Annotated in this window: 56 protein-coding genes and 2 pseudogenes (2 of these 58 cut by a window edge); 29 read left to right on the forward strand and 29 right to left on the reverse strand. The window is 63.7% G+C overall.

Annotation, left to right across the window (positions count from 1 at the left end):
• A protein-coding gene (locus AC0L26_RS11200) for a Gfo/Idh/MocA family protein (RefSeq protein ID WP_473632562.1) crosses the window boundary here: on the reverse strand, window positions 1-887 show its 5' portion. It extends 298 nt beyond the left edge of the window; 887 of the gene's 1,185 nt are visible here — the first part of the coding sequence; the start codon lies at window positions 885-887; the stop codon falls past the left edge of the window.
• Window positions 888-1,199: 312 nt separating this feature from the next.
• Between AC0L26_RS11200 and AC0L26_RS11205 the strand changes: the two genes are divergently transcribed.
• From AC0L26_RS11205 to AC0L26_RS11240, 8 genes are all read left to right on the forward strand, one after another.
• Window positions 1,200-2,117: a MurR/RpiR family transcriptional regulator gene (locus AC0L26_RS11205; protein ID WP_473632563.1), complete on the forward strand. Its 918-nt coding sequence runs from the start codon at window positions 1,200-1,202 to the stop codon at window positions 2,115-2,117.
• 58 nt (window positions 2,118-2,175) lie between these two features.
• Window positions 2,176-2,958, forward strand: coding sequence for an SDR family oxidoreductase (locus tag AC0L26_RS11210; protein WP_473632564.1), 783 nt, complete (start codon window positions 2,176-2,178; stop codon window positions 2,956-2,958).
• Between the two features lie 101 nt (window positions 2,959-3,059).
• Window positions 3,060-4,493: a mannitol dehydrogenase family protein gene (locus AC0L26_RS11215; protein ID WP_473632565.1), complete on the forward strand. Its 1,434-nt coding sequence runs from the start codon at window positions 3,060-3,062 to the stop codon at window positions 4,491-4,493.
• Between the two features lie 18 nt (window positions 4,494-4,511).
• Window positions 4,512-5,426: a sugar phosphate isomerase/epimerase family protein gene (locus AC0L26_RS11220; RefSeq protein WP_473632566.1), complete on the forward strand. Its 915-nt coding sequence runs from the start codon at window positions 4,512-4,514 to the stop codon at window positions 5,424-5,426.
• A gap of 26 nt (window positions 5,427-5,452) precedes the next feature.
• Window positions 5,453-6,511, forward strand: coding sequence for an ABC transporter substrate-binding protein (locus AC0L26_RS11225; RefSeq protein ID WP_473632567.1), 1,059 nt, complete (start codon window positions 5,453-5,455; stop codon window positions 6,509-6,511).
• A 350-nt stretch (window positions 6,512-6,861) separates the two neighbouring features.
• On the forward strand, window positions 6,862-8,394 hold the full coding sequence (locus AC0L26_RS11230; protein ID WP_473632715.1) for a sugar ABC transporter ATP-binding protein: 1,533 nt from the start codon (window positions 6,862-6,864) through the stop codon (window positions 8,392-8,394).
• The gene (locus tag AC0L26_RS11235) at window positions 8,391-9,359 is read left to right on the forward strand and encodes an ABC transporter permease (RefSeq protein WP_352928497.1); all 969 of its coding nucleotides are present in this window, start codon (window positions 8,391-8,393) and stop codon (window positions 9,357-9,359) included. Before AC0L26_RS11230 ends, AC0L26_RS11235 begins: the two co-directional genes overlap by 4 nt.
• A 103-nt stretch (window positions 9,360-9,462) precedes the next feature.
• Entirely contained in the window at window positions 9,463-10,443 is a 981-nt protein-coding gene (locus AC0L26_RS11240; RefSeq protein ID WP_473632568.1) for an ABC transporter permease, read from the forward strand.
• Between the two features lie 95 nt (window positions 10,444-10,538).
• On the opposite strand, the gene AC0L26_RS11245 is transcribed toward AC0L26_RS11240, so the two are convergent.
• A complete protein-coding gene (locus tag AC0L26_RS11245; RefSeq protein ID WP_473632569.1) occupies window positions 10,539-10,997 on the reverse strand; it encodes a MarR family winged helix-turn-helix transcriptional regulator in 459 nt (152 codons plus the stop codon).
• Between the two features lie 143 nt (window positions 10,998-11,140).
• On the opposite strand from AC0L26_RS11245, the gene AC0L26_RS11250 reads away from it, so the two are divergent.
• Window positions 11,141-11,902, forward strand: coding sequence for an alpha/beta hydrolase (locus tag AC0L26_RS11250; RefSeq protein ID WP_473632570.1), 762 nt, complete (start codon window positions 11,141-11,143; stop codon window positions 11,900-11,902).
• Window positions 11,903-11,956: 54 nt separating this feature from the next.
• Window positions 11,957-12,182: pseudogene (locus tag AC0L26_RS11255) on the forward strand (ABC transporter permease); the annotation flags it as partial.
• Window positions 12,183-12,283: 101 nt separating this feature from the next.
• Here the strand turns inward: AC0L26_RS11255 and AC0L26_RS11260 are convergent.
• Window positions 12,284-14,338 carry an ABC transporter ATP-binding protein/permease gene (locus AC0L26_RS11260; RefSeq protein ID WP_473632571.1) on the reverse strand — a complete coding sequence of 685 codons (2,055 nt, stop codon included), beginning with the start codon at window positions 14,336-14,338 and terminating at the stop codon, window positions 12,284-12,286.
• Window positions 14,339-14,580: 242 nt separating this feature from the next.
• On the opposite strand from AC0L26_RS11260, the gene AC0L26_RS11265 reads away from it, so the two are divergent.
• Window positions 14,581-15,540 (forward strand): DMT family transporter, encoded by a 960-nt coding sequence (locus AC0L26_RS11265; protein ID WP_473632572.1) that lies wholly within the window; start codon window positions 14,581-14,583, stop codon window positions 15,538-15,540.
• Window positions 15,541-15,664: 124 nt separating this feature from the next.
• On the opposite strand, the gene AC0L26_RS11270 is transcribed toward AC0L26_RS11265, so the two are convergent.
• Both AC0L26_RS11270 and betI read right to left on the reverse strand, forming a co-directional pair.
• The gene (locus tag AC0L26_RS11270; RefSeq protein WP_473632573.1) at window positions 15,665-17,167 is read right to left on the reverse strand and encodes a helicase HerA domain-containing protein; all 1,503 of its coding nucleotides are present in this window, start codon (window positions 17,165-17,167) and stop codon (window positions 15,665-15,667) included.
• Window positions 17,168-17,293: 126 nt separating this feature from the next.
• A complete protein-coding gene (gene betI / locus AC0L26_RS11275) occupies window positions 17,294-17,926 on the reverse strand; it encodes a choline-binding transcriptional repressor BetI (RefSeq protein WP_473632574.1) in 633 nt (210 codons plus the stop codon).
• A 130-nt stretch (window positions 17,927-18,056) separates the two neighbouring features.
• On the opposite strand from betI, the gene choX reads away from it, so the two are divergent.
• The 3 genes from choX to AC0L26_RS11290 all read left to right on the forward strand — a co-directional run bounded on the left by choX (window position 18,057) and on the right by AC0L26_RS11290 (window position 21,246).
• A complete protein-coding gene (choX, locus tag AC0L26_RS11280) occupies window positions 18,057-18,971 on the forward strand; it encodes a choline ABC transporter substrate-binding protein (protein ID WP_473632716.1) in 915 nt (304 codons plus the stop codon).
• Between the two features lie 62 nt (window positions 18,972-19,033).
• The gene (locus AC0L26_RS11285; protein WP_473632575.1) at window positions 19,034-19,807 is read left to right on the forward strand and encodes an alpha/beta fold hydrolase; all 774 of its coding nucleotides are present in this window, start codon (window positions 19,034-19,036) and stop codon (window positions 19,805-19,807) included.
• On the forward strand, window positions 19,804-21,246 hold the full coding sequence (locus AC0L26_RS11290; RefSeq protein ID WP_473632576.1) for an amidase: 1,443 nt from the start codon (window positions 19,804-19,806) through the stop codon (window positions 21,244-21,246). The genes AC0L26_RS11285 and AC0L26_RS11290 overlap by 4 nt, the downstream gene beginning before the upstream one ends.
• Window positions 21,247-21,248: 2 nt before the next feature.
• On the opposite strand, the gene arsK is transcribed toward AC0L26_RS11290, so the two are convergent.
• The 12 genes from arsK to AC0L26_RS11350 form a co-directional block, all read right to left on the reverse strand.
• Window positions 21,249-22,490: an arsenite efflux MFS transporter ArsK gene (gene arsK / locus AC0L26_RS11295; protein WP_473632577.1), complete on the reverse strand. Its 1,242-nt coding sequence runs from the start codon at window positions 22,488-22,490 to the stop codon at window positions 21,249-21,251.
• Window positions 22,487-23,923: an NAD(P)-binding protein gene (locus tag AC0L26_RS11300; RefSeq protein WP_473632578.1), complete on the reverse strand. Its 1,437-nt coding sequence runs from the start codon at window positions 23,921-23,923 to the stop codon at window positions 22,487-22,489. Before AC0L26_RS11300 ends, arsK begins: the two co-directional genes overlap by 4 nt.
• A gap of 51 nt (window positions 23,924-23,974) precedes the next feature.
• A complete protein-coding gene (locus AC0L26_RS11305; RefSeq protein WP_473632579.1) occupies window positions 23,975-24,295 on the reverse strand; it encodes an ArsR/SmtB family transcription factor in 321 nt (106 codons plus the stop codon).
• Window positions 24,296-24,441: 146 nt separating this feature from the next.
• Window positions 24,442-25,143 carry an arsenical resistance protein ArsH gene (gene arsH / locus AC0L26_RS11310; RefSeq protein ID WP_473632580.1) on the reverse strand — a complete coding sequence of 234 codons (702 nt, stop codon included), beginning with the start codon at window positions 25,141-25,143 and terminating at the stop codon, window positions 24,442-24,444.
• Window positions 25,144-25,162: 19 nt separating this feature from the next.
• Entirely contained in the window at window positions 25,163-25,585 is a 423-nt protein-coding gene (gene arsC / locus AC0L26_RS11315; RefSeq protein ID WP_473632581.1) for an arsenate reductase (glutaredoxin), read from the reverse strand.
• A complete protein-coding gene (locus AC0L26_RS11320; protein ID WP_473632582.1) occupies window positions 25,582-26,271 on the reverse strand; it encodes an aquaporin in 690 nt (229 codons plus the stop codon). Before AC0L26_RS11320 ends, arsC begins: the two co-directional genes overlap by 4 nt.
• Before the next feature lie 2 nt (window positions 26,272-26,273).
• The gene (locus AC0L26_RS11325) at window positions 26,274-26,780 is read right to left on the reverse strand and encodes an arsenate reductase ArsC (protein WP_292310885.1); all 507 of its coding nucleotides are present in this window, start codon (window positions 26,778-26,780) and stop codon (window positions 26,274-26,276) included.
• A gap of 9 nt (window positions 26,781-26,789) precedes the next feature.
• Window positions 26,790-27,122, reverse strand: a complete 333-nt coding sequence (locus AC0L26_RS11330) for an ArsR/SmtB family transcription factor (protein WP_473632583.1) — start codon at window positions 27,120-27,122, stop codon at window positions 26,790-26,792.
• A 146-nt stretch (window positions 27,123-27,268) separates the two neighbouring features.
• A complete protein-coding gene (locus AC0L26_RS11335; RefSeq protein ID WP_473632585.1) occupies window positions 27,269-28,225 on the reverse strand; it encodes an energy transducer TonB family protein in 957 nt (318 codons plus the stop codon).
• Window positions 28,225-28,683 carry a TonB system transport protein ExbD gene (gene exbD / locus AC0L26_RS11340; RefSeq protein WP_473632586.1) on the reverse strand — a complete coding sequence of 153 codons (459 nt, stop codon included), beginning with the start codon at window positions 28,681-28,683 and terminating at the stop codon, window positions 28,225-28,227. Before exbD ends, AC0L26_RS11335 begins: the two co-directional genes overlap by 1 nt.
• A 15-nt stretch (window positions 28,684-28,698) precedes the next feature.
• Window positions 28,699-29,658, reverse strand: a complete 960-nt coding sequence (exbB, locus tag AC0L26_RS11345; protein ID WP_473632587.1) for a tonB-system energizer ExbB — start codon at window positions 29,656-29,658, stop codon at window positions 28,699-28,701.
• Window positions 29,659-29,686: 28 nt separating this feature from the next.
• Complete coding sequence (locus tag AC0L26_RS11350; protein ID WP_473632588.1) at window positions 29,687-30,511, reverse strand: ATP-binding cassette domain-containing protein; 825 nt, start codon at window positions 30,509-30,511, stop codon at window positions 29,687-29,689.
• Window positions 30,512-30,728: 217 nt separating this feature from the next.
• Between AC0L26_RS11350 and AC0L26_RS11355 the strand changes: the two are divergent.
• Window positions 30,729-31,190: pseudogene (locus AC0L26_RS11355) on the forward strand (TonB-dependent receptor plug domain-containing protein); the annotation flags it as partial.
• Window positions 31,191-31,496: 306 nt separating this feature from the next.
• On the opposite strand, the gene AC0L26_RS11360 reads toward AC0L26_RS11355, so the two are convergent.
• Window positions 31,497-32,252 (reverse strand): glutamine amidotransferase, encoded by a 756-nt coding sequence (locus AC0L26_RS11360; protein WP_473632717.1) that lies wholly within the window; start codon window positions 32,250-32,252, stop codon window positions 31,497-31,499.
• A gap of 157 nt (window positions 32,253-32,409) precedes the next feature.
• Here AC0L26_RS11360 and AC0L26_RS11365 point away from each other — a divergent pair, with 157 nt between their 5' ends.
• The 8 genes from AC0L26_RS11365 to AC0L26_RS11400 all read left to right on the forward strand — a co-directional run bounded on the left by AC0L26_RS11365 (window position 32,410) and on the right by AC0L26_RS11400 (window position 39,567).
• The gene (locus AC0L26_RS11365; protein WP_473632589.1) at window positions 32,410-33,492 is read left to right on the forward strand and encodes a LacI family DNA-binding transcriptional regulator; all 1,083 of its coding nucleotides are present in this window, start codon (window positions 32,410-32,412) and stop codon (window positions 33,490-33,492) included.
• Window positions 33,493-33,551: 59 nt separating this feature from the next.
• Window positions 33,552-34,658, forward strand: a complete 1,107-nt coding sequence (locus AC0L26_RS11370) for an ABC transporter substrate-binding protein (RefSeq protein ID WP_473632590.1) — start codon at window positions 33,552-33,554, stop codon at window positions 34,656-34,658.
• 70 nt (window positions 34,659-34,728) lie between these two features.
• On the forward strand, window positions 34,729-35,571 hold the full coding sequence (locus AC0L26_RS11375) for an ABC transporter permease (RefSeq protein ID WP_473632591.1): 843 nt from the start codon (window positions 34,729-34,731) through the stop codon (window positions 35,569-35,571).
• The gene (locus AC0L26_RS11380) at window positions 35,568-36,371 is read left to right on the forward strand and encodes an ABC transporter permease (protein ID WP_473632592.1); all 804 of its coding nucleotides are present in this window, start codon (window positions 35,568-35,570) and stop codon (window positions 36,369-36,371) included. The genes AC0L26_RS11375 and AC0L26_RS11380 overlap by 4 nt, the downstream gene beginning before the upstream one ends.
• Window positions 36,372-36,412: 41 nt before the next feature.
• On the forward strand, window positions 36,413-37,420 hold the full coding sequence (locus AC0L26_RS11385; protein ID WP_352928547.1) for a dimethylarginine dimethylaminohydrolase family protein: 1,008 nt from the start codon (window positions 36,413-36,415) through the stop codon (window positions 37,418-37,420).
• Between the two features lie 35 nt (window positions 37,421-37,455).
• Window positions 37,456-38,526 (forward strand): ABC transporter ATP-binding protein, encoded by a 1,071-nt coding sequence (locus tag AC0L26_RS11390; protein ID WP_473632593.1) that lies wholly within the window; start codon window positions 37,456-37,458, stop codon window positions 38,524-38,526.
• A 35-nt stretch (window positions 38,527-38,561) separates the two neighbouring features.
• Complete coding sequence (locus tag AC0L26_RS11395; protein ID WP_473632594.1) at window positions 38,562-39,236, forward strand: cysteine hydrolase family protein; 675 nt, start codon at window positions 38,562-38,564, stop codon at window positions 39,234-39,236.
• Between the two features lies 1 nt (window position 39,237).
• Window positions 39,238-39,567, forward strand: a complete 330-nt coding sequence (locus tag AC0L26_RS11400; protein WP_473632595.1) for a GYD domain-containing protein — start codon at window positions 39,238-39,240, stop codon at window positions 39,565-39,567.
• Window positions 39,568-39,582: 15 nt separating this feature from the next.
• Here the strand turns inward: AC0L26_RS11400 and AC0L26_RS11405 are convergent, their stop codons facing one another.
• From AC0L26_RS11405 to AC0L26_RS11415, 3 genes are all read right to left on the reverse strand, one after another.
• Window positions 39,583-40,527, reverse strand: coding sequence for an LLM class flavin-dependent oxidoreductase (locus tag AC0L26_RS11405; protein ID WP_473632596.1), 945 nt, complete (start codon window positions 40,525-40,527; stop codon window positions 39,583-39,585).
• A 155-nt stretch (window positions 40,528-40,682) separates the two neighbouring features.
• On the reverse strand, window positions 40,683-40,838 hold the full coding sequence (locus tag AC0L26_RS11410) for a hypothetical protein (protein ID WP_352928557.1): 156 nt from the start codon (window positions 40,836-40,838) through the stop codon (window positions 40,683-40,685).
• Window positions 40,839-40,923: 85 nt separating this feature from the next.
• Window positions 40,924-41,127 carry a hypothetical protein gene (locus AC0L26_RS11415; protein ID WP_473632597.1) on the reverse strand — a complete coding sequence of 68 codons (204 nt, stop codon included), beginning with the start codon at window positions 41,125-41,127 and terminating at the stop codon, window positions 40,924-40,926.
• 14 nt (window positions 41,128-41,141) lie between these two features.
• On the opposite strand from AC0L26_RS11415, the gene AC0L26_RS11420 reads away from it, so the two are divergent.
• Window positions 41,142-43,220, forward strand: a complete 2,079-nt coding sequence (locus AC0L26_RS11420; RefSeq protein WP_473632598.1) for a 3-hydroxyacyl-CoA dehydrogenase NAD-binding domain-containing protein — start codon at window positions 41,142-41,144, stop codon at window positions 43,218-43,220.
• A gap of 26 nt (window positions 43,221-43,246) precedes the next feature.
• Here AC0L26_RS11420 and AC0L26_RS11425 read toward each other — a convergent pair whose 3' ends face one another.
• Entirely contained in the window at window positions 43,247-44,059 is an 813-nt protein-coding gene (locus AC0L26_RS11425; protein ID WP_473632599.1) for a response regulator transcription factor, read from the reverse strand.
• Window positions 44,060-44,171: 112 nt separating this feature from the next.
• Here AC0L26_RS11425 and AC0L26_RS11430 point away from each other — a divergent pair, with 112 nt between their 5' ends.
• From AC0L26_RS11430 to AC0L26_RS11450, 5 genes are all read left to right on the forward strand, one after another.
• The gene (locus tag AC0L26_RS11430; RefSeq protein ID WP_473632600.1) at window positions 44,172-45,308 is read left to right on the forward strand and encodes an ABC transporter ATP-binding protein; all 1,137 of its coding nucleotides are present in this window, start codon (window positions 44,172-44,174) and stop codon (window positions 45,306-45,308) included.
• Window positions 45,289-46,452, forward strand: coding sequence for an ABC transporter substrate-binding protein (locus AC0L26_RS11435; RefSeq protein ID WP_473632601.1), 1,164 nt, complete (start codon window positions 45,289-45,291; stop codon window positions 46,450-46,452). The genes AC0L26_RS11430 and AC0L26_RS11435 overlap by 20 nt, the downstream gene beginning before the upstream one ends.
• A 70-nt stretch (window positions 46,453-46,522) precedes the next feature.
• Window positions 46,523-47,386, forward strand: coding sequence for an ABC transporter permease (locus AC0L26_RS11440; RefSeq protein ID WP_473632602.1), 864 nt, complete (start codon window positions 46,523-46,525; stop codon window positions 47,384-47,386).
• On the forward strand, window positions 47,386-48,198 hold the full coding sequence (locus tag AC0L26_RS11445) for an ABC transporter permease (protein WP_473632603.1): 813 nt from the start codon (window positions 47,386-47,388) through the stop codon (window positions 48,196-48,198). Before AC0L26_RS11440 ends, AC0L26_RS11445 begins: the two co-directional genes overlap by 1 nt.
• A 10-nt stretch (window positions 48,199-48,208) precedes the next feature.
• Window positions 48,209-48,970 carry an SDR family NAD(P)-dependent oxidoreductase gene (locus AC0L26_RS11450; protein ID WP_473632604.1) on the forward strand — a complete coding sequence of 254 codons (762 nt, stop codon included), beginning with the start codon at window positions 48,209-48,211 and terminating at the stop codon, window positions 48,968-48,970.
• Between the two features lie 15 nt (window positions 48,971-48,985).
• Here AC0L26_RS11450 and AC0L26_RS11455 read toward each other — a convergent pair whose 3' ends face one another.
• The 7 genes from AC0L26_RS11455 to AC0L26_RS11485 form a co-directional block, all read right to left on the reverse strand.
• Window positions 48,986-50,494, reverse strand: coding sequence for an aldehyde dehydrogenase family protein (locus AC0L26_RS11455; protein ID WP_473632605.1), 1,509 nt, complete (start codon window positions 50,492-50,494; stop codon window positions 48,986-48,988).
• Window positions 50,495-50,515: 21 nt separating this feature from the next.
• Window positions 50,516-50,860, reverse strand: coding sequence for a cupin domain-containing protein (locus AC0L26_RS11460; protein ID WP_473632606.1), 345 nt, complete (start codon window positions 50,858-50,860; stop codon window positions 50,516-50,518).
• 24 nt (window positions 50,861-50,884) lie between these two features.
• A complete protein-coding gene (locus AC0L26_RS11465) occupies window positions 50,885-51,232 on the reverse strand; it encodes a cupin domain-containing protein (protein ID WP_473632607.1) in 348 nt (115 codons plus the stop codon).
• 238 nt (window positions 51,233-51,470) lie between these two features.
• Window positions 51,471-52,745 carry a glycosyltransferase gene (locus tag AC0L26_RS11470; protein ID WP_473632608.1) on the reverse strand — a complete coding sequence of 425 codons (1,275 nt, stop codon included), beginning with the start codon at window positions 52,743-52,745 and terminating at the stop codon, window positions 51,471-51,473.
• Between the two features lie 17 nt (window positions 52,746-52,762).
• Window positions 52,763-53,836, reverse strand: coding sequence for an ABC transporter ATP-binding protein (locus tag AC0L26_RS11475; protein ID WP_473632609.1), 1,074 nt, complete (start codon window positions 53,834-53,836; stop codon window positions 52,763-52,765).
• The gene (locus tag AC0L26_RS11480; RefSeq protein ID WP_473632610.1) at window positions 53,833-54,624 is read right to left on the reverse strand and encodes an ABC transporter permease; all 792 of its coding nucleotides are present in this window, start codon (window positions 54,622-54,624) and stop codon (window positions 53,833-53,835) included. Before AC0L26_RS11480 ends, AC0L26_RS11475 begins: the two co-directional genes overlap by 4 nt.
• Before the next feature lie 183 nt (window positions 54,625-54,807).
• Window positions 54,808-55,536 carry the 3' portion of an ABC transporter permease gene (locus tag AC0L26_RS11485; RefSeq protein WP_473632718.1) on the reverse strand. 114 nt of this gene lie beyond the right edge of the window, so the window shows 729 of its 843 coding nt (coding positions 115-843); its start codon lies beyond the right edge, outside the window; it ends in the stop codon at window positions 54,808-54,810.

Genomic DNA, 55,536 nt, shown 5'->3' on the forward strand with positions numbered 1-55,536 from the left:
GAAAAGCGCAGTTCTTCAGGCCGCAGGCCCGACCATTCAAGCCCGGCCTTGTCGCCATAGATGCGGACCGAAAGGTCGTTGTAATGGCCGGGAGAGGTCTGGCTGGCCAGGATGGTGCCACGCGCCCCGCCCGTCCAGCGCACCAGCACATGGGCGTTGTCGTCGAGCCGCCGCCCCGGCACGGCGGTGAAGAGATCGGCAGAGACCTGCTCGGCCTGGCACCCCGAGACGAAGCTTGCGAGGTTGAACGCGTGCACGCCGATGTCAGCAAGCACCGCCGATTGCCCGGCCCGCGCCGGATCGGTGCGCCATTCGGCCTGCTTCTGGCCCTCCGCATCGATCGGCAAGGTTAGCCAATCCTGGATGTAGGCGGCGTGCACGGCGACGATCCGGCCGAGCTCGCCGGCCGCCACCATCTCGCGCGCCTGCCGGACCATGGCGTAGCCGGTGTTGTTGAGCGTCACCACGAATTTACGGTTTTTCGCGCGCGCCAGGCTCACCAGTGCTTCTGCGTCAGTCAGTGTCGTCGACAGCGGCTTGTCGCAGATCACGTCGATCCCGGCTTCGAGGAAGGCGGTGGCGATCGGCGCGTGCAGGTGGTTGGGCGTTACGATGACGACGGCTTCGATGCCGTCGGGCCGCATCGCCTCGGCGCGCGCCATTTCGCGGTAGTCGGCATAGCTGCGCTCGGGCACGATACCGATCTCGGCGGCGGAGACGGCCGCGTTTTCCGGATCCGAGGACAATGCCCCGGCAACCAGCGCGATCTGGTCGTCGAGCCGCATGGCCAGCCGGTGCACGGCACCGATAAAGGCGTTGCGGCCGCCACCCACCATGCCGGCCCTCAGGCGTTGGCGCATTGATCCGTCAGCGATTGCATAGACCATTTTCAAGCTCCTCCACCTATCACTTCGTCATCCTGGGGCGTAGCAAGGAGCGCAGGGACGCGGCGCAGACCCCAGGATCCATGCCGTGACATCAGAGCGATTCCACGGTGCAGAATCTTCTCTTCCGCTGCATTCCTCGACAACCGTCGCGGCATGGATCCTAGGGTCTCCGCGACGGAGCTCCGCTCCTGCTTCGCCCTAGGATGACGACGTTGGAGAAGCTTCCGCCAATCCCTACCGAACCCTACCGCTTTCGAACACCATTTCTAATTTTCATATTGTAAAACGATTGTATCGCGCTAGCCTGAAATCATGAGCGGAGCACAAAAATCATCCGGACGATCCATTGCCGACGAGGCGGCGACCCGCAAACGCGGCCGCTCGCTTGCCGCGCTCGGCTACACCAAGCCGCAGACTTATGAGGAACTGCGCGCGGTGCTGTCGTCCGGTACCGTGCATTTCCCAAAACGCCTGCGCCAGGTTGCCATTTTCCTGTGGCAGCATCCGAGCGACGTGGCGCTCGGCACGATCGCGCAGGTCGCCGAGCAGGCCGGTGTGCAGCCCTCGACGCTTGTTCGTTTCGCCCAAATCTTCGGCTATGCCGGCTTTTCCGATTTCCAGGGTCTTTTCAAGGACCATGTCAAAGGCTCCTGGCCCGAAGGCCGGGCGCGCGACGGACAGGATCGGGCGGCCACTGAGCCCAACGCCAATCTGCATTTTCTCAACGGCATGGTCGGCGCCTCTCAGGCTTCGCTCGGCCGCATCGACAACAGCTTCGACATTGCCAGCTTCGAGCGCATGGTCGACCTGCTGGCGGCGGCCGACCTGATCTATGTGATCGGCAGCAAACGCGCCTTTCCGGTCACCACTTATCTTTCGCTCACTTTGTCGCAGCAGGGCGTGCGCAATGTGCTGGTCGACAATGTCGGCTCCACCGCGCTCGACCAGATCAGCTGCATTGGCAAGAGCGACGCCGTGCTGGCGGTCTCCTTCAGCCCCTATAACTCGATCACGCCGGATCTCGTCGCTGTCGCCTATGAGCGAAAGGCGCGCATCGTCGCCATAACCGACAGCACGTTTTCTCCCCTGGTCAAGTTCTCGGACACATGGCTGGAGGTTGTCGAATCCGACTTCGCCGGCTTCCGCTCGCTTGCCGCCTCGCTCGCCGTCGGCATGGCCCTTGTCCACGGCGTCGTCGCGCGCCGCACCGCCGCGGACGGACACGATTGACTATCGGGAATTAACGTTCCATATTTACAAAAATGAAAACTTTGTTCCGGGAGGAGCAATGGAGCTTCGGCTAGAGGGCAAAGTGGTGCTGGTCACCGGCGCGACGCAAGGCATTGGCCGGGCGATTGCCGAGAGCCTTGCGCGCGCTGGCGCCGGCGGCCTGCTGGTCACCGGCCGTGAGCCGGTGCGTGGCGCCGAAGTCGCAGCGGCGCTTTCAGCGATAGGCACGCCGACGAGTTTCGTCGCCGCCGATCTGGCTGACGCCACGGCGCCGGCGCGTCTGGTGGAGGAATGCGTCGGGCGCTTCGGGCGCTTCGACGCGCTGGTCAACGCCGCCGGCCTGACCAACCGCGCCTCGTTCCTCGATGCCGGCCTCGACGATTGGGCAGCGCTGTTCGCCGTCAACGCACGGGCGCCGTTCTTCCTGATGCAGGCGGCCATTGCGCAGATGCGCAAGCAAGGTCAAGGCGACGCCATCGTCAACATCCTATCGATCAACGCGCATTGCGGCTCGCCCGAACTCGCCGTCTATTCGGCCACCAAGGGCGCGCTCGCTACCCTCACCCGCAACGCCGCCAATGCGCATCGCTTCGACCGCATTCGCGTCAACGGCATCAATGTCGGCTGGACCGACACGCCAGCCGAGCGCATCATGCAGGCTGAGACGCTTGGGCTTGGCCCGGGCTGGCTCGACGCTGCGAACGCGTCGCAGCCTTTCGGGCGGCTGCTGGCGGCCGACGAAGTGGCCAACCTCGCCGTCTTCCTGCTCTCCGACGCTTCCGGGCCGATGACCGGTGCGCTGATCGACCAGGAACAGTGGGTCGTGGGGGCGAACCGGTGAACGCTTCAGCGCCCCCCGAAACGCTCGGCCCGAAACTTATTAGCCGGCTTCCTCCTAACATTCAAAAGCCGTCTTACGACCGGACAGGGCTGGCCGCCGGCATGGCTCATATCGGCGTCGGCGCCTTCCACCGCTGCCACCAGGCCGAATACACCGACGATCTCCTGTCCAGCCATTTCGATCGCTGGGGCGTGGTCGGCATCAACATCCGCCCGCCAGGCCTGGCGGAGACGCTAGGCCGACAGGGCGGGCTCTACACGCGCCTGATCCGCGAGGACGCCCAAGTCGAGGCGCGCGTCGTCGGCAGCATCGTCTCGGTCGTCGACAGCCAGGAGAGCGCGGCACCCGCGCTCGACGTGCTGGCTTCCGCCGGCATCGAGATGGTCACGCTGACCGTGACGGAGAAAGGCTATTGCCACATTCCATCCAGCGGCGCGCTGGATGTGACCCATCCGGACATTGTCCACGACCTCGCCAACCCGCTGACGCCGCGAAGCGTGCCGGGCATTCTGGCGCGGGCGCTTGAACTGCGGATGAGCTCGCATGGGCGTCCGGTGACGCTGCTCTCCTGCGACAACATCCCGGCCAACGGCGTCATCCTGGCCAATGTGGTGCAGGCTTTGGCCAGCCGGCGCAGCAACGCTCTTGCCGACTGGATCGCCGCCAACGTCGCTTTCCCCTCGGCCATGGTCGACCGCATCGCGCCAGCGACCTCTCAGGCCGACATCGAAACCGTGGAGCAGCATTTCGGCTATCGCGATGCCGCCGTGGTCGTCGGCGAGCCGTTCCGGCAATGGGTGATCGAACAAAAATTCGCCGGCCGCGTGCCGCGATGGGACCGGGTCGGCGCGAGCTTCGTCGGCGACGTCACGCCGTTCGAGCAACTCAAGATGCGGGTGCTCAACGGCGCCCAGACCACGCTTGCCACGCTCGGCGTGCTGGCCGGCCTTGAGCACACGTCCGATGCGATCGCCGACCCGCTGCTCGCCACTTTCGTTCGGCGCATGCTGATCGAAGAGACGCTGCCGACGCTGATGCCGGTGCCGGGCATGGCGCCGCTGGCCTATGTCGAGCAAAGCCTCGCTCGCCTGCGAAATACGGCGATCCGCCATCGCAACCATCAGATCGCCACCGACGGCTCGCAAAAGATCGTGCAGCGGCTTCTCAACCCGATCCGCGAGCGGTTGCAGCGTGGCGACAGCATCGCGTTCTTGTCGGTCCCGGTTGCAGGCTGGATGGCCTATCTGATCCGTTCCTCGGCACGGTTCGGCAGACGCTGGCCGGTGTCCGACCCTTATGGCGACAGGATCGCCGGCCTTGCCGACGCGGTCGGCGCCGACACTGAGGCTTTGGCAGCCGCGATCCTCGCCATCGACACGATCTTCGATCCGGAGCTTGCCGCAAACGATGATTTCCGTAGGGCTATTACATCAGCCCTTGACGGCCTGCTCTCAGACAATCCGATGGCAGTCGTCAGGCGCAGTTTGGAACAACCCGAGGTTGCCCGGTTGAAGCGGCCCGCACAATCGGCATAGTAGGGGAAGGGAGGCACTATGAAGCTCGGACTGCTCACCGCACCGTTTGCGGACACCTCGCTTGACGAGGTTGCCGATTGGTCAAGCTCGGTCGGCTTTGAGGCGCTGGAGATCGCCTGCTGGCCGAAATCCTCCGGGTCCGCCCGGCGTTATGCCGGCACCAGCCATATCGACGCCGCCTCGACTTCGGCCTCGCAAGCCAAGGAAATCGCGTCATCACTGGCGGAAAAGAACCTGTCGATCTCGGGCCTCGGTTTCTACCCCAATCCGCTGCATCCCGATGCCGCCCACCGTCAGACCGTCATCGACCATCTGAAAAAGGTGATCGTGCTGGCGAGCCATATGGGCGTGCCGGTCGTCAACACCTTCTGCGGCGGCGACGCTTCGAAAACCGTCGACGCCAACTGGGAAGAGGCACTCAAGGTGTGGCCCGCCATAATAGCCCACGCGCGTGACCATGGCGTGAAGCTGGCCTTCGAGAACTGCCCGATGATCTTCAGCTATGACGAGTGGCCGGGCGGGCACAACATCGCCTATTCGCCCTACATCTGGCGCCGCATCCTCGAGGCCTGGGGCGGCGATGTTGGCATGAACTTCGACCCGTCGCATCTGGTCTGGCAGATGATCGACCAGGCCCGCTTCATCAAGGAATTCGGCCCATACATGCTGCATGCCCATGCCAAGGACCTGATGATCGATCCTGATGGACTTTACGAGCGCGGCATCCTGTCGGCCGGCATAGGCTGGCAGGTGCCGCGCATGCCGGGGCTCGGCGATGTCGACTGGAACGTCATCTTCTCAGGCCTCTATCGCGCCGGCTACGACGGACCCATCATCATCGAACACGAGGACCGACGATTTGAAGGGAGCGACGACAAGGTCAAGCGGGGCTTTCTGCTGGCCCGCGACGTGCTGCGCCCCTTCGTGAAGTGACACCTTTTTGAACTGAACCGAAATCAATGTGGAGGAAGACTTACATGCGTAACAGGAAATATCTGGCAATGGTCCCGCTGCTCGCCGGCGCGGCCTTGATGGCTTCGGTGGGCGTCTCGGCCGCTGAAGCGAAATACACGATCGGCATTTCCAACACGGTGCAGGGCAATGGCTGGCGTGAGGAGATGATCTGCGCGATGAAGGCGCAGGCGCTGGCCTCCGGCGAAGTAACCAAGCTGAACATCGCCCACCGCAACACCGACGCCGCCGGCCAGCTCGAGGACATCCGCAACCTGATCAGCGCCAAGGTCAACGCCATCGTCGTCAACCCGGCCGATCCGGCCGGCATCAAGTCAGCCCTTGAGGAAGCCACCAAGGCCGGCATCGTCGTCGTCGCCGTCGACCAGGCGGTCACCGAGCCGTCGGCCTACATCATCTCCAACAACCAGGAACAGTACGCCTATCTCGGCGCCAAATGGCTGTTCCAGCAGATCGGCGGCAAGGGCGACGTCGTCTATATGCGGGGTGCGGCCGGAGCCTCGGCCGACAGCGACCGCGACAAGGGCTTCAAGAAGGCGCTCGCCGAATTCCCCGACGTCAAGGTCGTGCATGAGGTCTTCACCGGCTGGCAGCAGGATCAGGCCAAGCAGCAGATCCTCGATTTCATCGCCACCGGAACGCCCGTCAACGGCATCTGGACCTCGGGCATCGACAATGTGATCGTCGATGCGCTGGTCGAGTCGCAGACGCCGCTGGTGCCGGTGGTCGGCGCCGACAATGCCGGCTTCGTCGGTCAGTTGAACTCGGTCGAAGGCCTTGTCGGCGCGGCGGTGACCAACCCCGGTTCGATCGGCGGCGCCGGCGTGACGCTGGCCCTTCAGATCCTGAACGGCAAGAAGCCGGCGGAGCAGACCGTGCTGGTCGAGCCGCAGCTCTGGGAGAACGCCACCGAGGAGGGCAAGGCCAAGCTGAAGGGCGCGGCCGATCCGTCGCTGAGCCCGGAATGGCCGGTCTCGATCTCCATCCCGGACTGGACCACCTACACCAAGGACCAGATCGTCGCCTGCAAGGGCCCGGGCGAGTAATGACCGCTTCGAGCAGCGTGGCGAGGACGGCGGGCTGCCGTCCTCGCTACGCAAAGATTTGATAGACTGGCGCTCTACGGCGCCCCCCTCTGTCCTGCCGGACATCTCCCTCACGAGGGGGGAGATCAGCCGTCACCAGGGCTTTGGCCAATCTTCGGCGTTGCAAGAAGAGGGCCGGCGTCAAAGCTGCCAATCTCCCTCCTTGTGGGGGAGATGTCCGGCAGGACAGAGGGGGGCGCCGTAGAGCGCCAGCAAGAGAGTTTGGTTTCTGATGCGGACAGCGTAAGTGGTTGGCGTCATAAACATTTGGATAGTTTGGACGAGAACAACACGTTTTGACAACAAACCCTCTGCAGCAAGATCCCCTCCTGGACGCCACCGGTGTCGTGAAGACCTACGGCGCCGTGGTGGCGTTGCGCAACGCATCGCTGTCGGTTCTGCCGGGTGAGGTTCACGCCCTGATGGGCGCCAATGGCGCCGGCAAATCGACGCTGGTCAAGATCCTGACCGGCGCCATCCGCGCCGATGCCGGGCATATCCTGATCCGCGGCGAAGCCCGCGACGTGCGCTCGCCCGCCGATGCGCGCCGCGCTGGCCTGCTTCCGGTCTATCAGGAGCCATCGCTCATTCCGGATCTCGACGTCGCCTCCAACCTTCGCCTGACCGACACGCCGGTCGAGCCGTTCCGCGCCTGGGTGCGCGAGCTCGGCATTCCCGATCTCGACATACGCGACACCGCGCGTGACATCCCGCTTGCCGTGCTGCGCGTGCTCGATCTGGCGCGCGCACTGGCCGTCGAGCCCGACGTTTTGCTGCTCGACGAGATGACCGCAGCACTGCCGGCAAACCTTGCCGAAAAAGTGCTCGAAGTCGTGCGCCGGCAAGGCGACAGCGGCCGTTCGGTGATCTTCATTTCCCACCGCTTTGTCGAGATATCGGCGCTTTGCGACCGCGCCACCGTGCTTCGCGACGGTGAGACCGTCGGCGTCGTCGACATCGAACCGGGCGTCGAGGAGCGCATCGTCGAGATGATGCTCGGCGCCAAGGTCGAAAAGACGCGAGTGGCCGCGCGCCAGGCCAGCCAGGCCGCCTCGCCTGGGGATAGCCGTCCGCGCCTCGGCGTGGCGAACCTTCGTGTCGGCACCAAGCTCAACGACGTCTCGTTCGAGCTGGCGAATGGCGAAGTCGCAGGCGTCGTCGCGCTTGAGGGACAAGGCCAGGACGAGCTCTTCGCAGCACTTGCCGGCTCCATCCGCCCGTCCGGCGGGACGATCGAAGTGGACGGGCAGCCGGTGAAATTCGCGCATCCGGCCGATGCGATCCGCGCCGGCATCGCCTATGTGCCCGGCGACCGCACCGAGGCTCTCGCCATGCAGCGCTCGGTGCGCGAGAACATCGCGCTCCCGTTCAGCGCCGCCTTGCGCAACTGGGGGCCGATCAACATGCGGCAGGAAGGCTCCAGGGTCGTCAATGCGATCGAGCGGCTGCAGATCGACACGCGCGCCCAACGCGAGGTGCAGCGCCTGTCCGGCGGCAACCAGCAGAAGGTGACGATCGCCCGCTGGATCGCCGCTGAGGCACAGACCATCCTCTGCTTCGACCCGACGCGCGGCATCGATGTCGGCACCAAGCAGGAGATCTACAAGCTGCTGCGCCAACTCGCCGACCAGGGCAAGTCGGTGCTGTTCTATACGTCCGAGCTCGAGGAGGTGCAGCGTGTCTGCGATCGCGTCATCGTCATCTTTGGGGGCCGCGTCGTCGATGTCTTCCCCGTCGAACTCGCCGACGAGCCGGCGCTGATGCGCGCCGCTTACGGCTTGCCGCGCGGCGCCAAGGAGGATGTCGGCATCCTTGCTGGCGCGAACCCGGCGGTGACGCCTTGAGCCGCCTTATCCGCCGCCAGGGCTGGGTCGCCGGCCTGATTGTCCTGTTCGTGGTGCTGTTGGTGATCACCAAGCTGATCCAGCCGGGCTATGGCAGCGGCGATTTCGGCTCGCTGGTGCGCGCGGTGCTGCCTTACGCCTTTGCCGTGGCCGCCCAGACGATTGTCGTCATCGCCGGTGGCATCGATCTTTCCGTCGGCGCCATGATGGCGCTGACCAGCGTCACCGCCGCCTCGATGATGGACGGCGCCAGCGAGGAATACGCGCTGTTCGTGGTGCCGTTCGTGCTGGCCATGGGGCTGGTGCTGGGCGCCGTCAACGGCATGCTGATCGTGGTTACCCGCGTGCCCGACATCGTCGTCACGCTGGCCACTCTCTTCGTTCTGCAGGGCGCGGCGCTGCTCGTCCTCGGCGCGCCCGGCGGTGGGGTGGCCGAATGGCTGCGGGCGACCATCATCGGCACCGTCCCGATTCCGGGGCTGCCGGGGATCTCTGCCTGGATACCGAAGGCGCTGGTGCTGCTCATCGTCTGCCTTTGCATCATCTGGATACCCCTCAAACGCTCAAAACTCGGCCTGTCGATCTACGCCATCGGCAGCAGCGAGCTGGCAGCATTTCGCAGCGGCGTGCCTGTCGCGCGAACCAAGATCATCGCCTATGCCCTGTCGGGGCTTTTCGGCGCCATGGGCGGACTGGCGCTGACTATGAGCACCGGCATCGGCGCCCCTATCCCCGGCCCCTATCTTCTTGCCAGCGTCGCGGCGGTGGTGCTCGGCGGCGTCGCCCTTGGCGGCGGCAAGGGCGGATTGCTCGGCCCGATCGTCGCCGTCTTCGTGCTGCGGCTGGTGCGCACCGACCTGACGCTTCTGGCCATCGATCCCAACGTCACCGCAATCATCGAGGGCGCCATCATGGTCGCCGTGGTGATGTTCGGCGCGTTTATTACGATGAGAGGGCGGCAATGATGAGCAATGCCGTGAGGTTGGCGCATCGGAATGAAGTGAGGCTCGGCGCTCTACGGCGCCCCCCTCTGTCCTGCCCCGGGCAAAACCAATCGCGAGCAATCTCATGAGCACAACCGCGATCACTCCCGTATCCTTCGGCCGCCGCCTCAAGCGGTTCATGGCCGACCGGCCGCTGATCCCGCTGATCATCCTGCTGGTCATGCTGGTGGTGATCCTGCAGATCCTGCGCCCCGGCATCGTCAACGAGCGCTGGCTCGCCAACACGGTCAAATTCGCCATCCCGCTGGCAATTCTTGCCGGCTGCCAGACTATGACCATGCTGACCGGCGGCATCGACCTGTCGGTCGGAACCGTGGCGACGATGAGCGCCTTCATCATGGCGACGCAGGTCGTCAACCATGACCCGGCGGTAGCGATCCTCATCGCATTGGTGCCGGCGGTGCTGATCGGCCTGGTCAACGGCATCGGCGTCGGCGTCTTTCGCGTGCACCCGCTGATCATGACGCTTGGCACCAGCCTGATCGGCACCGGCTGCCTGCAGGTCTACCAGCGCACCGTCATCGCTTCGGGCGCCAAGATCCCGCCCTTCCTGGCCTGGCTCGGCACCGGCCTCACCTATGGCATACCCAATGCGCTGCTGTTGTTCGTGCCCGTTGCCATCCTCATCGTCTTCACCTTGAGCCGCACCGGCTTTGGCCGCCTGCTTTACGCGGTCGGCGACAATGAAGGGGCGGCACGCCTGTCCGGCGTCCGCTACTGGCAGGTCATCACCGCGCTCTACGTCATCTCGAGCGTGCTCGCCGGCATCACCGGCCTGCTCTATATCGGCCTGATCAAGGCGCCGTCGCTGTCGCTGGCCGAACCGCTGGTGCTGCCTTCGGTGGCAGCCGCCGTGATCGGCGGCACCTCGATCTTCGGCGGCCGCGGCGGCTATACCGGCACGATCATCGGCGCCCTGATCCTCACCGTGCTGACGACGCTGCTGACCATCCTGCAGATGCCGGAGGGGGCAAGGCGGATATTGTTTGGGCTGATCGTGCTGTTCGTTACGGCGGCGTATTTGAGGATTATTGAGGATCGGTAGGGGGTGGCGCGAGCAGCTGCTTGTGACCCGAAGGGGACAGCCGGCTTATCCGCCAATAGGACCGCTACCGGCGAAAGCAGACGCCGTAGCGAGGATTACGCGACGGGAGTTGGGGCGGCAGCGTCTCTCATACCGTCGCGCAGCAACTGCACTTTACGGTTTAGCTCGATCATTTCGGGCACCGTGAAGCCCGAATGGAGCAGTAGGGCGGCCGTCAAGCAGCCTGTCTTGGCGTGAAGGCTAGCGCCCTTTTCACTGAGATGGACCTGCACCTGCCGCTCATCCGTTGTGCTGCGCTGGCGAGCAACAAAGCCCGCAGCTTCGAGGCGCTTTACGGCAGGCGTGATCGTGCTTGGCTCCAGCGCCAGCCTGTCAGCGATAACGCCGATCGTTAGTCCGTCGCGCTCCCAAAGGGCGCTCAATACCAGGTACTGGGTATAGGTGACGCCAAGCTCGTCCAGCATCGGCTTGTAGACACGCTGAATGGCGATCGAGGCGGAATAGATCGAAAAGCAAAGCTGACCATCAAGCGGTAGCACGGGGTCGTTGGCCATTGTAGTCTCCATTTCGTGGCGCGGAAGTCCATTATCACAGAAAATGATATCGCGATAAAGAAATCGCTTTACAAGCCGAATGCGCATCTGTACACGTTGATTATCGCGATAATGATTATCGTGATAAACAAGGAGATGCCGATATGATCAAGACCCTCATTGCCGCCGCTACGACACTTGCAATGGCGGCAACCGCTCTCACACCCGCCGCCGCACAGCCGGCAGGCGTAAAGAACGTCGTTCTCGTCCACGGCGGCTTCGTCGATGGTTCGGGCTGGCAAGGCGTCTACAACATCCTGAAGAAGGACGGTTACAACGTCACCATCGTTCAGAATCCGACGACCTCGTTGGATGACGATGTAGCCGTGACAAGGCGCGCGATTGCCGAACAGGACGGCCCTGTCGTTCTCGTCGGCCATTCTTATGGTGGCGTCGTCGTCAGCGAAGCCGGAACGGACGAGAAGGTGAAAGCTGTCGTCTACATTGCCGCGTTCGCACCGGACAAGGGCGAGTCCGTTTCCTCGCTGATCGCCAACCCGCCTGCTGGCGCGCCTGTGCCTCCGATCCTGCCGCCCATGGATGGTTTCCTCTTCCTCGACAAGGACAAGTTCGCTGCCTCGTTCGCCGCAGACGTAGACGCCGATGTGGCATCGTTCATGGCCGATTCGCAGGTTCCGTGGGGCGTCGAAGCGCTGACCGGCGCAGTCACCGATCCGGCATGGAAGTCCAAGCCGAGCTACTACCTGGTTGCGTCTGAAGACCGAATGATCCCGCCGGCGGCGCAGCGCATGATGGCCGGGCGTGCCGGATCAACGGTCATAGAAACCGCCGGCAGCCATGCCGTCTATGTATCAAAGCCCGAGGTTGTTGCTGCACTCATCGAGCAGGCTGCGACAAGCAAGTGAATGAGACTACGTCCAACCCCGAAGCGTCTATCGGCGCTTCGGGAACTAACTAAAGAACCGCTAGTGCTGCCTTCGATGGTAGCCGCCGTGATCGGCGGCGCCTCGATTTTCGGCGGCCGCGGCGGCTACACCGGCACCATCATCGGCGCCCTGATCCTCACCGTGCTGACAACGCTGCTGACCATCCTGCAGATGCCGGAGGGGCGCGCGGCGGATATTGTTCGGGTTGATCGTGCTGTTCGTGACGGCGGCGTATTTGCGGATTGTGGAAGAGAGGTGAAGGCGCCACGGCGCCTGCTTCTGGCAAGTCGACTTACGTCTGCACACGTTGACCGTTGCGGCCATGCGGTCTTGCAATTCTCCGTCCCAGCCATCACGAGCCTACTCCCCTGCACGCCGCTTGTCGGCCGCACCGGAGCCCCATAGGGCGCGCGTGAACAGGTTCCGTTTGCCCTTGCGCGGGACAAGCTCGATATCGCTGACAAGCTTTGCGCCGTCCTTGCGCCGCTCCAGGGTGATCTTGCGGCTGTGATAGGCTTCCAGCTCGGCTCGGTGCGCCACGCTTATGATGGTGACATCGGGCAATTCGTGGAGCAGCACCTCCATCATCCTGCCTTGGCTCTTCTCATCGAGCGCTGAGGTCGCTTCATCCAGGACGACGATATCGGGACTGTGCAGGAGGAGGCGCGCGAAGGCGAGCCGCTGCTTTTCGCCACCCGACAAGGTCTGGTCCCATGGCGCGTCTTCCTTGATCTTGGCGGCGAGATAGGCGAGGCCCACCTTGTCGAGGGCAGCCTTGATCTGCTTGGTCGTCCAGTTGTCGGCCGCCGCTGGATAGGCGACGGCGCGGCGAAGCGTACCAGAGGGGATGTACGGCCGTTGTGGCAACATGAACAGTCGTCTCTCAGCGTGGAAACTGACGCTGCCGCCGCCCCATGGCCACAGACCCGCGACGGCTCGCACCAGCGTGCTCTTGCCCGAACCCGATTCGCCGGCCACCAGCACCCGCTCGCCCGGCTCGATCACGACCTCGGTTTCCTTGACCACGGAGGTGCCGTCGTCGAGCGTCACGGACAGATTGTCGAGGCTGAGCATCGCATCGTCTTCGGTCTCGCCACGCTGGATCCGCCCCAGGGCGTCGCTCTGTTCGGCGCGCTCCAGCCCGTCGAGCGACATCATCAGCGAAGCGATGCGCCGGGCCGAGGCGTTCCAATCGGCGAGACGTGGATAGTTGTCGACCAGCCACCCGAACGCCCCCTGCACGATGGCAAAGGCGGACGCAGCCTGCATGACCTGTCCAAGCGTCATGCTTCCCTCGAGAAACTTCGGAGCGCAAAGCAGGACCGGCACGAGCGGCGCAAACAGGCTCGACCCTTGCGACACCAGCGCCGTGCGCATGTGCTGGCCTGTGAGCAGCGCCCATTGCCTGAGCACATGGCCGAAATTCCTGTCGATGCCGCTGCGCTCCTCCTCCTCGCCGCCGAGCAATGCGATGCTCTCGCCGTTTTCCCGCACGCGCGTCAGCGTGTAGCGGAACTCGGCTTCCGCCTGGTTCTTTTCCTCGGAGAGGTGGACGAAATGGCGGCCGATCACAGTCATGGACGTGGAGGTGATCGCGGCGTAGACGACCGCCGTGATGACGAGGAAGCCGGGAATGGTGACGCTCGAACCCGCGATCGTCAGCGTCAGCGCCCCGCCGATCGTCCACAGCACGACGATGAAGGTCGAAGCCGACAGAAACGCGTTGAGGACACCGGCGATGAAGTCGACGGGGGATTCGGTGGCAATGCGCAGATCCTCCGCGATGCGGGCTTCGGGATTCTGGTGGTCGCCGCCGACGAGGTTCAACTGATAATAGCGGCCGTTTGCGAGCCAGCGCGCGATGACCGCTGTGGTGAGCCAGGAACGCCAGCGGCGCTGGATCGTCATGCGAAGGTAGACTTGCGCAACGACCAGACTTCCGCTGCCGAACACGAGCGGCAGGAAAACGGCGCTCAGGAAATAAACGGTGCGGGCATTGCGTTGTTCGATGGCATCGAAAATCGAGCGGTTCCAGACATTGATTCCATACTGGAAGCCGACATTGATGCAGATCAAGATCAACAGCGCGATCGTGAACAGCCAGGCGAGCCTGTCGCCGCCGCGGCCCCAGTATCCGCGCCCGCTGATCCAGAAGCGCTTCAGCAGATATTTCTTGCGCGCCTGCTCGGCCTGCTCGGGCGTCAGCTGAGGATCGGGTTCGATCGCCTCCGGCGGCGGCGCGGGCTCGCCGTCGACCTCGGGAGCGGGTTCGACGACCGGGGCGTTCTCTTCGCCTGGTTTCTCTTCGCTCGGTACCTCTGGACGCGATTTCTCTAGGCGCGACGGGCGCGGCTTTCTCGCACCGGCCGGTTTGGCGCTGCCGGGCGGTTTGGCTTTGAATTCAGCCTCTGGCATCGCCGACAACGGCTTAATAGTCAGAAGGTTTCATAATGTCCGCCCGGCATCCGGCTGCAGCCGGCAGGTTGCCGCCCTCGAAGTCAGGACGCATTTCCACTCAGGGGAAAGAGTTTCCACCCCATCGGGAGACATAGTGCGGCCGGCCCGGTTCCCTCCACCATCCAAAACCAGATGCACGATCCAACGCCACAGGCTATATTACCTCCCTCGGGCTGAGGCTCATCGCGGGAGGGCATGGCATGCAGGCAGTGCCGATAGCGCATCAAGCGACGCAACCTGCCGTCAGTCCCGCATCCTCCATGGCCGGCTATCCAACCGCTGTCCTGTGCTGGCTGCTTTCGGCCGGTGTCTATATAGCGGCCAAATGGGTGGCGCCTGAAATGCCGCCTTGGGGGCTATGCTTCTGGCGGCTGGCGCTCGCTTGCGCCATCCTGCTGCCGATCGTGCATCATCACCATGAGGCAATGATCGGGCTTTTGCGAACGCGCGCCGTGGAGGTCGTCGCCGTCGGCGCAATCGGCCTGACGCTCTGCCAGGGCATGATATACCACGGCCTCAATGACACTGACGCAACCACGGCCGGCATCATCATGGCGCTATCTCCTGTCATGACGATGGTGCTCGCCCGTTTTGTGCTTGGCGAGCCGCTCGGGCTTTGGAAGTCGCTTGGCGCGCTGGTTGCGCTGGCCGGGATGGTTTTCATCGTCGCGCACGGGAACCTGACGGCACTGCTTCAGCTCAAGTTCAACGCTGGCGAGTTGTGGATCGTTGGCAGCGCGTTCTGCTGGGGCCTGTACACCGTACTTTTGCGCCGTGCCAGGTTCGGCATCGAACTCTTGCCGATGGTCGTGCTGCTGCTCGGCGCCGGCGCGCTGGTCGCCTTGCCTTTCCATCTATGGGAATTGTTCAACGACGAACGCTCCACCATGGACGTCAATAGCATTCTCGCGCTCGCCTATCTGGCAGGCCCGGGCGGCGCCTTGATGTACTATCTCTACAACAAAAGCGTGGAAACGCTTGGTGCGAGCCGGGCGAGCATGCTGCTCTATTTGCAGACAGTGTTCGTCGCCATACTCGCCTATCTATTGCTTGGCGAGGGCTTGCACGGCTACGACCTGGTCGGCGCTGCCTTTATCGTCGCTGGCATCGTGCTCGCTACTGTGCTCAAACCCGGGCCGGGACCCGCACGCGTCGCATAGAAATCTTCCGGGTGGCTGGGGCGAGGAATTGGCCGTTCCGGAGTGTCCGCTTATGGGCGCAAAGCAGGCGACTATAGCTGCAGCTTGAAGAAGAGCTCTTCCTCCCGCGCACTCTTCATCCACCTCACACAGCCAAACGCCCCTGCTCCGCCTCCTCCGCATTCGGATCGCCCGGCGCCGTCGCCCAGGCCAGTTCCACCAGCGTCACCGTCCGCCGGCCAACCCCGTCAAGTTGGCACACGATCAGCCCCTGCTCCTCGATGTAAGTCAGCAGGCGGCGGGCGCGGCGCAGCGAGTGCGAGCCGTAGGCGCGGGCGATCGCCGCATCGCTCGGGCAGGGCCAGCCCTCCTTCGCTGCGCGGGCGATCATCATGAACACGCCTTGCATATCCTCGGGCAGCAGCGAGGCGCGCACCGAGACATCCTGCCAGGCGTCGTCGCCTGCCATGTCGGAGCCGAGCCCGGCGCGGGCGCGCGTCAGCATGCGGCGGAACTCCGGCAGATCCGGCACGACCGATGCGAGGCCCTCGATGCGGCAGCGGACCACGAACTCCTGATAAAGCACGCCGATGACACGGAAACCCGCATCTGGTTGCGCCAGCACGGCGCGCAGAACCCGGTCGACCCGCTCACGCCGCTCCGCCAGATCCTCGGCGCTGATCGGCGGCTCCACCGGCTCGGGGCGGATTTCCAGCGCCGCCGATTTCGCCGCCATCAGCTGATCGAGCAGGTCCGGCGACGCCGCCCGGCGCTGCGGCCTCACGGTCTCGGGCGGCGGGGCTGCCAGGATGATGGCGCGGGCATCTTCCAATGCCGCTTCCGGCAGCGGCATCAGCCTCGGGGTGCCGTTGCGCGGACTTGTATCGGTCGGGCCGATGCGCAAGCCCAGCGGACGACGCGACAGCGCCGGGCCCAGCGCCATGAACTGCCCGCGCTCCAGGTCGCGAAAAGCCTCGGCCTGGCGCCGCTCCATGCCGAGAAGATCGGCGGCGCGCGCCATGTCGATATCGAGAAAGGTTCGGCCCATGAGGAAATTGGACGCCTCGGCGGCGACGTTCTTGGCGAGCTTGGCCAGCCGCTGGGTGGCGATGATTCCGGCCAGCCCGCGCTTGCGGCCACGGCACATCAAATTGGTCATGGCGCCGAGCGAGAGTTTGCGCGCCTCGTCCGAAACCTCGCCGGCCACCGCCGGCGCAAACAGCTGCGCCTCGTCCACCACCACCAGCATCGGATACCAGTGATCGCGGGCGACCTCGAACAGCCCGCCGAGAAAAGCGGCGGCACGCCGCATCTGGTTCTCGGCGTCGAGCCCTTCGAGATTGAGCACCGTGGAGACGCGGTGGATGCGCGCGCGCTCGCCGGCGCTCTGCAGGCCGCGCTCGGTATGCTCCTCGGCATCGATCACCAAATGGCCGAAACGATCGCCCAGCGACACGAAGTCGCCTTCGGGGTCGATGATGGTCTGCTGCACCCAGGGGGCACTCTGCTCCAGCAGCCGGCGCAGCAGATGCGATTTGCCGGAGCCCGAATTGCCCTGCACCAGAAGGCGGGTAGCCAGCAGCTCCTCAAGATCCAGCGCCGCCGGGGCGCCCGCGGTCGTGTGGCCCATCTCGATCGCAACGGTCATGTCTCGACTCTCCTTGGGGAGAGGGCTTATCAACCGCTTCGCGGCCCGTCGAGCGCGCATGGCCGACGGCTCGCTGTTGCGCACAGGCTGGACGAATGCGGATGGCGCGCAGCCATCAGGCGCGGGCTAGCTGGCTTTTTCGACGCCGACTGATGCGGGGAGCGTGGCCGCCGGCGATTCGGCGCTTGCCAGTCGCGCGGCGACATAGTCCTTGACCTGGCGCAGCGCGTAGTCGCGCGAAACGCTGCCGGGTTGCAGGCCAAGCCGCAGCCATAGTCCGTCGATCAGCGTGGTGATGCCGAAAGCGATATCGTTTGCATCAGCTTCGACGACAAGACTGCGCAGGCCGGACAGCAAATTCGAACGCATCCGGCTGTGGATGACGCGCTGAATGCGTTTCAATTTTTCGTCGCGCGGCACCTCCGCGCATAGTGAGAGCCACGCATGACAAAGTGACGGCTGGAAGAAATGCGGCTCGAAATTGCCGTCGATCACCGCGTCGAGCCTTTCCATAGGCGTATGCGCACCTTTCAGCCGTGCCACCACGGCATCGCGCAGCACCAGGTTCGACTCGCGCATCGCGTGTTCGAACAGCTCTCGCTTATCCCTAAAATAATGCAGCACGATGCCTTTCGACGCGCCGGCCTGCGCCGCGACCTTCTCGATCGTTGCGCCGGCTATACCTTCCCGCTGAAGCACGGCGAATGCTGCCTGGCGCAGCTCCTTGCGGCGGATGTCGCTGAGGCGGGTGAGTTTCATGATTGTTCCCGATGCAAATGCATATTGACATTCTAGTCCACGGAGATCAACAATTGACCAGTGGGACAATAATCAGACCAAATGGTCAACAACGGGAGATATCAGAATGCTTCGCACCGTTCTTCTCAGCATGCCCTTGTGTGTTCTGGCGCTTGCGCCGCAGGCGAGCCAGGCCGCGGAACCGGAACAATGCAGAGTCGTCCGCATGGCCGAGCCTGGCTGGAACGATCTCGCCTTCACCACCGGTGTCGCTTCCGTCCTGTTCGACGCTCTCGGCTATAAGCCGCAGAGCACACTGCTTGGCATAGACGTCATCTACGCCGCCCTGAAGAACAATGATCTCGACGTCTTCCTCGGCTATTGGGACCCGGCCATGGTCGCGAATTTTGGCCCGTACAAGCAGGATGGCTCGGTCGAGACCGTCCGCATCAATCTCGAAGGCGCCAAATACACATTTGCCGTTCCAACCTATGTCTGGGAAGCAGGCGTCAAGGACGTGGCCGACCTCAAGAAATTCGCCGACAAATTCGGAAACAAGATGTACGGCATCGAGCCTGGATCGAACCAGTTGATGATGGACGCCATCGCCGACCCGAGTCTCGGTCTGAACGGATGGGAGGTCGTCGAGTCGAGCGAAGCCGGCATGTTGTCGGAGGTCGGATATCGGATAAAGGAGAAGAACTTCATCGTCTTTCAGGGGTGGGCGCCGCATCCGATGAACACGATGTACGACTTCAAATATCTGACTGGCGGCGACAAATTCTACGGGCCCAATTTTGGCGCGGCGACCGTCAGCACCCAGGTGCGCAAGGGCTATCTGGAAGCCTGTCCGAACGCAGCGCAGCTCTTGAAGAACCTCAGCTTCGACATCGACTTCGAGAATACCGGCATGGGCTACCTGATCAATGACGGCATGGCGCCGCTCGATGCCGCTGAGAAGGCGATATCGGAAAATGAGGGAAGGCTCGACGCCTGGCTGCAAGGCGTTACCACCTTCGACGGCAAGCCGGCGCTCGACGCCGTGAAGGCAAAGCTCGGCCTGTGAACTCCGCAATGCAGGAGGGATGGGCCGGCCGCAAGCGAAGTGTCGCTATCGGCGGGACCGCCATGGCCTATATCGAGATCGGCGGCGCCGAGCCGCCGCTTGTCCTCATCCACGGCTTTACCGACACGAGCCGCAGTTTTTCGCTGCTCGTCCCGTATCTGGAAGGCCGCCGCCTGATCATCCCGGACCTGCGCGGGCACGGCGCCTCGCAGGCCGGGACGAGCGGCCTCGGGCCGGCCGATTTCGCCGACGATCTTGCCGCGCTCATTGCCAGGCTGCAGCTCGTGCGGCCGATTCTGGTGGGCCATTCGCTGGGCAGCATGATTGCCATCGAGATCGTTGCCCGGCATCCGGCTTTGGCCGGTGGGCTTGTGCTGCTCGCGGGCACGCTGCAGCCCGAAATACCCGATGCGCATCCAATGGTCGTCGGGGTGCAATCGCTGCGCGACCCGATATCGCCGACGGACCCGTTTTATGCCTATTGGCACGCCTGCGAGGCGGACGTTCCACCCGACTTTCTCGCAATGGCGGCGGCGGAGGCGTCGACCATGCCGGCGCCACGCTGGCGCGCCATACTGGACCAGGTGCGCCGCACCGATCTCACGGCGGCTGCGCGAAGCGTCAAGGTCGATACGCTGATCGTAAACGGCGGGCGCGATCCCCTGTTCGACAGTATGCATCGGCAGCGGCTGGTAGATGCCTTTCCCACCGCTGCAGTCGTCGAAGCCGCAAATAGCGGCCACAACCCGCACTGGGAGGACCCGGCCCTGGTCGCCCAGCTGATCACTGCACATTTTCCGGCACGCAATGAGCCGAGGCAAATGAGCCAGCCATGAAGCTGTCGGAATATGCGGCGCTCGATGCCGTTGCGCTGTCCGAACAGGTTCGCTCCGGCGACCTGTCCGCCATCGAGGTCGTCGAGGCGGCAATCGAGGCGACCGCAAGGATCAATCCTGTCCTCAATGCCGTGACCCTGGTCGATGTCGAAGGCGCTCGCTCCAGCGCAAGGAGCCTGGATCGGAGCGCACGTTTAGCCGGCGTTCCATTTCTCATAAAGGATACCGGTATCCACACGGCCGACTGGCCGACAACGCATTCCTCCGCCTATTTCCGGGATGCCGCGCCCAAACCCGATAGCGAGATCGTCCGGCGGTGGCGGGCAGCCGGCCTGGTCTTCCTAGGAAAAACGAACACGCCGGAATATGCCAATGATTTCGTGACCGAGCCGGCCTTCCGCGGGCCGACGCTAAATCCCTGGGATCTGACGGTCACGGCTGGCGGGTCGAGCGGCGGGGCTGCTGCCGCTGTCGCGAGCGGCATGGTGCCCGTAGCCCATGGCTCCGATATTGGCGGATCGATCCGCGTGCCGGCGGCCTGCTGCGGCTTGTTCGGCCTAAAACCTTCCCGCGCCCTTAATCCTCTCGGCCCTTATCGCGGCGAGGTCGGCGCCGGACTCCATGCCGAAAACGTGCTTTCGCGCACGGTCCGCGACAGCGCCGCCATGCTGGATATGACCGCCGGCCCCGAACCGGGGGCGCCTTACCGCGTATCCAGGTCGGTGCCCTCCTACTTCGACTGGCTGCGCACGCCGAGCGAGCGCCTGCGCATCGCCTGCCTGGGGCGGCGAGCCGATGGCACTGACATCGCGCCCGAAATCAAGGCCCGGTTTCTGGAAGCCATGGCGCTGCTCGAGGGGCTGGGGCACGAGGTGGAGGAAGCATCGTTTCCACCCGAGGCCGATTGCGGCGACGGCTGGAGCCTCCTCTGGATGTCGGAGATTGGCCTGACCATCCGGGAACGAGCCGGTGAGATCGGCCGCATGCCGGGAAACGGTGAAATCGAGCGACTGAGCCGCCACGCGCTGGAACGCTTCGAACAATCCTCGGCGGCCGACTTCATCAACGCGCAGAGTTGCACCCATCGAGCGTCTCTCGCCATGGCGAGAAAGTTCGATCGGTTCGATCTGATCATGACGCCGACCACGGCCGAATTGCCGCCCCGGCTCGGAGAGATCAACGGCAACGGCGCGCATTTCGACTATCAGGAATGGGCAAACAGGGCCTACGGATTCGCACCCTTTACTGAGATCTTCAACGTCACCGGGCAGCCCGCCGCCAGTCTTCCGCTCTTTCAGTCCGAGGGCGGCGTGCCGATCGGCATCCAGCTCGTTGCCCGCCAGAATGAGGATCACCGGCTGCTTCGCATTGCCCATGAACTGGAGCAGGTAACGCAGTGGGCGATGCGGCATCCGCCGATCTGGGCGGCGGACTGTTAGGATCAACTGCTATTGGCATTCACAAGAGGTATCGCAGCCTCAAGAGGCTGCCTTCTGACCAGGATGATTGCCGAGAAAGCCAGTATGCCGAGCATGCCGACCGCTGCGGCCAGCCAGAGCGATGGTTGGACGCCCATGCCTGCCATCGCCATGGCGAGGGCAAATGGTGCAAGTGCCGACGAGAACTGACGCGCCGCCGTCACCCAGCCGAGCCGGGCGCCGTAACGCTCCCGTCCGAACAGTTCCAGGGGCAGCGTGCCGCCGACGATGCTGGCGAGACCCGAGCCCAATCCAAACAGGATGACGAAGGCGATGGCGCCGGCCACCAATGGTGTCGTCGCCAGCAGCACGACAAGGCCGAGCGGCAGCAATGTCGCGCCGATCACCGCAAGCCAGGTCTGCGCCAGCCGGCCGCCGAACAGCATGTTGATGAGCCGGCTCGCCACCTGGGACGGGCCGAAAAGCGTGGTGACGACAAGCCCGGCCGAGCCAAGTCCGAGCGCCGTCGTCAGCGGCACCATGTGAACGAGGATCGAGGACAGCACGAAACCCTCGACCGCGAAGCCGCCAAGCATGAGCAGAAACACTCTGCTGCGGTCGCGCGGGGTAAAGGCAACCGCACCGCCAGCCGGCCCGATGACCGCAGGTGCCGCCGAAGCGCTTTCACCTATCCGACGCGACAGCCGCGCCAGCCAGGCATGGATCGGCAGGCAGATGGCGACGTTGATGGCGGCAAAGACCAGATAGACCTCGCGCCAGGTCAGGTATTCGTGCAGTGCGGCCGTCAGCGGCCAGAACAGGGTGGAGGCGAAGCCGGCGATCAGCGTCAGATGGGTGATGCTTCGCTGCGCCCTGGCTCCGCCGATCTGGACGATCGCCACGAAAGCAGCGCTGTAGAGCACGAACGCGGACGCCAGTTCCATGGCCATCAGGGCCAAAACGAAGGTCACCCGACCGGGTGCCAGCGCGCAAGCGACAAGTGCTGCCGCGGCCGCTGCCGAACCAAAGGTCATCACCCGGCCGGCGCCGAAGCGATCGGCCCAGCGCCCGGCTGTCGGGGCAAACAGTCCACCCACCAGCAGTGATGCCGACAAGGCGCCGAAGACCCATTGTTCCGGCCAGGCGAACTCGAGCGCGATCGACGGCACCAGGATGCTGAAGCTGTAATAGAGTGTGCCGTAGCCGATGATCTGCGTCAGCCCCAACGCCGAGAGCGCGGTCGCCGGGATCTTCAGGTCGCTCATTGAGCGGCATCCACGATCTCGAGATCGCCGCTGTGCGCGGCGACGGACTGCGTGCTGCCGCAGCCGCATCCCGACTTGCCGCTGGCTTTCGCCTTGGCGTCGTCGACACAGCAGGCATCGACAGCAGCCGGCGCCGGCCCGCCGCAGCAACCCTGAGATGACGAACCTGAAAGTGACGCCGGCACGGTGCAGACGCCGGTCTCGGGCAACACCAGCTGCACGGCATCGGCCGCTTCCATATCTCCGGCGAGTGCCGCGGCGACCGAGCGGACCTGTTCGTAGCCGGTCAGCAGCAGGAATGTCGGCGCCCGGCCATAGCTTTTGACGCCGACCGTGTAGAAATCGGGCTCGGGGTGGCTGAGCTCGCGATGACCATGCGGCGGCACATCGCCGCAGGAATGTTCATTGGGATCGATGAGCGGCCCCAGCGCCTTGACGCCTTCAAGCCACGGATCGAGGTCCAGCCGAAGCTCGCGGGTCAAGGCGAGATCGGGGCGCTGACCCGTCGCGGCGATGATCCTGTCGACGGGGCCGAGCGTGCGCAGTCCACCCGTTGTCTGGCCTTCGACCAACAGCCGGCCGTCGACCTCGCGAATGGCAACCGTGGCAAAGCCCGTCACCAGCCGCACGCGTCCGCTCTCGGCGAGCTCCCGGACATCGGAGCCAAGCTCGCCGCGCGCCGGCAAGGCGTCGGCATCGCCGCCGCCGTAGATGCGGACGAGATCGGTGCTGCGCGTTACCCATAGCGCCGAGGTGCCCGGCTCGGTTTGCGCAAGCCTGTCCAGTTCCAGCAAGGCGTTGGCGGCGGAGTGGCCAGCGCCCGCCACCAGTGTCGTGTGACCTGCATAGAGATGACGGTCGCGGCCGAGAACATCCGGGATGCCGTAGGCGATGCGATTTCCAAATTCCCTCTCACCTTCGGCCAGCAAGCCGCCCGCGCCCAGCGGGTTCGGCGTCTGCCAGGTGCCGGACGCATCGATCACGGCCCGGGCGCTGTCTCGCCGCGTGCCCTCGGCGGTTTCGACCAGAAGCATGAACGACCGCGTCTCCCGCGCCTTGCTCGACACCTTGTCGGCTCCCCACCGCGAAATGGCGACGACACGGGCATTGGTTTCGATCGATGGCGCCAGTGCGGAAAGCTTTGCGAGCGGTGCGAGATACTGGCCGACGATTTCGTCCGCCGTGGGGAATGCCTCCGGCTCCGGCATTTGCCAGCCGTGGCTCTCGAGAAGTTTTCGGGCGACGGCATCGACGCAATAGCGCCACGGCGTGAAGACCCGCACATGGCCCCAATCCAGAAGGTTCGAGCCGACCGCGGAACCGGCCTCGTAAACCTTGACCGGAAGGCCACGGCCGACAAGTTGGGCCGCTGCGGCCAGACCGACAGGCCCGCCGCCGATGATGGCGACCGGGAGATTGCTATTGGGAGCCATGACACACCTTCCATGCTTCTAGGATTATAGAAATATTGGCCAAAAAAAGAGCTACGCAGCCGCTTCGCCGACGCCCGGACCGCATGCGGCATCGGCGCAACATTCGTCGGCAAGAAAACCGAGCAGATCGTTCATGACGGGGTAATTGGCACGGCAGATCAAGGTCGTTGCCTGGCGCTCCTGGGTGACCAGCCCGGTCAAGATAAGCCGGTGGAGATGATGTGACAGGGTCGACGCAGCGATGCCGAGCGTTTCCTGCAGGTGCCCGACCGGTCGCCCGGCCTCACCTGCCCTCACCAGCGTGCGATAAACGTTGAGCCGCGTCGGATTGCCGAGCGCCTCGAGTTGTTTTGCCGCTTGTTCGAGTTTCATAGAAATAAGGTAGCGCCGAGACAACGCCGCGTCAACACTATTTCGAAAATTCTCGAATTAACCGTTTACCAGTATCCACGCCGCTTGTGAGGCCTATCAGGATGATCGTGCGTCCAGCCACGATACCGGCGAGCAGCAATCACCCCTCAAATCGACCGCTGATTGACCCGCTTGGCGACCTCTTCAGCGCTTTCGACGCGCTCGGAATAGCGGTCCGTGAGATAGTCGGATCGATCGCGCAAGAGGAGCGTGAACTTCATCAGCTCCTCCATAACGTCGACGATCCGGTTGTAGTAGGGGGACGGCTTCATGCGGCCGGCCTCGTCGAACTCGTTGGAAGCCTTGGCCACCGACGACTGATTGGGGATGGTGACCATCCGCATCCAGCGGCCGAGGATACGAAGCTGGTTGACGGCGTTAAAACTCTGCGAGCCGCCGGAAACCTGCATCACCGCGAGCGTACGGCCCTGCGTCGTCCTGACGCCGCCAGCCGAGAGCGGCAGCCAATCGATCTGCGCCTTCATCACTCCCGTCATCGAGCCATGCCGCTCCGGCGAGCACCAGACCTGCGCTTCCGACCAGATCGACAGGTTTCGCAGCTCCTGGACTTTGGCGTGGTCGGCCGACGTCGAATCTGGCAGCGGCAGGCCGGAGGGATTGTAGATGCGCACCCCGGCACCCAGGCGACGCAAAATGCGAGCGGCCTCCTCCGTCGCGAGCCGGGAGTAGGACCGCTCGCGCAGCGAGCCGTAGAGCATCAGCACGCGGGGCTTATGGATCGACCGCGGCACGTCGAGCAGCGCCTGCAGGTCGATCGGCCGGAACAGGTCTTCGTCCACGTTCGGCAAGGAATCTTCGGGTATCTGGTCAGGCAACGCGCTTGCCCTGCTCGTCGATGACGACTTCGCCGTCTTCCTTTGTGAACGGCCCGATATCCGGATTGGGCAGGATGTCGAGAACCGCTTCGGACGGCCGTGCAAGCATGGTGCCGAGCGGCGTGACGACAATCGGCCGGTTGATCAGGATCGGATGCGCCAGCATGAAATCGACGATCTCGTCGTCCGTCCATTTGGGATCACCGAGATTGAGTTCGGCGTAAGGCGTACCCTTCTCGCGCAGCAATTCGCGCGGCGTCATCCCCATCGCCTTGATCAGCTCGAGCAGCCGTTCGCGCGACGGCGGGTTTTTCAGATACTCGATCACATCAGGCTCCTCACCGGACTGCCTGATGATCGCGAGCGTGTTGCGCGAGGTGCCGCAACCGGGGTTGTGATAGATGGTGATGGTCATTTCGCGGCTCTCATCTGTCTGATTGGTTTAGGCTCGGCGAGCAGCCATCCTGCCAAGGCCATGGCAACCAGCGCGCCCAGGAGTTCGGCGATGATAAACCCCGGCAGGTCTACCGGCCGGATGCCCGCGAAGGTGTTGGAAACCGCCCGCGCAATGGCGACCGCTGGATTGGCAAACGACGTCGAAGCCGTGAACCAATAGGCCGCAGTGATGTAGAGCCCGACCAGCCATGGAATCGCATCCGAACGGAAGCGAAGTCCCGCCAGAATGGTGAAGACCAGACCGAAGGCGGCCACCAACTCCGCGATCCATTGTCCGTTTCCGGTCCGCACGGTTTGGGAGATCTGGAGAACAGGCAGTTCGAACATGGCGTGCGCCAGCAACGTCCCGGCGACGCCGCCGACAATCTGGGCGACGACATAGGCCAAAGCTGCCGTTGCGTCGATTTCGCGCCTGAGCGCAAAGACCAGCGTCACCGCCGGATTGAAATGCGCCCCGGAAATCGGTCCGAGTATGGTGATCAGCACCACCAGGATCGCTCCGGTCGGCAGGGTGTTGCCAAGCAAGGCGAGACCCACATCATCCGTCAGCCTGTCGGCCATAATGCCGGACCCGACGACCGTCGCGACGAGCATCGCCGTGCCGAGCGCTTCCGCGACAATGCGACGTGACATGTCAGCCGCCATGGTTAGCCGGCTTTCGGAAGATCGCGGCCGATCTCATCCAGTCGTTTCTGCAGGGCGAGCTTGTCGATCGTGTTCATCGGCAGGCTGACGAAGATCGAGATGCGGTTGTTGAGCATGCGATAGGCTTCGGCAAAGGCCAGGTGCTTTTCGGCGTCCGTGCCTTCCACGGCGGCCGGGTCGGGCACCCCCCAATGCGCCGTCATCGGCTGCCCCGGCCAGACCGGGCACGATTCGTTGGCTGCGTTGTCGCAGACGGTGAAGACGAAGTTCATCTCGGGCGCGCCGGGAGCTGCGAATTCCTGCCAGTCTTTCGAACGGGCGAAGGACGTGTCGTGGTTGAGGGTTTTCAAAAGCTGGAGTGCGTAGGGATGGACCTCTCCCTTCGGGTGCGATCCGGCCGAATAGGCCCTGAACTTGCCGGCACCGACACGGTTCAGGATCGCCTCGGCGAGGATCGACCGTGCCGAATTGCCGGTGCACAGGAAAAGAACATTGTATGGCTCGCTCATGGCGTCCTTCTAACAGTTGCAGGCCACCGCCTGAATGACCGGCTGACAGAGCTCCGGCGCGCCGTTGCAGCAATCCTCCATGAGATAGGCAAGCAGATCGCGAAAGCCGGTCATGTCGGCGACGTAACGGATTGTCCGGCCGTCGCGCTCGGCGCGGACCAGACCGGCATGGTCAAGAACCTTCAGATGCGCCGACATGGTGTTCTGCACCGTACCGAGGCGCGAGGCGATCTCGCCGGCGGGAACACCATCTGCGCCCGCCCGAACCAGCAGGCGAAACACTTCGAGCCTGGTGTCCTGGCCAAGCGCAGCCAATGCGAGAAGAGCGGTGTTCTTATCCATGTATCCTGGAATCCAGAATTATAGATGTATATGGCCGCCATATGACAGCCGGATGACGATTGAAAGTCGAAAATCGTCGCCGGATGCGGACTGCAACGGTCCGCATCCGACTGCCGGCCAAGGCGGGCCTGTCTATGCCGAGCGACCTAATCCAGCTTGAATGTGAAAGGCGCCGCAACAGATGTACCCGCTTTTTCCGGCGGCGGCGCTGGCACTTTGGCGCCCTGTAGTGCGTCGAGCGCCGCGCGATCGAGGTCCGGATAACCGGACGAACGAGCCAGCCGGGCGGATAGAACGCGGCCGGATCCATCGACCGTAAAGGTCACTCGTGGACTACCTTCCTCGCGCCGGGCTTTCGCCGCCCTCGGGTAGCGCGTGTGCCGCCTGATCCAGGCATGCAACTGCGAGTTCCATTTGGGCGAGCTCACACCGGATCTCGAAGCCGGTGCTTTGGCCGGTTTTGATGCGGCCACCCTGGCTGCGGGTTTCGCAGCCGGTGCGGCTTTCTCCTTTTTCGGACGCTGTCTGGCCTCTCTGGCCGGCTTCTTCGCCTTGACCTCAGCTGGCTCCTTCACCTTGGCCTTTGCCTGCTTCTTTGGCTTGGCCTCGACGGGTTTGTCGACCGGTTTCGGCTGCGGCAGCGGGATGACCACTTCCGGCGTGACGGCCTCGACAACATCCGGCACGACCTCTTCGAGCGGCGGCTGGTCGACCCGTTCCGCCACGGTCGGCGGGGTCGGCTCGACTGCGTCGGCCGGAGCGGCTTCCGACGGCTCTTCGACCGGCTCTGCCTGCTCGACCGGCGGTTCGGGTGGAGGCTCCGTTTCGACTATCTCGGGTTCCTCGGCCGGATCCGGCTGATCGGGCGTCAACTCCTCCGGTATCGGGGCCGGCACGGCCGGCGTGAACGCCATCGGTGACAGCTCGATCACCTGCGCCTGCGGCGGCCCGCCATCGGGCGCCGCCGGGCGCCAGCTCTGCATCGCATAGCCGATCGCGGCGTGCGTCACCAGAACCAGCGCAGCCGCGCCCGCCCACCACGCCATCTCGCGTACGCCGAAACGGCGCTGATCGGCCACAGGCAGGGCGGCCGCCGGCGACATTATTGACCCGTTCCGTTTTGCGGCGCCGCGGCATCGCCGGGCATCGTCTCAAGGCCGACCAGCGCGATCTTCAGATAGCCGGCGCCCCGCAAAAGGTTCATCACCTCCATCAGATCGCCATAGCCGACCGCCTTGTCGGCACGCAGGAAGATGCGCGCCTGCCTGTCGCCTTTTGTCCTGCCGACGAGCGTGGCGGCGAAGGCTTCGCGCGGCACGGCATCGTTGCCGACCGCCAGGCTGAGATCGTCTTTCAGGGTCAGGAACAGCGGCGTCTCCGGCCGGGGAGCCGGCGTCGCGGTCGAGCCCGGCAGGTCGACATTGACATCCACCGTCGCCAGCGGGGCCGCGACCATGAAGATGATCAGCAGGACCAGGATCACGTCGATGAATGGCGTGACATTGATCTCGTGGTTTTCCTCGAGATCGCCGTCGACGTTCTCTCGAATTCTAGCCGCCATGGCGTCGCTCCGTGTTCATTCCGCGGCCATCGACTTTGCCGGCGCGACCGTGCGGAAATCCAGGTCCCGACTGACCAGCCGTTCGACCCCTGCCGACGCGTCGGCGAGGATTTGCCTGTAGCCGGCTATCGATCGCGCGAAGACGTTGTAGATGACCACCGCCGGGATCGCCGCGACAAGGCCCATCGCGGTGGCCAGCAGGGCTTCCGCAATGCCCGGCGCGACGACGGCGAGATTGGTGGTCTGCGCCTGCGAGATGCCGATGAAGGCGTTCATGATGCCCCAGACCGTGCCGAAAAGCCCGACAAAGGGCGCGGTCGAGCCGATCGTCGCCAGCACGCCGGTGCCGCGCGACATCCGCCGCGCCGCCGCCGCCTCGATGCGCGAAAGGCGCGAAGTGACCCGTTCCTTCAGCCCGTCGCCGGATACATGGTCGAGCGAGCCGGCCGAAAGCGCGGTCTCTTCCTCGGCTGCCCGCACCAGCAAGGCGCCAGGGCCGCCATCGTGGCCAAGCGCGCGGCCGGCCTGGTTCAACGTCGCGGCATTGCCGATCGCTTGTGCCGCGCGGCGGGCGCGCAGCTTGCCGCCAAGGATCTCCAACGATTTGGCCAGCCATATCGTCCAGGTGACGAAGGACGCGAATGCCAGCCCGATCATCACCGCTTTCACGACGATGTCGGCTGCCATGAACATCCCCCATGGCGACAGATCATGCGGCAGGGTCAGAGACGTCGCCGTGGAAGGACCCGTCTCGATAGGCGTGGTCTCCATAGGCGTCGCCACGCCGGGCTGCGTCGCCGGCGGCGCGACCGCGCCCGGCGCAGCCTCTCCAGGCGCGGGAGCCGGCGCCTCGATCGCCGGCGCCGCGCCCGGTTGCTCCTGGGCGACAGCGCCTGGTTGCTCCTGGGCGGCAGTGCCGCCGGCCGACAGGACGACGGATGCGATCAGCGCCGCGAACAAACCATGTCTGGACAAGGGCTTCTTCCTTATTCTCACAGTGGCCTCATTGCACATAGCCGATGAGCTGGCCGGTGACGGGGTGCGCAAACACGCCCATCTCGACACCGAAAATTCCTTTGAGCACGTCGCCCTGCATGATCTGGTCCGGCGTGCCGCGCGTCAGCAGCTTTCCGTCCTTCAGCGCGATCAATTCGTCGCAGTAGCGCGCCGCCATGTTGGGATCGTGCAGCACCACGACGACGCACAGGTCGCGTTTGCGGCTGAGATCCTTGACCAGCCCCAGCACCTCGACCTGATGGGCGATATCGAGCGCCGAGATCGGCTCGTCGAGCAGCATGACGCCGGCATTCTGCGCCACCAGCATCGCCAGCCAGGCGCGCTGTCGCTCGCCGCCGGACAATTCGTCCACCAGCCGGTCGGTGAAATCAGCCATGTCGGTGAGGATAAGCGCCTCGTCGACATGGCGCCTGTCTTCGTGCCCGAAGCGGCCGAGCGCGCCATGCCAGGGATAGCGCCCGAGCGTCGCCAGTTCGCGCACGGTCAGGCCGGTCGCCGCCGGCGTCGTCTGCGGCAGATAGGCCAGCGCACGGGCGAGCTCGCGCGCACCCCACTGCACCAGCGGCCGCTGCGCGAAGGTGATACCGCCCGAGCTTGCCGGCTGCTGGCGCGCCAAGAGCTTGATCAGCGTCGACTTGCCCGAGCCGTTGTGCCCGATCAGCCCGTAGACGCGCGAGCGCTGCAGCTCGAGCGTGACAGGGCCGAGCAGCGTCCGCTCGCCGACGGCGAACCGCACCGCTTCGACATGGAAGGCAGTCTGGGCGTGAATTCCAGCCACGGTATCGGCCTCTCTCCAGCTTTGCGCGCGCATTTCCAAATCCGGTTTTCAGCGCCGTTGCCCGGTTGACTATGAAACATGAGTTTACTAGTCAACAATGAAGATGACCTTTTGAGTCAACAAAATGTCGTGACGCGCCGAATTTGCGTCGAAATTCGAAAAAATGAGGCGTGCCGAGATGGTGACTGGTTCTGGCCGCGGAAGAATCCGAGATGAAATGACCGCGCGCCGAAACCTGCTGATCGCAGCGATGTCACTGCCTGTCCTGCTTGGCAGCGGCAACGCCCTCGCGCAGGAAACCACCACTCTCGACCCGATCAACGTTCAGGAACGGGTCGAAAGTGCCTTTGGAACGGTTGACGGCTACGTCGCCACCCAGGGCTCCACAGCCACCAAAACCGACACGCCGCTGATCGAGACGCCGCAGTCGATATCGGTCGTCACCAAGGACCAGATGGAGGCGCAGGCTGTCGATAGTCTGAACGGCGCGCTACGCTACACGCCCGGCGCCAGCGGCAATCTCTACGGCACCGACAACCGTGGCCTCGGCCTGCAGTTGCGCGGGATTTCGAACGCTAGTGGCGTCTTCTACAAGGATGGGTTGCAGCTCAAGGAGAGCAATTTCACGCTGTTCACGGCGCTCGATTCCTACGGCGCCGAACGTTACGAGATCCTGCGCGGGCCGGCGTCGGTTCTCTACGGCCAGGCAAGCCCTGGCGGCATCATCAACTATGTCAGCAAACGCCCGACCGAGGAGAACCTCCGCGAGGTCGAGCTCGGCGCCGGAAGCTTCAACCGCTATGAAGGAAAGTTCGATTTCAGCGGGGCTGTCAACGCCGACAAGTCGCTGCTGTTCCGCCTCACCGGCGCCGCGCACACCGGCGATACGCAGATAGACTTCGTCGAGGACGACCGCATCTTCATCGCGCCGGCGCTCACCTGGCGGCCCGATGCCGATACCAGCGTTTTGCCCTGGCGTCCACCGAAATGTCCCACTGTTAGCCGGCTCCGCGGGAGATTATTTACCGGAGACCCACGCCGCCAATTGCCGCCACAGCGGCGCATAGCCCTGCCATTCGACGAAGGCGGTCGGCGCCCAATGCGGTGCGCAATCCGAGGTGAAGGCGACGCTTCTGCCCTTGCCGTACTGGCCGGCGACGATCAGCGGATCATCGCCCACCTTTGCCACCACAGTGGCGTCGCTTTTCGGCGTGACGCGGTTGAAGCCGAGCAGGTGCGGCCACGCCGACCCGAGGCCGGCGACGATCGGATGCGCCGCCTCGAGGATTTGCGGTGTCACCCCTTGCGGGGACTCGACGCGATCATCCGTCTTGGCGATGTTGACAGGCAGGATCTCCTCGATCGCCGTCCCGGAATATTGGCCTTTCGCTTCGATGCCCTGGAAGGTCATGTAGCCGCCGATCATGACGAAGCCGCCGCCCGCTGCGACATAGTCGCGGATCGCATGCAGCCTGTTGGGCAAAGCGACCGAGCGAACGAATGTGTCGGGATGGAGCAGCAGCGTGTTGGCGCCCACATCGCTCAGCATCACGCAATCATATTGGGAGAGTGCTTTCGCATCGAACGGGAAATCGCGCGCGGCGACATGGGCGGGCTGGTAATCCACCTGCCAGCCGCCGGTTTCGAGCGCATCGCGCAGCCAGCGGATCCCTTCCGCATATTCAACCGTCGAGAAGCTGTCGAACCCCTTTTGGTGGGTGCTGTGCACGGTCCATGATTCACCGGCAATCAGAACGCGTCCCGTCGTAGCCATCCTTTTCCTCCCTGCCGATTTCCGTGACCGCGCTCGCCGGCTCTGCCTATCGAAAATGGAACGTAATTTACGAAACCGGTTTAGTAAAGCGGTTTACAAACCCGATTTCCTATGCTGAAATCCCGATCGACAAGAAAACACTGGCGAAGCCGCCTCTATGAAGAAGCCTACGGCATCGACGATCAGGAATGTGGCGCACGCGGCCGGCGTGTCGGTTACCACCGTCTCGCGTCACCTGAACGGCCGCATCAAGCTGCCGGCCGAAACCAGCGAGCGCATCAGGGCGGCCGTGGCGAAACTGGAATATCGCCCCAACGCCATTGCCCGGCGTTTGAGCAAAGGCAGCAGCGAAACCATTGGGCTGATCGTCTCCGACATCTCCTATCCTTTCTTCGCCGCCATCGCGAGCGCGGCGGAAGAGGAAGCGAGCCGTCTCGGCTACAGCCTGGTGATGTTCAACAGCCGCAACATAGCGGCCAAGGAACTGGGCTTTCTGTCGCGCATCGACGACGCGCAGGTCGACGGCATCCTGCTGATGACCAACCATCCCGACGACGGCGCGCTGGTCCAAAAGATCAATGCTTGCAGCAATGTCGTCCTGGTCGACGAGGACGTTCCGGGCGCCATCGCGCCGCGCCTGTTTGCCGACAATCGGCTCGGCGCCCAGCTTGCGACCGAGCATCTCCTGGAGCACGGCCACACCGCGATCGCCTTTGTCGGCGGCCCGCCGGCGCTGCTCAGCAGCAAGGAACGGTTCGGCGCCTTTGCCGCCAGTCTCAAGCGCCGGGGCCTGGAGGTGAACCCCGACTACGTCTTTTTCGGCGACTATGACGAGCAATCCGGTCTTGATGCATTCCTGCGGTTCGCCGCGCTCGACACTCCGCCGACCGCCATCTTCGCCTCCGCCGACATGCTGGCGCTGGGGATTTTGCAAGGCTGCCGCACGCTCGGCATCACCGTGCCGGCCGATCTGTCGCTGGTCGGCTTCGACGACATTCGCAACGTCGATCTTCTCGATCCGCCGCTGACCGCCGTGCACCAGTCGGCGGAGGAATTCGGCCGCCGCGCGGTCGGCCTGCTGATCGACCATATCAACGGCGCCGAGATACCGGACGCGGCGCCGGTCGCGGTGAAGCTCGTCGTGCGCCATTCCGTGGCTGCGCCGCGCAAGGGCGCATTGGAAACTGGATGGAAACGCCTCGGTGGAAAAAACCAAACGCCGGCAAGAGTGGGAATTTAACAGAGACGGATCAAATCCGCGAAGACCTCAAGTCAACACCAACAATGGGAGCCTGAAAAATGACAATCTCGCATTTCGCAAAAGACGCGGCCGAGATCGCGCTCGATAAATTCAATCGCGGTGAGATCGATCGCCGCTCTTTCCTGATAGCACTTGGCGGCCTCGGACTTGCGGCCGCCTTCAAGCCTGGCGTCGCCCAGGCCGACGCCTCGGAAATCGTCGTCTGCAACTGGGGCGGCGCCGCGGCGGATGCTTTCGCCAAGGCCTATGGCGACCCCTTCACCAAGAAGAGCGGCATGAAGGTGGTGATCGACGGGGCCGGCCCCGCGGTCGGCACCATCCGCGCCATGGTCGAATCCGGCAAGGTCATCTGGGACGCCACCGATGGCGGCATGATCGACTCGCTGACGTTGGGCAAGGGCGATCTGGTCGAGAAGATCGATTACACGATCGTCGACAAATCGCAGGTGCCCGAGAATTTCGCCGGCGAGTTCGGCGTCTCGAACTATGTCTATTCGAACGTGCTCGCCTATGACGCTGAAGCGACCAAGGGCACAGCACCCACCGGCTGGGCAGATTTCTTCGACACGGCGAAGTTCCCGGGCAAGCGCACCATGTGCAAATGGATCCAGGGCCAACTCGAATTCGTCCTCCTGGCTGACGGCGTCGCGCCCGCCGACCTTTATCCGCTGGATGTCGACCGGGCGTTCAAGAAGCTGAAGCCGATGCTTGCCGACATCATCTTCTGGGAAGGCGGGGCACAGACGCAGCAGCTGTTCCGCGAGGGCGAAGTCGTGATGGGCAACATCTGGCACACCCGCGCCAACCTGCTCAACAAGGAGACGCCCGACAAGTTCAAGTGGATCTGGGAGCAGAACGTCCTTTCGGCCAGCGCCTGGTCGGTTCCCAAGGGCAATCCCGCCGGCAAGAAAGTGTTCGAATTCATCAATTCGACGCTCGACCCAGCCGGTCAGCTCGTATTGCTGCAGATCATGGGCAACGGGCCTTCCAATCCCAAGACCCTCGCCTTGATGACGCCGGAGGATGCCAAGGTCAATCCGACGACCAAGGCGAATGCGGCCTCGCAGATCGTGCTCAACCCCGCCTATTACGCGGAACACGAGACCGAACTCCAGAACAAGTATCTGGATTTCATCTCGAGCTGATTGACGAGCCAACACGGAAGGGCTGCCGCCGGCGAGGCGGCGGCCCCTGATCCGATGCGGATTTGATCCGATGCGAAATTTCAAGACAACAGCTCTGCTGCTGACCGTTCCCGCCAGCCTGGTGGCGATCGGCCTCTATGCGACGCCAATCCTGCAGGTTCTGGCGTTGAGCCTGACCGAGCCGAAGTTCGGCCTTGCCAACTACCAGAGCCTGTTCGCCAACGCCGCGGTCGGCCGCGTCGTCATGACGACGCTCAAAGTGTCTGTCATGACCACGGTGCTGACCGTGCTGGCGAGCTATATCGTCGCCTTCGCCATCATCCACATGTCGGCCGGCTGGCGCCGCATCTCGCTGTTCCTGGTGCTGGTGCCGTTCTGGATATCGGTGCTGGTCAGGGCGTTTTCCTGGATCACCATCTTGCGACGTCGCGGCGTCCTCAACAGCGCCCTGATGGAGATGGGCGTCATCTCGTCCCCGCTCGACCTCGTCTACAATCTCTTGGGCGTCACCATCGGCATGGTCCACTACATGATGCCGTTCGCCATCCTTTTGCTCTACGCCAATCTGTCCGACATCGACCGTCGCATCATGCAGGCGGCGCGCTCGCTGGGCGCGCGCCCGGCCACGATCTTCTGGCGCGTCTGGTTGCCGCTCAGCCTGCCCGGCATCGCGCTCGCGACCTTGTTCGTCTTCGTCTTCTCGCTTGGCTTCCTGGTCACGCCGGCCCTACTCGGCGCCGGCAAGACCCTGATGATCGCCGAATACATCTCGGTGCAGATATCGAGCACCTCGCGCTGGGACCTCGCGACATCGCTGTCGACCATGCTGCTGCTGGTCGTCGGCATCATCGTCTTTGCCGCCATGCGCAGCCCGGCACTGCGCGCCGCCTTCGTCGCGAGGCCGCAGCAATGAAACCGCGGCGCCTCATCGAGATCGGCCTGCCCCGCTTTGTGGCCTGGTGCCTGCTCGGCTTCCTGTTCGTGCCTATCCTGGTGGTGATACCGGTAGCGCTCACCGATCGCGATTACCTGTCGCTGCCGCAGGATGGCCTTTCGATGGAGCATTTCGCGGCGCTGACCGACTGGAGCAAAGGCTGGCTGCCAAGCATGTTGACCAGCGCCGGCATCGCGCTGGCCTGCGCCGCGATCGCCACGGCGCTCGGCGTCGCCTTCGCCGTCGGCGCCTGGGCCGCCGGCGGCTGGTGGCCGTCGCTGATGCGCATTCTTCTGCTGTCGCCGATGATCGTGCCACCCATCATCTACGCCGTCGGCATGGTCAAGCTGTGGGCGCGCCTGTCGCTGCTCGACAGCTATACCGGCGTCGTCCTGGTGCATGTCGTGCTCGCCCTGCCGCTGACCGTACTGGCCATCAGCGCGTCGCTCTCAAACCTCGATCAGAAGCTCGTGCAGGCCGCCAGAAGCCTCGGCGCCCGGCCGATGACAGTCTTCGGCAAGGTGATATTGCCGAACATCCTTCCCGGCGTTGGCGCAGGTGCGTTGTTGGCCTTCGTGGCATCCTGGGACGAGATCACGGTAACACTGTTCATCACCGGACGCGCCGTCGTCACATTGCCGCGCCGCATCTGGACGAGCATCCAGGACGCGGTCGATCCGGCGCTGGCTGCGATCGCCACCGTACTGCTCGTCGTTACCGTGCTGGCGCTGGTTGCACGCGCGCTGATCGAACGCAGGCAACGGCAACAGAAGTTCTAGTCCAAACACCTCGAAAACAGATCGAAAGGAAAGGAATACCCATGAGCACCGCGATGAGCGACAATGAGTACCGGGAGAACAAGTTCTTCAGCATCTTCGGCTCCGTTCCGGAACCGGGCTTCGATACGGCTGAGGAGCAGATTCCGGTATGGGGCCGCCATTGGGGCTGCTCGAACGATGTCGGCAAGCTGCGCGCCGTGCTGATGCATCGGCCCGGAGACGAGCTTTCCGTCGTCGAGAACAAGCCGATGCCTGAAGTCGGCGGTTTCGGCGATCCGGAAAAGGGCTGGTACTGGATGGGTCGCACCATGCCCGATTTACCCGCCATGCAGCGCGCCCATGACGAATTCACCGGCTTGCTGCGTTCGGAAGGCGTCGATGTCATCCTCGTCGACAAGGCCGCCCCCGGCGCGATGAAGCAGATCTACACGCGCGACAGCGTCATCGGTGTTCCCGGCGGCGCCATCGTCACCCGGCTGGCGCGGCGCGTGCGTCGCGGCGAGGAGCTTCCGGTGACAAGGGCGCTGGCCAAGGCCGGATGCCCGATCCTCGGCACCATCCACGGTTCGGCCGTGTTCGAGGGCGGCGGCTTTGCCTTTATCGATGCCAAGACCGCCGTCTGCACGGTCTCAATCGCCTGCAACCCGGAAGGCGTGCGGCAGGTCGAAAGCATCCTCGCCGGCCTCGGTGTCGAGCTGATCAAGGTGCCGATGCCGGGATACCGCATTCACATCGACGGCGCTTTCATTATGGTCGACGTCGAGACGGCGATCGTCAATGTCAACGAACTGCCCTACCCGTTCATCGAATATCTGGAGAAGCGCGGCATCAAGATGATCGAACTGCCCCCGGAAGACAGCGCCATGTCGCTCAACTGCCTGGCCGTGGCGCCCGGTCGCGTGATCATGCATGGCAGCCGCTCGAAGCGCCTGGCCGACAGGCTCGACGCCGCCGGGATCACCGTTCTGACCTGCAATTACGAGACGGTCGAGCTTGGCGGCGGCGGCCTGCATTGCTCGACGGCGCCGCTGATCAGGGACCCGATCTGATATGGTTGGCCCCGAACTGATGGCCCCGAACTGACATGGCATTGCTGGTCGTCGACGATCTGGCAAAGACCTATGACAAGGTCACCGCCTTGACCGGGATCAACCTCTCGGTCGAGGCGGGAGAGTTCGTCACCTTGCTCGGACCCTCGGGGTCCGGCAAGACCACCTTGCTGATGTCACTGGCCGGCTTCACCGCGCCGAGCAAAGGGACGATCAGCCTCGACGGCAGGGACATCACCAATGTCGACCCGGAAGACCGCAATTTCGGCTTTGTCTTCCAGGGCTATGCGCTGTTCCCGCATCTCTCCGTCGCCAACAACATCGCCTTCTCGCTCAGGGTCCGAAAATGGGAGAAGGCAAAGATCGCCGCACGGGTGGCCGAGATGTTGTCGCTGGTCGGTCTCGACAATCTGGCCGAGCGCAAGCCACGCGAACTGTCGGGCGGTCAGCAGCAGCGCGTTGCCATTGCCCGCGCCTTGGCTTTCGGGCCGCGCATCCTTTTGCTCGATGAGCCGCTCTCCGCCCTCGATCGCATGCTGCGCGAATCCATGCAGAAGGAGTTGAAGCGGCTGCATCGTGAGACCGGGGTGACCTTCGTCTATGTCACTCATGACCAGGAGGAGGCGATCGCCATGTCCGATCGCATCGCCGTGTTCAACCACGGCCGCATCATCGAGATCGGGCCGCCGCGCGACCTCTACAAGAAACCCTCGACGCGCTTCGTCGCCGGCTTTCTCGGCGAGAACAATTTTTTGAGCGGCCACCGCGCCGATGATGACGAGACGAAGGTCGAGGCGTTCGGCACGCGCTTCGGCTTTCCCCTGGCCCAAGGCCGCGAACGGCCCGGCGACAGCCTGACCGTATGGGTGCGTCCCGAGGACATTCGCATCGGGCAGGCGACGGAGGACGAGATCGGCTTTCGTGCGACGGTGGTCGAGAACGCCTTTGTCGGCGCGCTGGAGCGCATCCTGCTCAGGACGGCGACCGGCGAACAGATGGTGGCGACGCTGCGTTCGGAAGCAGCCGTCGCGGCCGTGCCGGGACAGATCATCGATTGCCGGATCGACCCGTCCGCTATCGGCGTCCTGCCCAACGAAGGGTCTTGAGTCGGCGAACATAACTGGCCGCGGAAGAGAGAAAAATGATCAAGGCGATACCTTTCGATTTCCCCTATGACGGCAGGCTGGTGCCTGAGAATACCGCCCTGATCGTCATCGACCTGCAGGAGGATTTCCTGTCGACGACAGGCTATTTCGCCAAGCAGGGCTACGATCCTGCGCCATTGCGGGCCATCCTGCCGACGGTCAATCGCCTGATCGCGGCCGCTCGCGCGGCAGGCCTGAAAATCATCCACACAAGGCAGGGCTACCGCGCCGACATGGCCGACATGACGCCCTACGAGAAATGGCGCCGCAAACGGGCCGGCCTTGAAGGCACCGACATTCTCTTGCGTTCGAGCCCCGGCTTTCAGATCGTTCCCGAGATCGACTTGGCGGCTGAAGACATCATCGTCGACAAGACCTGCAACGGCGCCTTCACCTATACCGATTTCGAGCATGTGCTGCGCGCGCGGGGCATCACCCATCTCTTGTTTTCGGGATGCACGACCGACGTCTGCGTCCACACAACCTTACGCGAGGCTTGCGACCGCAACTTTCAGTGCCTGACCATCTCGGATGCCTGCGCCAGCGGCGACAGATATGCGCATGAGGCCGCGCTGCACATGGTGACGGTCGAAAACGGCATCTTCGGCGCACTGACCGATTCAAGCGCCGTTATCGCGGCGCTGTCGCAACTCTCCGGCAAGGGCCACTGACATGCCCGACGAGATTATCGACGCAGCTTCTACCCGCCGGCTCTACGTTTCCCTGATGCGGTTGACGGACAAGGGGCTGGCCGAGCTGGCCGGCAGTCCCGATCGCCGGAAAATCAGCGAAGAGCGGGTTGCCGCGCTCGGCGGCAAATCCCTCGCCTTCTATGCCACGCTTGGCGCCTATGACTTCGTCCAAATCTTCGAAATGCCCGACAACGAGGCCATGCTGCAATATGTGCTGACGGCCCGGCGCGACGGCTTCGTCGAGCCGCTTATCCTGCCGGCATTCGACCCGCCGACCTTCGGCGCAATTGTCGAGCGGGTCTTGAAATAACGCGATAGCCTTGCGTCAGGAAGAAGCGCGTGCCTCTCCTGTCGCGCGCGACGCAAACGCCCCAGGCTGCGGCACATCGGCCTCGCGACGCGCTAGCGAATTGCGCAGGAGCGCTATCGTTTCGCGGGCGGCGAACGCGATCTCGCGCGGCCGGTCGACGCCGACCAGCATGAACTCCTGGATACCCAAAGCCGCGTAGGGGAGTAGTGACAGCGCGACATGCGCCGGCGGGCCGGCAACCTCGACCGCCTTCTGGCAAGAGGCGGCATTGTCCTGCGCCCCCAACCGGACGGGAAGCGCGAAGCGCAGCTTGCCGGCCCGGCCATGTTCGGCGGCGGCGCTGCGCACCCGCTCCATCAGTTGCCGGATCTCATCGAGCGAGCCCGGCGTCAGTTCGAAGACATCGGCATGACGGCCCGCGACCTTGAGCGCCGTTCCCGATTGACCGCCCATGCGAATAGTCACGTCGGCGCCATGCGGTCCCTTGCGCGGCACATAGCCGGCCTTGATGCTGTGGAAGGCGCCCTCATGGTCGAAGGGCCGGTCGTTCGACCACAGTCGCTTCAAAAGCACCAGATATTCGTCGATGCGCTGCCAGACGACGGTGTGACCGACCGGGCGCGTCTCGGCATCGTCGTCGCTCAGCGGCTCGCTGAGCATCCTGAGCGACAGCCGTCCGCCGCTTTTCGCGTCGAGAGCCGCCAATTGCCGCGCCGCCACGGTCGGTTCGATCACGCCGGCCCAATGGGTGAGAACCGCCTCCAGCGACGAGGTGCGGTCCAGCGCCTGGGCGGCCAGATCCATATTGGTCAGCAGCCCTGCCGGATCGTCGACGACGATCTTCTGGAATCCGGCATCCTCGATCAGCGACAGCTTTGTCGCGGTCTCGATGAAATCATAGAAAAAGCTGGCGTCGGCGGGATGCGTTCTACCGGGAACATGCGTGAACTCGATCGGCATTGCCATCTCCTCCATCACGTTGGAAACATGGATATCACGTTGAATCACGGGCGCGCGAAAGCGCTCCGGCATTCGGCTCATTCAACTCCGGTATTTCTGAAGCGACTATGTCTGAAACGGCCAGCCGCTGACCGACGGGATCAGCGCCCCGAGAATCAGGGAATAAGGCCTAGAACGACTGCCCCGGTGAACACGAACGCAAGGGCAAAGACGAGATAGGCAAAAGCGCCCGCATAAGCCGGACGAAAGCTCTGGGCATTGGCCAGCCTTTGGCCGTTGCGATCAGTCTGGGCGTTCTGGATATAGGACATGTCGAACCTCCGTCTCGCCGGTTAATCTATAAAATCAGTAGACTTTGTCGAGTGCTATTTTTAGGAGATTGTTGGAATAATTTTCTCAAATATGGCAAGAGTTTAGTTCGTTTTCTGCTTTGCGTTGCGCTTCCGAGGTGGTCAGGCCGATAGTAAGAACGCCGTGCACATGCAGGAAGAGGGCATCAGTCCGTGTCAGCCGGCGCTGACGAGAGCCTGCCGGAAAACATCCGTTCCCATCCGGCCATTCACCCTGTAAATCCCGTTTGGCGTTGTCGGTCGTCATCATTGGAAGAGGTTTGCGTGTCCAATTTCGTTAGCGTTACAAGGGATGGCGGCGTCGCGGTCGTGACCATCGACAATCCGCCGGTCAATGCGCTGAGCTTCCATGTTCGCGAGCCGCTGATGCAGGCGCTTGTCTCCTTGCGCGACGAGCCTGGTGTCGTGGCCATCGTCATCGCTTGCGCCGGGCGGACCTTCGTCGCCGGCGCCGACATCACCGAATTCGGCAAGCCGGTGCAGCAGCCGGATCTGCGCGCCATCATTGCCCTGCTCGAAACCATCGCCAAGCCAACGGTCGCCGCTATCCACGGCACAGCGCTCGGCGGTGGCCTGGAACTGGCGCTTGGTTGCCATTTTCGCGTTGCCGATGCCGGGGCCAAGCTCGGCCTGCCGGAGGTCAAGCTCGGCCTGCTGCCCGGCGGTGGCGGCACGGTTCGGCTGCCGCGTCTCGTCGGTGCGCTGAAGGCGCTCGGAATGATCGTTTCGGGAACGCCGATCAGCGCGGCCGAGGCGCTTGCCGCCGGGCTGGTGGACGCCGTTTTCGAGGACGGCCTGGCTACGCAGGCGGTTCGTTTCGCCAGCGAAATGGCTGGCAGGGGCAAACCGTTCACGCCGGTGCGCGACCGCAACGATCGTCTCGACCAGGCGGAATTGCCTGAATTCGACAGGCAAGCGGCGGAGCTTGCAAAAAAGGCGCGCGGCCTCGAAGCGCCGATCGCCTGCGCGCAGTCGGTTCGCAACGCCATCACGCTGCCCTTCGAGGAGGCTCTGGCCGCGGAGCGAGAACTGTTCCTGCAACTGATCGGAGGCGCCCAGTCGCGCGCGCAACGCCATCTGTTCTTCGCCGAGCGCGAGGCCGCAAAGATTGGGGCTAAGGATATCGTCGGGCGCAAGATCGCGCGGGTCGGCGTCATCGGCGCGGGCACCATGGGCGGCGGCATCGCCATGGCGTTCGCCAATGGCGGGTTTCCTTTGACCCTGCTGGAAACAACGCAGGAGGCGCTGCAACGCGGGCTGGCGACGATCGAGAAGAACTATGCCGTCTCCGTCGCGCGCGGTTCCCTCAGCGAAGACACCAAGCGTCAGCGGCTCCACCTGTTCAAGGGTTCCACCGACTATGGCGACCTTGCCGATTGCGACCTGATCGTCGAGGCGGTGTTCGAAGAGATGGCGGTCAAGAAGGATGTCTTTGCCCAGCTCGACGCGGTGGCCAAACCGGGCGCGATTCTCGCTACCAACACCTCCTATCTCGACGTCAACGAAATCGCCGCCTCGACCTCGCGGCCCCAGGATGTGCTTGGCCTGCACTTCTTTTCGCCGGCAAACGTTATGAAGCTGCTGGAGATCGTGCGTGCCGAGAAGACCGCGCCGGACGCGCTGGCGACGGTTGTCGAGCTGGCGCGGCGGATCGGCAAGGTGCCGGTCGCCGTCGGCGTCTGCCATGGCTTCGTCGGCAACCGCATGCTGGCCGCGCGCGGCGCGGAATCCGAGGCATTGTTGCTGGAAGGCGCGACGCCCAGCCAGATCGACCGGGCGTTCACCGATTTCGGCTGGCCGATGGGTCCGTTCCAGATGAGCGATCTCGCCGGCCTCGACATAGGCTGGCGCAACCGCAAGGCACGGGGCCAGACAGCCGCGATCGCCGATGCGCTATGCGAGCAGGGACATTTCGGCCAAAAGACCGGCCGGGGTTTTTATCGCTACGAGAACGGTTCACGCGTACCGGTTCCCGACCCGCAAGTCGAAGCGCTGATCCGTGCCAAGGCCGCCGAAAAGGGGATCGCGCCGCGCACGTTTGGTGCTGACGAGATCATCGAGCGTACGCTCTATCCCCTAGTCAACGAAGGCGCGAAAATCCTCGAGGAGAAAATCGCCGCCCGCGCCTCCGATATCGACATCGTTTGGGTCAACGGCTACGGTTTTCCCGTGGGCAAGGGCGGGCCGATGTTCTGGGCCGGCCTCGAAGGGGTCGACAAGATCATCGGGCGGCTCGACCACTGGCACGAGCGGACCGGCAAGGACGTTTTCAAGCCGGCGCCCCTGCTCAGACAGATGGCTGAAACCGGCTCCTGGGAAGGCGCTGCCAGCCAAACTGCCTGAGCGAGGCCATCTTCGAAAGTCGTGGACTACCGAATCCGGGCGTCCATGATCTCGACGAAACGCGCGAACAGACCAGCCTGCGACTTGATCTTGAGCTTGCGGTAAATGTTGCGGCGATGAACCTTTACGGTTCCCGGTACGATACGCATCGCTCGGGCTATGGATTCCGTCGAATGGCCCTGAAGAACCAGGTCGACGACATGTTTTTCGCGCGGCGTGAGCGAAAGGCTCTTCCAGATGTGAGCACGTTCGAACTCGTTGACCGGCGCAATCGCCTCGTCCTGTTTCGTCTCTGCCGGTTCGTCGGCCGGAAGGGCCGGCCAGCGCAGCCTGATGAAGCCGATCACTGCCGGCGCCATGTCGCGCAGCAGCCTGGCATCGGCGGTTCCGAAGGGTCCCGAAGCATGCAATCGCATCAGCGAGACCACCAGCGCGTCCTTTCCCGGCAGCGGCACGAAGAAACCGACCTCCTCGGCCAGCTTGGTCTGGCTATAGTAGGAGCGGTAATATTCGCTGGCATAGAAGCGGTCCGGCGCCAGTTCGCGCATGCGCCAAAAACCTTCCTTGCGCTCGACCGCCGCGTGGTGGAACGGGTCGAGCAGATAAGGCCCTTCCTGATAGAGTGCGACGAAGACGTGGCTTTCGGCCGGCGAGAACGTCTCGAACAGCAGCGGCGGCCGTGAGGCGCCGCGATAGCCGAAGATCACACAGTGATCGAAGCTGACATGCTGCCGCAGCCAGGCGACCAACGCCTTGCCGAAAAGTTCGCCGCTCGTCTCCCGCGTCGCAGCGATGAGCATAGCGAGCTGATTGTATTCGTCGCTGCGCAATACGCTCAATTATACCCCCTTAAACGAGAAAATAGACCAAATATACCACCTGCGAGGTATATACTAGCTGCCATTGGCTCTGATAGCGTTTCGAGATTGTCTTGTTGCTGGAGCCGCAGCTTTGACCGCAGTACCCGATATCGAGTTTCGCGGGGTCGCCAAACGCTACGGCAGCGTGACTGCGGTCAGCGGCATCGATCTTGCCATCCCGCCGTCTGCCTTTGTCGCCTTGCTCGGGCCGTCCGGCTGCGGCAAGACAACTTGCCTGCGCATGATCGGCGGCTTCGAACAGCCAAGCGAAGGCGCGGTGTTCATCCGCGGCCGCGACATGGCCGGCACGCCGCCCTACCGGCGGCCGGTCAACATGGTGTTCCAGCAATATGCGCTGTTTCCGCATCTCGATGTCGAGGACAACATCGCCTACGGGCTGCGCCAGGCAAGGCCGCGGCTGGCGTCGCGGGAGATCAGCCTGAGGGCAGGCGAGGCGCTCGCCATGGTGCGGCTTGCCGGCTACGGCCGCCGCAAGATCCACGAGCTTTCCGGCGGCCAGCAGCAACGTGTCGCCCTGGCGCGCGCGCTGGTCAACAAGCCGGCGGTGCTGCTGCTCGACGAGCCGCTGGCGGCGCTCGACAAGAAGCTGCGCACCGACATGCAGATCGAGCTGCAGAACCTGCAGCGCGAGATCGGCATCACCTTCGTCCTTGTCACGCACGACCAGGAAGAAGCTCTGTCGATGAGCGATTTCGTCTGCGTCATGAATGGTGGGCGCATCGTCCAGCTCGGACAGCCGAGCGAGATCTATGACGAGCCCGCCGACCTGTTCGTCGCCGACTTCGTCGGCAAGACCAATCTGTTGAGCGGCAAGGTCGCCGGGCACTCGGGCAACCTCGTCGAGGTGGCGCTTGCCGACGGCACTGTCATTGCCGCGCGCAAACGGACTTCGCTGCGCCAGGACGAAGCCGTTTCGGTCAGCCTGCGTCCTGAATCTCTAAGCCTCGGCGCGCCGGGAAGCGGCCGGCTGAACGGCATTGTCCGCAACCGGATCTTTCTGGGCGCGACCGCGGAATATGCGATCGAGGTCGGCGGTATCGGAACGCTGCTCGCCAAGGCCGATCGCCTGATCGGCAGTGGAAATCTTTTCAAGCCGGGTGAACCCGTCGCCATCGGCTTTACATCAGGAACGCCGCTCGCGTTCCCTGAAACCAAAAATAACGGGACCAACCAGAGGGAAAATAAAAATGTCGAAATCATATCGTGACGGACTGCCGATAAACCCCGAAAAATTCGTCGACCAATTGATGCGGCTCAAGCGCGGCTCGATCGGCCGCCGCGAATTCCTTGGCCTCACCGGTCTTGGCATCGCAACGGCGGTGATGGCCCGCGAACTAGGCATCATGCCCTCGCCGGCCTTCGCCCAGGAGGGTCTTGGCGACCGCATGTCGATCGCCACCTGGCCCAATTACCACGATCCGGCGACGTTCGAGAACTTCAAGGCCGAGACGGGGGTCGCCGTCGAGGTCAATGTGTTCGGGTCAAACGAGGAGATGCTGGCCAAGCTGCAGGCTGGCGCCTCGGGCTGGAGCCTTTTCGTGCCGACCAACTACACGATCTCCACCTACAAGAAGCTCGACATCATCGAAGCGCTCGACATGGCCAAGCTTGCCAATTTCGACGGCTCGCAACAGGACCCGCGCTTCACCGGGGAAGGCACGATCGACGGTGCGACCTATGCGGTGCCGAAGAACTGGGGCACCACCGGATTTGCCGTCAACACCAAGAAGCTGACCAAGCCGATGACGAGCTGGAAGGAATTCTGGGACACGGCCATGGCGGAGGGCGACGGCCGGACCATGGTCCATGACTACCAGCTCACCACGATTGGCAATGCGCTGAAATATTACGGCTTCTCGTTCAACTCGCTGAAGCCGGACGAACTCGCCAAGGCGGAAGAACTGCTGCTGAAGATAAAGCCCCACCTGTTTGCGGTTTCCAGCGATTACCAGCCGTCGATGCGTGCCGGCGACGCCTGGATGACGATGTGCTGGACCAATGACGGGGCTCAGCTCCACCGCGACATTCCTGAGATCGCCTATGTGCTTGGCAAGGAGGGCGGCGAGATCTGGACCGACTTCTATGCCATTCCGAAAGATGCGCCCAACAAGCCCGCCGGCTATGCCCTGCTCAACTACCTGATGGACCCGAAAGTCGCGGTCAAGGAGCACCTGGCCAACGGTGCGCCTTCCACCGATGCGCGGGTCAATGCGCTGCTGCCCAAGGAGGTGCTGGACAATCCGATCCTCTACCCGGCGGCGGAACTATTGACGCCGCTGGAATTCGGTGCGGCTGCGACGCTGACCGATCCGGCCCGGGCCGAACTGATGGCCCGCTTCAAGTCGGCTTGAACCGGCCATAGGTCCGATGCAGGCAACTCACCCGGCGGGCAGATGTCCGCCGGCACCGGGGCGGTTTTCAATGCGCAGCAATGTCCTTCGTCATAATCTGCTGACCGCGCTGCTGCTCGGTCCAGCAACCGCGTGGCTGGTGGTGTTTCTGGTCCTGCCGTTCGTCGCGATCGCCGTCTTCAGCGTCGGCGAGCGGGCGCCGGAAGGCGGCTATCAGGCTGCTTTCACGCTCACGCAATATGCCAATCTTCCGGCGCGGGCGACCGCCTTCTGGAATACGATGGTGCTGGCGCCGGCGGGCGCCTTGGCCTGTCTGCTCGTCGCCTATCCGGTTGCCTACTACCTCGCCTTGCGCGCCCCGGAGCGGTGGCGGCTGATCCTGCTTGCGCTTGTCGTCATCCCGTTCTGGACCAGCCTGCTGATGCGAACCTACGCCTGGATGTACGTTTTGGGCGGGCGCGGCATCCCGGCATTGCTGACCTATGTCGGGTTCGAAGATGTGCGGCTGATCAACACGCCGGGCGCCGTTCTGCTCGGCATCGTCTATGGCTATCTGCCGCTGATGATCCTGCCGATCTATGTCAGCCTCGAGCGGCTCGATCGCCGGCTGCTGGAAGCCTCCGCCGATCTCGGCGCGACGCCGATCTCGACGTTCCTTGGCGTGACGCTGCGGCTGTCACTGCCGGGTGTGATGACCGGTTTCTCGCTGGTCATGATCCTGCTGCTCGGCGAATATCTGATCCCGACGCTGCTCGGTGGCGGCAAGGTCTTCTTCATCGGCAACGCGCTGGTCGATCTGTTCCTGCAGTCGCGCAACTGGCCGTTCGGATCGGCAATCGCGATCACGCTGGTTCTGGTTTCGGTGGTGGTGCTGCTTGCCGCCAACCGCATTTCAACCCGGCTCTCGGGTGCCCGCCGGGTGGACCTGATCTGATGCGCGCCTTCGTCATAGCGGTCTTTGCCTTCCTGTACCTGCCGATCGCGCTGGTGGTGCTGTTCTCCTTCAATGCCGGCCGCCACGCCAGCGAGCTCACCGGTTTCTCGATGCAGTGGTACGGCAAGGCGCTGTCGAACCCTTTCCTGGTCGAAGCGCTGAAGAACAGCCTGTTCATCGCCACCACCAGCGCTTTGCTAGCGGCGCTGTGCGGCACCGCGGCGGCGATTGGCCTGGCGCGTGTCGGCGCGCGGACACGGGCCGTCTTCGATGCGCTTCTTGGTGCGGCGATCGTCGTTCCGGGCGTCGTCATCGGTATCTCGACGCTGGTCGCGCTCGTCCAGCTATTTGGGGTCGTCAATCCGTTTCTCGCATCGTTGTGGCCGAACGACCAGCCGCCACGCCTGGCGCTCGGCTACGGGTCGATCATCGCCGCGCACGGCCTGTTTTCGATGGCGCTGGTGGCGATGATCGTCGGCACACGCCTCGGTAGCCTCGACCGCAATCTGGTCGAGGCATCGAGCGATCTTTACGCCACCCCGCTGACGACATTCCGCTCGATCGTGTTGCCGCAGATCATGCCGGCGGTAATCGCCGGCTTCCTGCTTGCCTTCACCTTCTCCTTCGACGATTTCATCGTCGCCTTCTTCGTCGCCGGCGCACAGACGACGTTGCCGATCTATGTCTTTGCCTCGATCCGGCGCGGGGTGACGCCCGAAATCAACGCCATCGCGACGATCGTGCTCGTCGCCTCGGTGCTGCTTGTGGTGCTTGCCCAATGGCAATTGCGCCAACGCAAACCATCAAACTGAAAGTCGCATCATGATTCTGAAAGATCGCATCGCCGTGGTGACAGGCGCCGGGTCGGGCATCGGGCGCGCCGGTGCCATGATCATCGCCAGGGAAGGCGCGGTGGTGGTGATCGCCGACAGGGATCAGGCTGCCGGCGAAGCAACGGCTTCCGACATCCGTGCCGTCGGCGGCCGGGCCGAGGCGGTCGCGACCGATGTCGGCGACGACGCGGCGGTCGAGCAGCTCATCGCTGGAACGCTGGGTAAACATGGTCGGATCGACATCCTGCACAACCATGCCGGCATCCAGGTCGGCGGCACGCTGACCGAAGTCGGCCTCGACGGCATGGATGCCTCGTGGCGGATCAACGTGCGGGCGCAGTTCCTCGCCGCCAGGCTCGTCATGCCGGCGATGATCGAACAGGGCGGCGGTGTCGTCCTGAATACCGCCTCGAATTCGGGTGTGTTCTACGACCGCGAGATGATCGCCTACGCAACCTCAAAACACGCCGTGGTGGCGATGACCCGGCAGATGTCGCTCGACTATGCCAAGCACAATGTCCGCGTCAACGCGCTCTGCCCCGGCTGGGTCGATACGCCCTTCAACGAACCGTTCATCGCACAGATGGGTGGGCGAGAGGCGATCGAACGCTACGTCCGCACCAAGATTCCCATGCAGCGCTGGGCCGCGGCGGAAGAGATCGCCGAAGCGATCCTGTTCCTCGTCTCCGATCGTTCGTCCTTCATGACCGGCCAGGCTTTGGTGATCGACGGCGGCGAGAGCATCGGCTGACGCAGCCTTCCTGCCTCATACGTGCTTGCGTCCGCCGGCTTCGCGGAACCAGCTGTCGGGATAGGGATACCACCAGTCCTGGACCGCTGGCTTGTGGTCGATGATGACCATCTTCGAGCGGCGAAAGGCATCGAGCCCCTGGCGTCCAAGTTCGCGGCCGAGGCCCGAAGCCTTCCAGCCGCCGAACGGCAGCGCGTCATTGTCGATCAGCGGATTGTTGACCCAGACCATGCCGGCCTCGAGCCGTTCGGCGGCCTCATGCGCTTCGGCAAGATCGGTGGTGAACACGGAGGCGCCGAGCCCGAACGGACTGTCATTGGCGAGCTCTATCGCCTCGTCGAAATCCTTGACCCGGCAGATCGCGGCCACCGGTCCGAAACACTCTTCGCGCACGATCGCCATGTCGGGGGTGACGCCGGTCAGGATCGTCGGCTCGTAGAACCAACCGACATTGTGTGCCGGCGGAATGCGCCCGCCCGTGACCGCCTTGGCGCCGCTGCGGATCGCATCATCGACTAGCCGCATGACCTTCGCCCGTGCCGCCTCGCTGACCAGCGGCCCGATCTCGGTCTTGTCGAGGCCGTTGCCGATGCGCAGCGCACGTGTTTTCTGCGCAAACAGCTCGACAAAGCGGTCGTGAACGGCATCGACGACGAAGAACCGTTCGGCCGAGGTGCAGACCTGGCCGGTAAGATGAAACGCGGCGGTGACGCTGCCGGCCGCCGCTATATCAAGCGGGGCGTGTTGGCTGATGATCAGCGGATCGCTGCCGCCGGCCTCGATAACGCACGGCTTCATGCGTTCGGCGCAGGCGACGGCGACGGCCTTGCCGGCGGCGACCGAGCCGGTGAAGGCGACCGCGTGGGTGCGGTCGGAAGCGATCAGCGCCTGCGCGGTGGCCGCCCCGCCCGGCAGGCAGGACACCAGGCCCTCCGGCAAGGAGCGGAACACGGTCATGTAGTCCAGCGTCGACAATGTCGTCGCTTCGGCCGGCTTGATCACGCAGGCATTGCCGGCGGCGAGTGAGGCGGCGACGGTCCAGCACATCAGCAGGATCGGGAAATTGTAGGGCATGATGTGCACCGACGTGCCGTAGGGCTCGTAGCGCGCATATTGGAACGAACCGGCCTGCGTCGTGCCGGCGATTTTGCCGGCATCGTCGCGCGCCATCTCGGCGTAATAGCGGAAGATCGGTGCGCAATTGGCGATCTCGCCGATTGCTTCCGGATAGGGCTTGCCCATCTCGCGTACCATCAGCTCGGCGCAGCGCGTGAAGTCGGCGGCCTCGATGGCGTTGGCCACTGCATGCAGATGCCTGGCACGGGTCTTGGCGTCGAGCTTTTTCCACGCCACCTGCGCCTTGGTCGCCGCGGTCAGCACGGCGTCGATCTCGCCATCGCCGGCTGCGGTGATCGCGCCGACGGTTTCGAGCGTCGCCGGATCGATCACCGGTTTTGCTGCACCGGTCATCGGCCGATAATCCGGATTGACGAAGAAAGCCGGCCGGTCAGCGAAGAATTCCATGGGTCTTCCTTTCAAGCCCGCTCAGCGGATCATGTAGACCTTCTTGATCGTCTCATGGACAGTGCAGATGCCTTTCCAGTCCTGCGGAAAGAATGCCGTCGTGTCCGGCTCGATCTCGATCACCTCGCCGGATTCATGCACATAGGTGCAGCGGCCCTCGAGGAAGTGGCAGAACTCGTCGCGGGTGACGTGGCAGTGCCATTTGCCCGGGGTGCAGACCCACAAGCCGCATTCGGAACGCCCTTCCGGCCCCTTGTGCAGCAGTTTGCCCGAGGTGCGGGATTCACCCTCGATCATCGTCGGGATGACGCCCCAGTCGACGAGATCGGTGATGGCAAGCGGCGATTTCATGATCGGTGTCGGCATGTCGTGAAGCTCCAATGGCCGGCTTTAAGCCAGCATGTAGACGTTGCGGATGGTCTCGTGGACGGTGCATTCGCCGGTCCAGCCGGCCGGGAACATGACCACCGTGGCGGCAGAGACCTCGATGACCTCGCCGTCGTCCGACCGGTAGGTCGCGCAGCCGGCAACGAAATGGCACAATTCGTCGCGCGGAATCGCCAGCCGCCAGCGGCCGGGCGTGCAGACCCAGATGCCGGATTCCGGCTGGTTGTTCGGCCCCTTGTGGACGAGCCTGCCGGTGGAGTGCGAAGCGCCTTCCAGCGCCTCCGGCTGGGCGCCCCAATCGACGAGGTCGATGCGGGTCGAGGCCTGGTGGAGATGTGGGGCGGAGGTCATGTGGGTGCTCCGCAGGTGCGATGCTCATTTTCGAGATGGCGTCGCTCTACGGCGCCCCCCTCTGTCCTGCCGGACATCTCCCCCTCAAGGGGGGAGATTAGCAGCTTCGGCGCCCTGCTCACTCCTGCGACGTTGGTGATTGGCGAAAGCCGAGGTGACATCCAATCTCCCCCCTTGAGGGGGAGATGGCCGGCAGGCCAGAGGGGGGTGCCTTGGCTCGGCACGTCAAGCATCGCGCTCATAGAAGCTGTTCCAGCAGCCCCGCCGCCTTCTCCGGGCCGTTCTGCGACTGCATCTGCGCCGACGTTTTCGTCAGCTTGGCCCTGATTGCCGTGTCGGTCAGGCAGGCTTCGATCTTCGCGATCAGCGTGGCGTCGCTCCAGTCGTAGCGCGGCATGCCGAAGCCGTGGCCGGTTTCCTCGACCCGCGTTGCGTTGTCGTGGCCGTCCCAGACATAGGGCATGATGATCGCCGGCTTACCGAAATAGAGGCACTCGGTGAACGAGTTGTTGCCGCCATGGTGGATCACCGCATTGACCTGCGGGATGACCGAGGGTTGTGGAAACCAGCTCTCGACGATGACGTTGCCGGGCACGTCGGCGTACTGGTCCTTATAGCCGCCGACATTGACCAGCGCCCGGTAGCGCGTCTTGCCTAGCGTCGCGATGATGCGCTTCAGCAGATCGACATCGCCGGCGCCAAGGCTGCCGAAGGAGACATAGAGCAGCGGCCCGTCGTTATTCTTCGAAAAAGTTGGCACGGTGTAGGGCTTCTCCTGCCGCACGCAGCCTTCCAGATACTGGAATTTTGCCGGGTCAAGCGGATGGCGGCGCTTGAACTTTGCCGCCTCGGGATAGAGCAGCAAATTGAGGTAGGGCGATGCCTCGAAGAACTGGCCGATCGGATACGGCGCTTCGTTGTTAGCAATCAAGAACGCGTTGAAGTCGTCGTGGATCGGCTTGATGACCGTGTTGAAATGGTCGCGGTAGCGCTGATGGCAGCTGTGGTCGTTCTCGCCGCAGCCGGACAGATGTGGCGGGATGTCCTCGTCCTCGATCTCGTTTTCCGAGCAGGAGATGACGCGCACCCACGGCTTGCCATACTGCTTGATCGCCGGGAACAGGATGACGTTGTCGACGCAGATAACGTCGGGCTTGATCGTCGCAAGCACACTGGGCAGGTCCTTCTCAGCCCATTTGGCGCTGTCGACGATCGCTGTCCAGCAGTCCTTCACGTAATTGTCGACCTGGTCATAGGGCGATTTGCGGAAGTTTGGGATATGGCCGTTGATGAAATCTTCCCAGAACTTGGCCATCTGTTCCGGCGGCATCGGCTCGGACAGGTTCACCGGATGAGCCTCGAAGCCGTAGCCCTTGTAGACGTCGACGAAGCCGGGGTCCGACAGGAACACCGCTCTGTGGCCGCGCGCCTCGACCGCCTGGGCGATGCCGACGGAATTGAGCGCCGGGCCGTAGGCCGCTTCCGGAAAAAACGCGATCGTCTTCTGCGCCATGAAAGGTTCTCCTTCAATCAATCTGCGAAAATTCTGACGTCGGCGGCGTCCCAGCCGAGCTCGACCGCATCGCCTGACGAGACCGGGCGTCGGTCGGCGGCGTCGGCGGTGACGCGCACCAGGAACGGCTTAGGCGACAGAGCGGTGCGGACATGCAGCTGCAGGTCGAGCCCTTGATAGGCCAACGCTTCGACGGTGCCGGCAATGCGGTTGGCCGTTTCTGGCGACGGGAACAGCCGGATGCGTTCGGGCCGCACTGACGCGACCGCCGCAGTCCCAGGCGAAAGTGTTGCGGGAACTGTGCCTAATATCCGCACGCCGTTGGCCGCCAGCACGCCGTCGCCGTCGGCCTTGCCCGGCACGAAATTCATGACGCCGATGAAGTCGGCAACGAAGCGGTCCGCCGGATACTCATATACCGCGTGCGGCGTGTCGCATTGCAGCAGCTTGCCGTCCCTGAGCACCGCCATGCGGTCGGCCATGACAAGCGATTCCTCTTGGTCATGGGTGACGATGACGAAGGTGATGCCGACCTCGTGCTGGAGGCGCTTCAGCTCGAGCTGCATGGCGCCGCGCAATTTCTTGTCGAGTGCGCCGAGCGGCTCGTCGAGCAGCAGCAGCCGCGGGCGCTTGACCAGCGCCCGGGCAAGCGCGACGCGCTGCTTCTGCCCGCCCGACAATTGCTCCGGCTTGCGGTCGGCGAAGGCAACGAGCTCGGTCGTCGCCAGGATGGCGTCGACGCGGGAGCGGATTTCCTTTGCCGGCAAGCGTTCCATTTCGAGGCCATAGGAAACATTGGCCCTCACGCTCATATGCGGAAACAGCGCATAGGACTGGAACATTAGATTGACCGGCCGCTTGTTGGGCGGGGTCCTGGCGATGTCGCGGCCGTCGAGCAGGATACGGCCGTGATTGGGTGTCTCAAAGCCGGCCAGCATGCGCAAAAGCGTGGTCTTGCCGCAGCCCGAAGGTCCGAGCAAGGCGAAGAACTCGTTCTCGCGGATATCGAGCGAAATGCCGTCGACGGCCGTCACCCGGCCGAAATTCTTCGACACCTTGTCGATCGCCAGCAGTGTGCGGGGCTCGTTCATTGGCCGATCACCCCACGGTTGAGCCGCTGCGACAGGGTCAGCGCGGTGATTGAGACCGCCATGACGATGGTCGCCAATGCATTGATCTCCGGTGTGATGCCGAAGCGGATCATCGAATAGATCTGCATCGGCAGCGTGGTCGAGGCGCGACCTGCACCTGATGTGAAGAAGGCGATGATGAATTCGTCGACCGAGAGCGTGAAAGCTAGCAGCGCGCCGGCGACGACCGCTGGCAGGATGACCGGCAATGTCACCCGCCGGAAGGTGGAGAGCGCGGAAGCGCCGAGATCGGCGGAAGCCTCGACGATCGACCAGTCGAAGCTTTTTAGCCGCGCGCGCACCACCGAGCAGACGAAGGCGAGGTTGAACACGACATGGGCGAGGATGATGGTGTGCAGGCCCAGGGTGAAATCGAGCATTGAGAAGAAGCTGAGTAGCGCGATCGCCAGCACGATGTCGGGAATGATCATCGGCGCAAAGATCAGCGCCTCGAGACCTCTCCCATACTGCCGGCGCATTTCGACGCCGATCGCCAGCAGCGTGCCGAGCAAGGTGGCTATTGCGGTCGAGACCAGCGCCACGATCAGCGTGTTGAGGGCGGCGGACAGGATCTCGGCGTTTCCGGCGAGCGAGGCGTACCATTTCAGCGAAAAGCCCGACCAGACGGTTGGCAGCCCGCCCTGGTTGAAAGACAGCGCCACCAGCACGGCGATCGGAATGTAGAGAAAGGCGAAGACGAGGACGAGGATCGTACGCAAGCCTAAAACTCGGGCTGGAGATGAAGTCATAGCTGACGTCCGATGGTCTGGAGGTGAGCGAGCGGCGAGCGTCCTTCCCCCCGTTTACGGGGAGGAGATGCCGGCAGGCAGATGAGGGGCAGCGCCCAACAGGGCAGAAGGTGGCGCCGCCCCTCATCCGCCCCCTCGGGGCACCTTCTCCCCGTGAACGGGGAGAAGGAAAGGAGGCCGCGCTCAGCCATCCGCGCCTCCTTTTGCTTCGGCGATACGACCCGCGGCGCGATCTGCGGCCAAAGCCTGCGCCGTCAGCACCAGCAGCATGATGGCAATCAGCGCCATCGCCAGCGCCGCGCCGAAGGGCCAGTCATTGGCCGTCAGGAACTGGTCGTAGACGAGATTGCCGATCATCTGGAAGCGGCCGCCGCCGAGCAGCGCCGGGGTGACGAAATTGCCGATCGACAGCACGAAGACGAAGACCGCCCCGGCGGCGATACCTGGCACGGTCAGCGGCAGGATGACCCGGCGAAATGTGGTCATGGCCGAGGCGCCGAGGTCGCGCGAGGCTTCAGCGAGCTCCGGATTGAGCCGCGACAGCGGCGCGTAGCAGGCGAGGATGACGAAAGGCAGGTAGTTGTAGACCAGGCCGGCGATGACGGCGCCTTCGGTGTAGAGCATCGACGGCGGCTCGCCGGTGTAGCCGAACCAGCGCAAGAGCTGCGTGATCAGACCTTCGCGGTTGAGCAACACGATCCAGGCATAGGTGCGGATCAGGTAGTTGGACCAGAACGGCAGCACGGCGAAGAACAGGAACACCGGCTGCCACCGGCGTGGTGCTGCCGCGATCGCATAGGCGGCAGCATAGCCGATCACCACCGCGATCAGGGTTGCCGTGCCGGCGATGCGCGCCGAATTGAGAAAGATGCCGGCATAGAGCGGGTCGAGCACCAGCCCGAAATTCTCCAG

Source organism: Mesorhizobium sp. WSM4823 (assembly GCF_055811195.1).

Bases quoted from the DNA above. Each gene is read 5' to 3' on its own strand.
- AC0L26_RS11330 (WP_473632583.1), bottom strand. From the start codon at position 27,122: ATGGATAAGAACACCGCTCTTCTCGCATTGGCTGCGCTTGGCCAGGAC.
- AC0L26_RS11440 (WP_473632602.1), top strand. From the start codon at position 46,523: ATGCGCAGCAATGTCCTTCGTCATAATCTGCTGACCGCGCTGCTGCTC.
- AC0L26_RS11450 (WP_473632604.1), top strand. From the start codon at position 48,209: ATGATTCTGAAAGATCGCATCGCCGTGGTGACAGGCGCCGGGTCGGGC.
- AC0L26_RS11205 (WP_473632563.1), top strand. From the start codon at position 1,200: ATGAGCGGAGCACAAAAATCATCCGGACGATCCATTGCCGACGAGGCG.
- AC0L26_RS11380 (WP_473632592.1), top strand. From the start codon at position 35,568: ATGAAACCGCGGCGCCTCATCGAGATCGGCCTGCCCCGCTTTGTGGCC.
- AC0L26_RS11225 (WP_473632567.1), top strand. From the start codon at position 5,453: ATGTGGAGGAAGACTTACATGCGTAACAGGAAATATCTGGCAATGGTC.
- AC0L26_RS11395 (WP_473632594.1), top strand. From the start codon at position 38,562: ATGATCAAGGCGATACCTTTCGATTTCCCCTATGACGGCAGGCTGGTG.
- choX (WP_473632716.1), top strand. From the start codon at position 18,057: ATGCCCTTGTGTGTTCTGGCGCTTGCGCCGCAGGCGAGCCAGGCCGCG.
- AC0L26_RS11375 (WP_473632591.1), top strand. From the start codon at position 34,729: ATGCGAAATTTCAAGACAACAGCTCTGCTGCTGACCGTTCCCGCCAGC.
- AC0L26_RS11460 (WP_473632606.1), bottom strand. From the start codon at position 50,860: ATGCCGACACCGATCATGAAATCGCCGCTTGCCATCACCGATCTCGTC.
- exbD (WP_473632586.1), bottom strand. From the start codon at position 28,683: ATGGCGGCTAGAATTCGAGAGAACGTCGACGGCGATCTCGAGGAAAAC.
- AC0L26_RS11370 (WP_473632590.1), top strand. From the start codon at position 33,552: ATGACAATCTCGCATTTCGCAAAAGACGCGGCCGAGATCGCGCTCGAT.
- AC0L26_RS11465 (WP_473632607.1), bottom strand. From the start codon at position 51,232: ATGACCTCCGCCCCACATCTCCACCAGGCCTCGACCCGCATCGACCTC.
- AC0L26_RS11245 (WP_473632569.1), bottom strand. From the start codon at position 10,997: ATGGCCAACGACCCCGTGCTACCGCTTGATGGTCAGCTTTGCTTTTCG.
- AC0L26_RS11335 (WP_473632585.1), bottom strand. From the start codon at position 28,225: ATGTCGCCGGCGGCCGCCCTGCCTGTGGCCGATCAGCGCCGTTTCGGC.
- AC0L26_RS11240 (WP_473632568.1), top strand. From the start codon at position 9,463: ATGAGCACAACCGCGATCACTCCCGTATCCTTCGGCCGCCGCCTCAAG.
- AC0L26_RS11415 (WP_473632597.1), bottom strand. From the start codon at position 41,127: ATGATGACGACCGACAACGCCAAACGGGATTTACAGGGTGAATGGCCG.
- AC0L26_RS11265 (WP_473632572.1), top strand. From the start codon at position 14,581: ATGCAGGCAGTGCCGATAGCGCATCAAGCGACGCAACCTGCCGTCAGT.
- AC0L26_RS11475 (WP_473632609.1), bottom strand. From the start codon at position 53,836: ATGAACGAGCCCCGCACACTGCTGGCGATCGACAAGGTGTCGAAGAAT.
- betI (WP_473632574.1), bottom strand. From the start codon at position 17,926: ATGAAACTCACCCGCCTCAGCGACATCCGCCGCAAGGAGCTGCGCCAG.
- AC0L26_RS11325 (WP_292310885.1), bottom strand. From the start codon at position 26,780: ATGAGCGAGCCATACAATGTTCTTTTCCTGTGCACCGGCAATTCGGCA.
- arsK (WP_473632577.1), bottom strand. From the start codon at position 22,490: ATGAGCGACCTGAAGATCCCGGCGACCGCGCTCTCGGCGTTGGGGCTG.
- AC0L26_RS11210 (WP_473632564.1), top strand. From the start codon at position 2,176: ATGGAGCTTCGGCTAGAGGGCAAAGTGGTGCTGGTCACCGGCGCGACG.
- AC0L26_RS11305 (WP_473632579.1), bottom strand. From the start codon at position 24,295: ATGAAACTCGAACAAGCGGCAAAACAACTCGAGGCGCTCGGCAATCCG.
- AC0L26_RS11480 (WP_473632610.1), bottom strand. From the start codon at position 54,624: ATGACTTCATCTCCAGCCCGAGTTTTAGGCTTGCGTACGATCCTCGTC.
- AC0L26_RS11470 (WP_473632608.1), bottom strand. From the start codon at position 52,745: ATGGCGCAGAAGACGATCGCGTTTTTTCCGGAAGCGGCCTACGGCCCG.
- AC0L26_RS11215 (WP_473632565.1), top strand. From the start codon at position 3,060: ATGGCTCATATCGGCGTCGGCGCCTTCCACCGCTGCCACCAGGCCGAA.
- AC0L26_RS11220 (WP_473632566.1), top strand. From the start codon at position 4,512: ATGAAGCTCGGACTGCTCACCGCACCGTTTGCGGACACCTCGCTTGAC.
- AC0L26_RS11390 (WP_473632593.1), top strand. From the start codon at position 37,456: ATGGCATTGCTGGTCGTCGACGATCTGGCAAAGACCTATGACAAGGTC.
- AC0L26_RS11365 (WP_473632589.1), top strand. From the start codon at position 32,410: ATGAAGAAGCCTACGGCATCGACGATCAGGAATGTGGCGCACGCGGCC.
- AC0L26_RS11300 (WP_473632578.1), bottom strand. From the start codon at position 23,923: ATGGCTCCCAATAGCAATCTCCCGGTCGCCATCATCGGCGGCGGGCCT.
- AC0L26_RS11250 (WP_473632570.1), top strand. From the start codon at position 11,141: ATGATCAAGACCCTCATTGCCGCCGCTACGACACTTGCAATGGCGGCA.
- AC0L26_RS11435 (WP_473632601.1), top strand. From the start codon at position 45,289: ATGTCGAAATCATATCGTGACGGACTGCCGATAAACCCCGAAAAATTC.
- AC0L26_RS11445 (WP_473632603.1), top strand. From the start codon at position 47,386: ATGCGCGCCTTCGTCATAGCGGTCTTTGCCTTCCTGTACCTGCCGATC.
- AC0L26_RS11360 (WP_473632717.1), bottom strand. From the start codon at position 32,252: ATGGCTACGACGGGACGCGTTCTGATTGCCGGTGAATCATGGACCGTG.
- AC0L26_RS11405 (WP_473632596.1), bottom strand. From the start codon at position 40,527: ATGCCGATCGAGTTCACGCATGTTCCCGGTAGAACGCATCCCGCCGAC.
- AC0L26_RS11320 (WP_473632582.1), bottom strand. From the start codon at position 26,271: ATGGCGGCTGACATGTCACGTCGCATTGTCGCGGAAGCGCTCGGCACG.
- AC0L26_RS11290 (WP_473632576.1), top strand. From the start codon at position 19,804: ATGAAGCTGTCGGAATATGCGGCGCTCGATGCCGTTGCGCTGTCCGAA.
- AC0L26_RS11385 (WP_352928547.1), top strand. From the start codon at position 36,413: ATGAGCACCGCGATGAGCGACAATGAGTACCGGGAGAACAAGTTCTTC.
- AC0L26_RS11410 (WP_352928557.1), bottom strand. From the start codon at position 40,838: ATGTCCTATATCCAGAACGCCCAGACTGATCGCAACGGCCAAAGGCTG.
- AC0L26_RS11400 (WP_473632595.1), top strand. From the start codon at position 39,238: ATGCCCGACGAGATTATCGACGCAGCTTCTACCCGCCGGCTCTACGTT.
- AC0L26_RS11260 (WP_473632571.1), bottom strand. From the start codon at position 14,338: ATGCCAGAGGCTGAATTCAAAGCCAAACCGCCCGGCAGCGCCAAACCG.
- AC0L26_RS11285 (WP_473632575.1), top strand. From the start codon at position 19,034: ATGGCCTATATCGAGATCGGCGGCGCCGAGCCGCCGCTTGTCCTCATC.
- arsC (WP_473632581.1), bottom strand. From the start codon at position 25,585: ATGACCATCACCATCTATCACAACCCCGGTTGCGGCACCTCGCGCAAC.
- AC0L26_RS11270 (WP_473632573.1), bottom strand. From the start codon at position 17,167: ATGACCGTTGCGATCGAGATGGGCCACACGACCGCGGGCGCCCCGGCG.
- AC0L26_RS11350 (WP_473632588.1), bottom strand. From the start codon at position 30,511: ATGCGCGCGCAAAGCTGGAGAGAGGCCGATACCGTGGCTGGAATTCAC.
- AC0L26_RS11455 (WP_473632605.1), bottom strand. From the start codon at position 50,494: ATGGAATTCTTCGCTGACCGGCCGGCTTTCTTCGTCAATCCGGATTAT.